This is a genomic window from Stackebrandtia soli (assembly GCF_965137155.1).
GTDB lineage: Bacteria > Actinomycetota > Actinomycetes > Mycobacteriales > Micromonosporaceae > Stackebrandtia > Stackebrandtia soli.
This window is the reverse complement of the sequence record NZ_CBCRZX010000004.1, coordinates 139,097-195,781: the sequence shown is the minus strand read 5'-3', so window position 1 is coordinate 195,781 and position 56,685 is coordinate 139,097. Positions and strand designations below refer to the sequence as shown.

54 protein-coding genes and 1 pseudogene (1 of these 55 running past the window's edge) are annotated in these 56,685 nt (G+C 68.3%); 42 read left to right on the top strand and 13 right to left on the bottom strand.

Translation table 11 applies throughout. From position 1 onward, the window contains the following. The 4 genes from ACM9NP_RS04455 to ACM9NP_RS04440 all read right to left on the bottom strand — a co-directional run. Window positions 1–378: the start of an AAA family ATPase gene (locus ACM9NP_RS04455; protein WP_415645279.1), read on the bottom strand. The gene continues 2,055 nt to the left of window position 1, outside the view; 378 of the gene's 2,433 nt are visible here — the first part of the coding sequence; it begins with the start codon at window positions 376–378; its stop codon lies beyond the left edge, outside the window. Further along, on the bottom strand, window positions 378–1,544 hold the full coding sequence (locus ACM9NP_RS04450; protein ID WP_415645278.1) for an exonuclease SbcCD subunit D: 1,167 nt from the start codon (window positions 1,542–1,544) through the stop codon (window positions 378–380). The genes ACM9NP_RS04455 and ACM9NP_RS04450 overlap by 1 nt, the downstream gene beginning before the upstream one ends. 130 nt (window positions 1,545–1,674) lie before the next feature. Then, window positions 1,675–3,411: an ATP-binding protein gene (locus ACM9NP_RS04445; RefSeq protein ID WP_415645312.1), complete on the bottom strand. Its 1,737-nt coding sequence runs from the start codon at window positions 3,409–3,411 to the stop codon at window positions 1,675–1,677. After that, a complete protein-coding gene (locus tag ACM9NP_RS04440; RefSeq protein ID WP_415645277.1) occupies window positions 3,411–4,151 on the bottom strand; it encodes a pyrimidine reductase family protein in 741 nt (246 codons plus the stop codon). Before ACM9NP_RS04440 ends, ACM9NP_RS04445 begins: the two co-directional genes overlap by 1 nt. Window positions 4,152–4,564: 413 nt before the next feature. On the opposite strand from ACM9NP_RS04440, the gene ACM9NP_RS04435 reads away from it, so the two are divergent. Then, window positions 4,565–5,707, top strand: a complete 1,143-nt coding sequence (locus ACM9NP_RS04435) for an LPXTG cell wall anchor domain-containing protein (RefSeq protein ID WP_415645276.1) — start codon at window positions 4,565–4,567, stop codon at window positions 5,705–5,707. A 715-nt stretch (window positions 5,708–6,422) separates the two neighbouring features. Here the strand turns inward: ACM9NP_RS04435 and ACM9NP_RS04430 are convergent. After that, on the bottom strand, window positions 6,423–7,442 hold the full coding sequence (locus ACM9NP_RS04430) for an acyltransferase domain-containing protein (RefSeq protein WP_415645275.1): 1,020 nt from the start codon (window positions 7,440–7,442) through the stop codon (window positions 6,423–6,425). Window positions 7,443–7,547: 105 nt separating this feature from the next. On the opposite strand from ACM9NP_RS04430, the gene ACM9NP_RS04425 reads away from it, so the two are divergent. Next, the gene (locus ACM9NP_RS04425; RefSeq protein ID WP_415645274.1) at window positions 7,548–7,940 is read left to right on the top strand and encodes a hypothetical protein; all 393 of its coding nucleotides are present in this window, start codon (window positions 7,548–7,550) and stop codon (window positions 7,938–7,940) included. Beyond that, window positions 7,933–8,298 (top strand): DUF3817 domain-containing protein, encoded by a 366-nt coding sequence (locus tag ACM9NP_RS04420; RefSeq protein ID WP_415645273.1) that lies wholly within the window; start codon window positions 7,933–7,935, stop codon window positions 8,296–8,298. Before ACM9NP_RS04425 ends, ACM9NP_RS04420 begins: the two co-directional genes overlap by 8 nt. Here the strand turns inward: ACM9NP_RS04420 and ACM9NP_RS04415 are convergent. Then, a complete protein-coding gene (locus ACM9NP_RS04415; RefSeq protein ID WP_415645272.1) occupies window positions 8,282–8,848 on the bottom strand; it encodes a hypothetical protein in 567 nt (188 codons plus the stop codon). The genes ACM9NP_RS04420 and ACM9NP_RS04415 overlap by 17 nt on opposite strands. Window positions 8,849–8,893: 45 nt before the next feature. On the opposite strand from ACM9NP_RS04415, the gene ACM9NP_RS04410 reads away from it, so the two are divergent. Continuing rightward, the gene (locus ACM9NP_RS04410; protein ID WP_415645271.1) at window positions 8,894–9,580 is read left to right on the top strand and encodes a response regulator transcription factor; all 687 of its coding nucleotides are present in this window, start codon (window positions 8,894–8,896) and stop codon (window positions 9,578–9,580) included. Beyond that, window positions 9,577–10,938 carry a sensor histidine kinase gene (locus ACM9NP_RS04405; RefSeq protein WP_415645270.1) on the top strand — a complete coding sequence of 454 codons (1,362 nt, stop codon included), beginning with the start codon at window positions 9,577–9,579 and terminating at the stop codon, window positions 10,936–10,938. The genes ACM9NP_RS04410 and ACM9NP_RS04405 overlap by 4 nt, the downstream gene beginning before the upstream one ends. Window positions 10,939–11,193: 255 nt before the next feature. Here the strand turns inward: ACM9NP_RS04405 and ACM9NP_RS04400 are convergent, their stop codons facing one another. The 3 genes from ACM9NP_RS04400 to ACM9NP_RS04390 form a co-directional block, all read right to left on the bottom strand. Next, complete coding sequence (locus ACM9NP_RS04400) at window positions 11,194–12,444, bottom strand: L,D-transpeptidase (protein ID WP_415645269.1); 1,251 nt, start codon at window positions 12,442–12,444, stop codon at window positions 11,194–11,196. A gap of 157 nt (window positions 12,445–12,601) precedes the next feature. Next, a complete protein-coding gene (locus ACM9NP_RS04395; protein ID WP_415645268.1) occupies window positions 12,602–13,612 on the bottom strand; it encodes a coiled-coil domain-containing protein in 1,011 nt (336 codons plus the stop codon). Window positions 13,613–14,047: 435 nt separating this feature from the next. Then, entirely contained in the window at window positions 14,048–15,655 is a 1,608-nt protein-coding gene (locus ACM9NP_RS04390) for a BTAD domain-containing putative transcriptional regulator (protein ID WP_415645267.1), read from the bottom strand. 289 nt (window positions 15,656–15,944) lie between these two features. On the opposite strand from ACM9NP_RS04390, the pseudogene ACM9NP_RS04385 reads away from it, so the two are divergent. The 30 genes and pseudogenes from ACM9NP_RS04385 to ACM9NP_RS04240 all read left to right on the top strand — a co-directional run. Then, window positions 15,945–17,396: pseudogene (locus ACM9NP_RS04385) on the top strand (UDP-N-acetylmuramoyl-L-alanyl-D-glutamate--2,6-diaminopimelate ligase); the annotation flags it as partial. Between the two features lie 41 nt (window positions 17,397–17,437). After that, entirely contained in the window at window positions 17,438–18,850 is a 1,413-nt protein-coding gene (locus ACM9NP_RS04380; protein ID WP_415645266.1) for a UDP-N-acetylmuramoyl-tripeptide--D-alanyl-D-alanine ligase, read from the top strand. After that, entirely contained in the window at window positions 18,847–19,941 is a 1,095-nt protein-coding gene (gene mraY, locus ACM9NP_RS04375; RefSeq protein WP_415645265.1) for a phospho-N-acetylmuramoyl-pentapeptide-transferase, read from the top strand. Before ACM9NP_RS04380 ends, mraY begins: the two co-directional genes overlap by 4 nt. 28 nt (window positions 19,942–19,969) lie before the next feature. Further along, entirely contained in the window at window positions 19,970–21,337 is a 1,368-nt protein-coding gene (gene murD, locus ACM9NP_RS04370; RefSeq protein WP_415645264.1) for a UDP-N-acetylmuramoyl-L-alanine--D-glutamate ligase, read from the top strand. After that, the gene (gene ftsW / locus ACM9NP_RS04365) at window positions 21,334–22,611 is read left to right on the top strand and encodes a putative lipid II flippase FtsW (protein ID WP_415645263.1); all 1,278 of its coding nucleotides are present in this window, start codon (window positions 21,334–21,336) and stop codon (window positions 22,609–22,611) included. The genes murD and ftsW overlap by 4 nt, the downstream gene beginning before the upstream one ends. After that, window positions 22,608–23,723 (top strand): UDP-N-acetylglucosamine--N-acetylmuramyl-(pentapeptide) pyrophosphoryl-undecaprenol N-acetylglucosamine transferase, encoded by a 1,116-nt coding sequence (locus tag ACM9NP_RS04360; protein WP_415645262.1) that lies wholly within the window; start codon window positions 22,608–22,610, stop codon window positions 23,721–23,723. Before ftsW ends, ACM9NP_RS04360 begins: the two co-directional genes overlap by 4 nt. Further along, window positions 23,720–25,162 (top strand): UDP-N-acetylmuramate--L-alanine ligase, encoded by a 1,443-nt coding sequence (gene murC, locus ACM9NP_RS04355; RefSeq protein WP_415645261.1) that lies wholly within the window; start codon window positions 23,720–23,722, stop codon window positions 25,160–25,162. Before ACM9NP_RS04360 ends, murC begins: the two co-directional genes overlap by 4 nt. Window positions 25,163–25,179: 17 nt before the next feature. Then, on the top strand, window positions 25,180–25,887 hold the full coding sequence (locus ACM9NP_RS04350; RefSeq protein ID WP_415645260.1) for a cell division protein FtsQ/DivIB: 708 nt from the start codon (window positions 25,180–25,182) through the stop codon (window positions 25,885–25,887). Window positions 25,888–26,108: 221 nt separating this feature from the next. After that, window positions 26,109–27,233 carry a cell division protein FtsZ gene (ftsZ, locus tag ACM9NP_RS04345; protein WP_415645259.1) on the top strand — a complete coding sequence of 375 codons (1,125 nt, stop codon included), beginning with the start codon at window positions 26,109–26,111 and terminating at the stop codon, window positions 27,231–27,233. 13 nt (window positions 27,234–27,246) lie between these two features. Beyond that, complete coding sequence (locus tag ACM9NP_RS04340; RefSeq protein WP_415645258.1) at window positions 27,247–27,981, top strand: YggS family pyridoxal phosphate-dependent enzyme; 735 nt, start codon at window positions 27,247–27,249, stop codon at window positions 27,979–27,981. Between the two features lie 56 nt (window positions 27,982–28,037). Beyond that, window positions 28,038–28,598, top strand: a complete 561-nt coding sequence (locus ACM9NP_RS04335) for a cell division protein SepF (RefSeq protein ID WP_415645257.1) — start codon at window positions 28,038–28,040, stop codon at window positions 28,596–28,598. Between the two features lie 18 nt (window positions 28,599–28,616). Continuing rightward, window positions 28,617–28,898: a YggT family protein gene (locus ACM9NP_RS04330; RefSeq protein ID WP_415645256.1), complete on the top strand. Its 282-nt coding sequence runs from the start codon at window positions 28,617–28,619 to the stop codon at window positions 28,896–28,898. Between the two features lie 82 nt (window positions 28,899–28,980). After that, window positions 28,981–29,754: a DivIVA domain-containing protein gene (locus tag ACM9NP_RS04325; protein WP_415645255.1), complete on the top strand. Its 774-nt coding sequence runs from the start codon at window positions 28,981–28,983 to the stop codon at window positions 29,752–29,754. 267 nt (window positions 29,755–30,021) lie between these two features. After that, the gene (locus ACM9NP_RS04320) at window positions 30,022–30,603 is read left to right on the top strand and encodes a hypothetical protein (RefSeq protein WP_415645254.1); all 582 of its coding nucleotides are present in this window, start codon (window positions 30,022–30,024) and stop codon (window positions 30,601–30,603) included. Window positions 30,604–31,331: 728 nt separating this feature from the next. Then, on the top strand, window positions 31,332–31,757 hold the full coding sequence (locus ACM9NP_RS04315; RefSeq protein WP_415645253.1) for a TraR/DksA family transcriptional regulator: 426 nt from the start codon (window positions 31,332–31,334) through the stop codon (window positions 31,755–31,757). 132 nt (window positions 31,758–31,889) lie between these two features. After that, the gene (lspA, locus tag ACM9NP_RS04310; protein WP_415645311.1) at window positions 31,890–32,405 is read left to right on the top strand and encodes a signal peptidase II; all 516 of its coding nucleotides are present in this window, start codon (window positions 31,890–31,892) and stop codon (window positions 32,403–32,405) included. Then, window positions 32,395–33,330 (top strand): RluA family pseudouridine synthase, encoded by a 936-nt coding sequence (locus ACM9NP_RS04305; RefSeq protein ID WP_415645252.1) that lies wholly within the window; start codon window positions 32,395–32,397, stop codon window positions 33,328–33,330. The genes lspA and ACM9NP_RS04305 overlap by 11 nt, the downstream gene beginning before the upstream one ends. 309 nt (window positions 33,331–33,639) lie before the next feature. Then, the gene (locus ACM9NP_RS04300; protein WP_415645251.1) at window positions 33,640–34,482 is read left to right on the top strand and encodes a MinD/ParA family ATP-binding protein; all 843 of its coding nucleotides are present in this window, start codon (window positions 33,640–33,642) and stop codon (window positions 34,480–34,482) included. Window positions 34,483–34,567: 85 nt separating this feature from the next. Beyond that, the gene (locus ACM9NP_RS04295) at window positions 34,568–35,359 is read left to right on the top strand and encodes a hypothetical protein (protein WP_415645250.1); all 792 of its coding nucleotides are present in this window, start codon (window positions 34,568–34,570) and stop codon (window positions 35,357–35,359) included. Window positions 35,360–35,378: 19 nt separating this feature from the next. Further along, window positions 35,379–36,662, top strand: coding sequence for a histidinol dehydrogenase (hisD, locus tag ACM9NP_RS04290; protein WP_415645249.1), 1,284 nt, complete (start codon window positions 35,379–35,381; stop codon window positions 36,660–36,662). Window positions 36,663–36,666: 4 nt separating this feature from the next. Beyond that, a complete protein-coding gene (locus tag ACM9NP_RS04285) occupies window positions 36,667–37,749 on the top strand; it encodes a histidinol-phosphate transaminase (protein WP_415645248.1) in 1,083 nt (360 codons plus the stop codon). Continuing rightward, window positions 37,749–38,360, top strand: a complete 612-nt coding sequence (gene hisB / locus ACM9NP_RS04280) for an imidazoleglycerol-phosphate dehydratase HisB (RefSeq protein WP_415645247.1) — start codon at window positions 37,749–37,751, stop codon at window positions 38,358–38,360. The genes ACM9NP_RS04285 and hisB overlap by 1 nt, the downstream gene beginning before the upstream one ends. After that, a complete protein-coding gene (locus ACM9NP_RS04275) occupies window positions 38,361–38,525 on the top strand; it encodes a hypothetical protein (protein ID WP_415645246.1) in 165 nt (54 codons plus the stop codon). Beyond that, window positions 38,522–39,139: an imidazole glycerol phosphate synthase subunit HisH gene (hisH, locus tag ACM9NP_RS04270; RefSeq protein ID WP_415645245.1), complete on the top strand. Its 618-nt coding sequence runs from the start codon at window positions 38,522–38,524 to the stop codon at window positions 39,137–39,139. The genes ACM9NP_RS04275 and hisH overlap by 4 nt, the downstream gene beginning before the upstream one ends. Further along, window positions 39,136–39,861, top strand: a complete 726-nt coding sequence (gene priA / locus ACM9NP_RS04265) for a bifunctional 1-(5-phosphoribosyl)-5-((5-phosphoribosylamino)methylideneamino)imidazole-4-carboxamide isomerase/phosphoribosylanthranilate isomerase PriA (RefSeq protein ID WP_415645244.1) — start codon at window positions 39,136–39,138, stop codon at window positions 39,859–39,861. The genes hisH and priA overlap by 4 nt, the downstream gene beginning before the upstream one ends. Window positions 39,862–39,896: 35 nt before the next feature. After that, on the top strand, window positions 39,897–40,301 hold the full coding sequence (locus ACM9NP_RS04260) for a RidA family protein (RefSeq protein WP_415645243.1): 405 nt from the start codon (window positions 39,897–39,899) through the stop codon (window positions 40,299–40,301). A gap of 350 nt (window positions 40,302–40,651) precedes the next feature. After that, window positions 40,652–41,278, top strand: coding sequence for a DUF4126 domain-containing protein (locus ACM9NP_RS04255; protein ID WP_415645242.1), 627 nt, complete (start codon window positions 40,652–40,654; stop codon window positions 41,276–41,278). 62 nt (window positions 41,279–41,340) lie between these two features. Continuing rightward, window positions 41,341–42,105: an imidazole glycerol phosphate synthase subunit HisF gene (hisF, locus tag ACM9NP_RS04250; RefSeq protein WP_415645241.1), complete on the top strand. Its 765-nt coding sequence runs from the start codon at window positions 41,341–41,343 to the stop codon at window positions 42,103–42,105. Window positions 42,106–42,145: 40 nt separating this feature from the next. Further along, a complete protein-coding gene (locus ACM9NP_RS04245) occupies window positions 42,146–42,817 on the top strand; it encodes an endonuclease V (protein ID WP_415645240.1) in 672 nt (223 codons plus the stop codon). Between the two features lie 41 nt (window positions 42,818–42,858). Next, window positions 42,859–43,044, top strand: coding sequence for a hypothetical protein (locus ACM9NP_RS04240; protein ID WP_415645239.1), 186 nt, complete (start codon window positions 42,859–42,861; stop codon window positions 43,042–43,044). 35 nt (window positions 43,045–43,079) lie between these two features. Here ACM9NP_RS04240 and ACM9NP_RS04235 read toward each other — a convergent pair whose 3' ends face one another. After that, window positions 43,080–43,700: a TIGR03085 family metal-binding protein gene (locus tag ACM9NP_RS04235; RefSeq protein WP_415645238.1), complete on the bottom strand. Its 621-nt coding sequence runs from the start codon at window positions 43,698–43,700 to the stop codon at window positions 43,080–43,082. 307 nt (window positions 43,701–44,007) lie between these two features. Here ACM9NP_RS04235 and ACM9NP_RS04230 point away from each other — a divergent pair, with 307 nt between their 5' ends. Both ACM9NP_RS04230 and ACM9NP_RS04225 read left to right on the top strand, forming a co-directional pair. Then, window positions 44,008–45,807, top strand: coding sequence for an ABC transporter ATP-binding protein (locus ACM9NP_RS04230; protein WP_415645310.1), 1,800 nt, complete (start codon window positions 44,008–44,010; stop codon window positions 45,805–45,807). Continuing rightward, entirely contained in the window at window positions 45,804–47,594 is a 1,791-nt protein-coding gene (locus ACM9NP_RS04225) for an ABC transporter ATP-binding protein (RefSeq protein ID WP_415645237.1), read from the top strand. The genes ACM9NP_RS04230 and ACM9NP_RS04225 overlap by 4 nt, the downstream gene beginning before the upstream one ends. 201 nt (window positions 47,595–47,795) lie before the next feature. Here ACM9NP_RS04225 and ACM9NP_RS04220 read toward each other — a convergent pair whose 3' ends face one another. Continuing rightward, window positions 47,796–48,761 (bottom strand): helix-turn-helix transcriptional regulator, encoded by a 966-nt coding sequence (locus ACM9NP_RS04220; protein ID WP_415645236.1) that lies wholly within the window; start codon window positions 48,759–48,761, stop codon window positions 47,796–47,798. A 146-nt stretch (window positions 48,762–48,907) separates the two neighbouring features. Between ACM9NP_RS04220 and ACM9NP_RS04215 the strand changes: the two genes are divergently transcribed. Then, on the top strand, window positions 48,908–49,594 hold the full coding sequence (locus ACM9NP_RS04215; protein ID WP_415645235.1) for an alpha/beta fold hydrolase: 687 nt from the start codon (window positions 48,908–48,910) through the stop codon (window positions 49,592–49,594). A 57-nt stretch (window positions 49,595–49,651) separates the two neighbouring features. Here ACM9NP_RS04215 and ACM9NP_RS04210 read toward each other — a convergent pair whose 3' ends face one another. Next, entirely contained in the window at window positions 49,652–50,884 is a 1,233-nt protein-coding gene (locus ACM9NP_RS04210; RefSeq protein ID WP_415645234.1) for a helix-turn-helix transcriptional regulator, read from the bottom strand. 228 nt (window positions 50,885–51,112) lie between these two features. Here ACM9NP_RS04210 and ACM9NP_RS04205 point away from each other — a divergent pair, with 228 nt between their 5' ends. Continuing rightward, a complete protein-coding gene (locus ACM9NP_RS04205; protein WP_415645233.1) occupies window positions 51,113–51,913 on the top strand; it encodes a TrmH family RNA methyltransferase in 801 nt (266 codons plus the stop codon). Between the two features lie 314 nt (window positions 51,914–52,227). Here the strand turns inward: ACM9NP_RS04205 and ACM9NP_RS04200 are convergent, their stop codons facing one another. Beyond that, complete coding sequence (locus ACM9NP_RS04200; RefSeq protein ID WP_415645232.1) at window positions 52,228–53,196, bottom strand: N-acetylglucosamine kinase; 969 nt, start codon at window positions 53,194–53,196, stop codon at window positions 52,228–52,230. Window positions 53,197–53,417: 221 nt separating this feature from the next. On the opposite strand from ACM9NP_RS04200, the gene ACM9NP_RS04195 reads away from it, so the two are divergent. From ACM9NP_RS04195 to ngcE, 3 genes are all read left to right on the top strand, one after another. Next, a complete protein-coding gene (locus tag ACM9NP_RS04195; protein WP_415645231.1) occupies window positions 53,418–54,407 on the top strand; it encodes a MurR/RpiR family transcriptional regulator in 990 nt (329 codons plus the stop codon). Between the two features lie 67 nt (window positions 54,408–54,474). Then, window positions 54,475–55,230 carry a sugar isomerase domain-containing protein gene (locus ACM9NP_RS04190; RefSeq protein WP_415645230.1) on the top strand — a complete coding sequence of 252 codons (756 nt, stop codon included), beginning with the start codon at window positions 54,475–54,477 and terminating at the stop codon, window positions 55,228–55,230. Between the two features lie 33 nt (window positions 55,231–55,263). Beyond that, window positions 55,264–56,676 carry an N-acetylglucosamine/diacetylchitobiose ABC transporter substrate-binding protein gene (ngcE, locus tag ACM9NP_RS04185; protein ID WP_415645229.1) on the top strand — a complete coding sequence of 471 codons (1,413 nt, stop codon included), beginning with the start codon at window positions 55,264–55,266 and terminating at the stop codon, window positions 56,674–56,676. Window positions 56,677–56,685: the final 9 nt, after the last annotated feature.

Below are 56,685 nucleotides of genomic sequence, written 5' to 3'. Positions count from 1 at the left end.
CGTCCCCAGCAACGCCGCGACATTGTCCAATTCGGATAGTTTGGTCTTCTCGGGGAGCAGTTCCATGCCCGCCGCCGACGTCGTGACCTTGCCCTTGCCCCCGCGTTTGACGACCCTGGTCGCCACGTACATCCGCTGGTCGGCGCGGAACACGAGCTGCACCTTGCCGGACGTCGCGGAGGGCGCGAGTGCGTACTCGATGCCCGCGCCCCAGCGCGGTACCCGCCCGTACAGCGCGAAGCACATCGCGTCGAGCACCGTCGACTTACCGGAACCGGTCGGGCCGATCAGCGCGAAGAAGTCCGTCTCGGTGAAGTCGACGGTCGTGCGTTTTGCGAACGTCCCGAAGCCTTCCATCTCAAGCCGCAACGGACGCATCAGGCGTCGACCTCCTCGGTGATGGTGTGCACGTTGTCGTAGAGCTCGTCGAACAGCGCGGCGACGGCGGGGTCGTCGTGGCCGCGCTCGTCCAGGTATTCGGCGAACAACTGCCGTGGAGTGCGGCCCGCTCGCGGCGCGCGCTGCTTCCCGTCCGCGCGTTCCGTCATCGATGGATCGATGTGGACGGACAGCGCCTGCGGGAAGAGCTCCTGCACCTCCTCGCGCAGTCCGGCCCTCGGCTTCTCGCGAACGTACACCCGCAGCCACGCTCGTTCATCCACTGTGGCTTCGGTGAGTTCGGCGACCGTTCCGCGCAGCGTCGCCAGCGGCGCCGCCGCCTTGATCGGGATGTGTCGGACCCGTGCCGGGACGTCGACGGCGACGTCGACGATCAGGACGCCGGGTGTGTACGTCTCCTCGCCGAAGTCCACCGCGATCGGCCCGCCGCTGTAGTGCACCGGGCACGGCGCGGCCGTGATGCGTTGGCGGCGATGGAGGTGGCCGAGCGCGACGTAATGCGTCGACGGCGGGAAGATCGTCGCCGGGACCGCGTAGTCGGCGACGGTGTGGGCCTCCCGCTCCCCGCCGCCGACGCGCCCGCCGACGACCGTGAGGTGTCCGGTGATGAGGTTGATCGTGTCGGGGGAGAAGGAGGCCGACAGCTCCGCGACGAGCCGTCGCAAATGGTCGGTGTAGGACTGCCCGGCCTCGGCGGCCGTCAGGTTGAACAGTTCGGTCGCCCGCACCGCGTAGCGCTGCGACACGAACGGCAGCGCCGCGCACGTCCAGCGTTCGCCGCCGTCGGTCGTCCCGGTGATGATGTGGTTGTCCCGACCTCGGACCGTGCCGCGCAGTTGAATGCCGGCCGCGTCGGCCCAGCCGCGCAGGGCGTCGATGGCCGCGCCGTTGTCGTGATTGCCCGCGACGGCGATGACCTGCGCGCCGGTCGCGCGCAGGGCCGACAGGGTCCGCACCAGGAGCCGTTGGGCGTCGGCGCGGGGCGCCGCCGTCTCGAACAGGTCACCGGCGACGATGACCAGGTCGGGTTTCTCCTCTTTGGCGATCGCGATGAGTTCCGCGAACACCGCGACCTGCTCGTCCATCCGGGGCTGCTTCTTCAGCGTCGCCCCGACGTGCCAGTCGGAGGTGTGCAGGATGCGCATACGTGGCTACCTTTCGTACCGAAGGCGCGTGCTTGTCGGGTGCGTCCGAACGTCACGGATCGTGAGCGTCGGAGGCGGTCGTCGCTGGATCGCCGCGAGCGGCGGTGCCGCCGAACGCGAATCGTCATGGTCAGAACGGGATGTCGTCGTCGTCCTCGGCGAGCGCGAACGGGTCGACCCCCTGGGTCACCGACCGCAGCGCGGACGCCGGTGGCGCGCCCGCCTCGGCGGGGCGGGTCGCCCACGCGGGGAACGGGAAGTTGACCACCAGCGGAACCGGGAGTTCGGGCTGCGCGACGAACATCGTCCCCGGCTTCGCCATCAGGGCCCGTTGCCGCTGTCCGGTGGCCAGGAAGCCGTACTCCGGTCGACCCGCCTCGGCGGGGTCGAGCCGTCCGACGACGCGGATCGCGCTGTTGGCGGCGATGCGCCGCTCGACCTCGCTGGCGGTCTGTTGCGCGCCGATCAGGATCACGCCGAGCGAACGTCCACGTTCGGCGATGTCGAGAAGGATCTCCTTGATCGGGCTCGTGCCATCGCGCGGGGCGTACTTGTTCAGTTCGTCGAGGACGACGAACTGAAGCGGCCGAGCCGATCCGGCCTTCTCCTTGCGTTCGAACTCGGTCCGCAGGGTGACGCCGACGACGAAGCGTTGCGCCCGATCGGGAAGGTTGTGCAGGTCGACGATGGTGACCTGGGCGTCGTTGTCGGCCTGAACGCCGTGCACTCGACGCGGCGGCAGATCGCCCCGCACGAGCCGGCCGATGTCGCGTGTGGACGATATGATGCGTCGAATGAACGCGTTGGTCGTGCCGAGTCCGACCGCCGTTCCCGCCCAGTCGCCTCTTGTGTCCTCATCGGATAGACGGTCGACGATCAGATCCACCAGCTCGTTGTACGACGAGACCAGCTGACCGTCGATGACCGCGCCGCCGTCGTCCTTCGGCTTCGCCTCCCGGTACAACTTCGCCGTGACCTGGTGAACCACCATCGTGTACTGCTGGCGCTCGTCGTCCGCGTCGGCGAACACGAACGGCAGCAGGCGATCCGCGCAGAACTGCGCGATCGTCCAATAGAACGACTCCACCCCGGTCGTGCGGCAGGCGACGTCCGGAACGCCGTTGCGGTCCCCCGTGCGAGCCGGAGCGAGCACCGTCACCGACGAGAACGCCTTCGCGGGAAGCCCGAGCCGTTCGTAACTCGATCTCAGGGTCGCGTCCAAGCGCGTGTTGTCGTGATCGAGCAGCAGGAGGTCCTCGCCCTTGACGTTGAAGATCAACGCCTTCGTGTTGACCGCCTCCGGCCCGAGCGCCTTCGAATGCAGCAGCGAGTAGAGCAACCAGGTCGCGAAGCTCGTCTTCGTCGCGATCCCGGAGATGCCCGAGATCGACACGTGCGCGCCGCGCGTCCCGTCCAGGAAGTCCGCGTTCAGGAAGACCGGCTCCCCGTCGCGGCTGAATCCGAGCGGGATCTGCCGCGTCATCTGGTCGAAGTAGAGCGCCCCGTCCCGGTCCGCGCCGGTGGCGCGTTCAACGATGTCACCGGGGCACGGGGGAACGAACACCTCCGGTTCGACCCGTGTCACCGTGATCTCGGCGGCCTCCTGGACCTGCGCGGGCAGGTGACCGTCCGAAATGTCGAACACGTCCGAATCGAACTGTGCCCCCTCGTGACGTGACCGCACCGATGTCACGACTCCGGAGACCGTCACCGGCTCCCGGCCAGGAATCCGCCGCCGCGTCACCACCACGTCATCGAGTTGCAGGTACGCGTCAGGTGCGATCGCCACCCAGAACGTCAGTGGGGTCGCGTCCTCCGTGCCGAGCACACGCCCGACGATGTCCTTGGCTTCAGCCATGCCGTCCATCATCGCAGCCGGGCATATCGCAGTATCAGGTTGCCGTCGGCGTGGATCACGTGCCGCAGATCGAGACCGCGCGGCGGCGACGAGACCCCCGCGACGATCCGTGGTGCGCCCGGACCCGCCAACAGCGGCGATACCGTCAGGCACAACTCATCGAGTCGATCCTCGGCGATCAACGCCGCGAGCGTGTGCGGCCCGCCCTCGCACAGGACCTGGCGCAGACCCCGCGCCGCGAGAGCGTCGACCGCCGCTCCCATCTCTACATCGGACTCTCCGGTGACGATGACGTCGGATACCTCCCGCAGCGGGTCGATGGCCGAGTCCGGAGCCGCCGCGCACGTCAGCACGATCGGCCGGACGGGCGCCTCCGTGAAGATCGGCGCCGCCGGATCGAGCGCGCCCGACCTCGTCACGATCGCCATCACCGGATGCTCCGCCATGCCGTTGGCCGTTCGCCAACGCCGCCGCTCCTCGTCGAGCCGCAGACCCGCGTAGCCCTCGCTGCGAACAGTGCCCGCCCCCGCGACCAGCACGTCGCATCGCATCCGCAGGATCTTGAAGACCCGTTTGTCGGCACCGCCCGACAAACCGCCGGAGAGGCCGTCGAGCGTCGCCGCGCCGTCGGCGCTCGACACCATGTTCGCCCTCGTCCACGCCCCCTTCGCTTCGGGCGGTGGCGCGTACAGGTCGATGAGGTCGTCCGTGTCGAGCGCGTCGACCGGTTTCGGATGAATGAGCCGCATGACCGCTATTGTCCATACCGGTATGACAAGACGCCTCGTCCGCCGTTCCGGCGCGTCCGCCACACCTCAATGGAACGGCCAGGTGGTCGGCGTCATAAGGCCCGATCGCCCCTTGACGCCGCGAGCGGCCGACTGCCATCCTGCTAACGAACAGTGCGATCCCTCGGGGGAAGACCGGTCAAAACCCGGCGCTGACCCGCAACGGTAGACGCAGGCGGTCCCGCACGACCCCGCGTGAGCCCGAATACCCGTGGATCGTCCGCCCCCCGGCGACCGGCACGCCCGCCCGTCGCCTGTTACTCCCGTCGAGGTCTGCGGGATGGCACCGTGGAGACGGACGCTGCCGTCTTCACGTCGGCGGTGTCACCCTCCACGTTCCACCCTCGGCCCGGCCTTGCCATGAAAGGCCAACCATGTCCGTACTGAGAACCCTCGGCCGCGTCGCCGTCTCGGCGACCGCCGTCGCCGTTTCGATGGCCGTCGCGGCGCCCGCGACCGCCGCCAACCCGACCGCCGGTCCAGGAGCCGCCACCTGGCTCGCCTCCCAGTCCACCGACGGCGGCTTCGGCGACGCCGGTCTGACCGCCGACGCGATCTACGGTTTCGTCTCCGCCGACGTCGCGTCGGGCGCCACGGCGGCCGCCCTCGACTGGCTGGACGACCCGGAACTCATGACCTCCTATGTGGGGGACGAGGCGTCCGGCTTCCGCGCGCCGCAGCTGGGCAAGATCCTTCTCGCCGTCGAGGCCGGCGGCCGGGACGGTACCGACTTCGCCGGGCTCGATCTCGAAAGCGCCCTGCGCGGTCTGGAAGATGCCGACGGCGTCTTCTCCGGCGGATACAGCTCACCCCTCGGCCAGGCGTTCGCCATCCTCGCGCTCAGCCAGACCTCCGGCGGCGCCTCCGCCAACGCGGTCGCGGCGCTCGCCGCCGCCCAGTGCGACAACGGCGCCTTCGGTTGGAGCCTCAGCGGCGGAGTGTGCGACGGCGACGTCGACTACACCGGTTACGCCGTCGCCGCGCTCCTCGCGGCCGGCGAGTCCACCGCGTCGTCGGCGGGCCTCGACTGGCTGGAGTCGCAACAGCACGAGAACGGCTCCTTCGTCGCCGGGTTCACCGGCGCCCCCGAGAACAGCAACTCCACCGCGATGGCCGGTCAGGCGCTCGCGTCGGGTGGCCGCGACGCGGCGGCGGCTAAAGCCGTCACGTTCCTGGAGAGCCTTCAGATCCAGTGCGACGCGACCGCCGACGTCGGCGCCGTTCCTTACGCCGTCGACAATCCCGGCGTCATGACGATGGCGACCGCGCAGTCGATCCCGGCCATGACCGGCGAGGGTCTCGCCGAGTTGACGTCCGCGGACGACACCGCCGATCTGCCCGTGCTCGACTGCGACGGCGACACCGGTCCGAGTGAGCCGTCGACGAGCCCCGTCGTGGACGGGACGAAGACGCTGCCCAAGACCGGTGCGACGCTGACCTTCCCGCTCGTGGTGGGCGCGATCGCCGTCGTGCTCGGCGCGGTGCTCTTCGGCCTGTCTCGACGCCGGTCCGCGTAGCGAACCCGACGAAACTCGACAAGGGAGGGCTCGCTCCGAATCGGGGCGAGCCCTCCCTCCCTTCCACGACCGTTTGCCGCACCCGTCGCCACGTCACCGCCCGGGCACGCTTCCGTGAGGGTGCGATCTCGTCCCAGAATGGTTGCCATGAAACGGAAGAAGACGAAGCGGAGCCCACTGTCGTCGCTGTGAACGGTGAGCGTTGGGACCGCGGCGATCTCCGGGACGGTCGGAGTTCTCGCGTTCGTTCACCTGCGCTTGGGACCAGGGTTCCCCGGGGATCGGCGCGGAAGCGAACATCCACCGCCACCGTGACGGGCGTGGTGTTCGTCGTCGCCGGCGCCGTGGCGATCACCGCCATCGGCTGCCGACCCCGTCGGCCCGGTCCGAGAGACTGCGCGGTCTGTTGAAGGAGTCGTCCGAGCTCTTGGAGGAGCTGAAGGCGAGCTGAGCGCTCGAAGCGCCGCGTTGCAACGGTTGCGGCAGGAAGTCTCGCAGGAAGAAGCGACGAGCAAGCTCAAACGGGGACGAGCCCGAGGCGGGTCACCCGGCTCCTGCGGGCGGAGATGGCGGGCCAGGCCAAAAGGAGCTTCTGGCGGGGCCCGTTGATCAGTGTGCGGCCTGGCGTTCTACGGCCCGGGCATCCTCGCCCGGGAGCTGTGGGAATTCTGAGCCGATGGCCCTTTCAGCCGAATGGCGGCCGCCGCCGTCGAGGCTATCGTTTCGCCGACAAGGGGAACGGTCGCTTCACGACGCCGGAGCGGACCTGCCAGCGGGTGCCCGCGGCGAGGCCGTCCGCGAGCATCCGCTCCAGGCGTGATCCTCGGGGGAGTTCGGTCGGATCCACGTCGCCGACGCGGTTGAAGACGAACAGCAGGACATCCTTGCGGCCGTTGGCATCCGCGTATGGAGAGGGCGGCGTCAACGCGAACAGGTCCTGCAACGCGATGATGTTGGACGTCGTGTCGAGCCCGGTTCGCAGTTGCGGATCGAGCAGCCAGGAGCTGCACGTCAGGGTGGCGGGCTCGGCGAAATGCTCCGGGAAATGCCGTGCGAAGAAGTCGTCCACGAGGGCCAGGGAAGCGGCGCAGGCCTGGGGCGACATCGGGCCGCCCTCGCCGGGGATGTGCACGCCGAGTTTGAGATCGCCCGGCGCCAGGCCCGGGAAGCCGTCGTCCTCACGGACGCGCTCGATCGCGTACTCCAAACGCCCCAACTGATACAGAGATCCTCTGAAATGGAGCGTGAACCAGAAGGCCACCGAGAGGCCGGGAACGCCGTAGCGCGCCCGATTCAACCGCAGTTTCTCGCCGAGGTTCGCGAGCGTCGCCCACGTCACGTCCTCGCCGATCCCGCGAGACGCGTGGAACGCCAGGGTCGTCGGCAGCGCGGCGAGCAGCGCGTACAGGTACGCGAATCGACCCTTGTGGCCCGTCGACTCCCCGAGACGCGGCCAGACGATCATGTCCGTGCCGCCCATGTCCCCGACCAGTTGCCGGTAACAGCGCTCGACCAGCCACCACAGCTCCGGGTCGGCCCGCGGATCCGGGCGCGCCGCGACCGCCGCGTCGATGTCGATCTCGTCCACGCCGAGCCGGTTCAGGATGTCGCGCGTCTCCTTCGCCGTCGGGATCGGAGCGGGCCCCGGCACGTCCACGGCGTTCCACGTGTCGTACCAGGCCGCGGACTCGGGAGCCAGTCCCAGGGTCGCGCGAACGCGCGTGACATCGATCATGTTCACCATCTCAGCGCAGTCCGGGTGTCGCCGTCAACGCGACGAGGCTCACGCCCGTGGTCGTCCCGTTGGGCGGTTCACGGCGGGGCACTCTACCCTCAAGGCGTGAAACGGTTCCTCACGCGAAGCTGGCTCATCCGCCATGCCCTCGCGCTGGTGCTGATCGCCGCGTTCGTTGGTCTCGGGTTCTGGCAGCTCGGGCGGGCCAGTGAAGGCAACGCCATCAGCTGGGCCTACACCTTCGAATGGCCGTTGTTCGCCTTGTTCGTCGTCGGGCTGTGGGTCCGCGAGGTGCGGGACGAACTGCGCGCCTCTCGCGGAGAGATCGTCACCGAGCCGCCGCTGACCTCCCCGTACTCGGCGGCCCGCCAACCCGTCGCCGTCGCCGAGACCACCGGAGACGACGAGACGGACGCGTACAACCGTTACCTGGCCTGGCTGTCGGCCAACCCCGATCGCAGCCCCCACGAATACCCCGGTGAGGACACCCATGGATGACAAAGCGATTCGATCGGCGTTGATCCGCTACCGCGTGCTGGCGTGGCTCGTCGGGCTCCTGCTCATCACGCTCGTGTTCGTCGCGATGCCGATGAAGTACCTGTTCGACAACGAACTGTTGATGGCGCCCGTGGCGATCACCCACGGATACGGCTACATGCTGTACCTCGTCGTCGCCTTCGACCTGGCCCGGCGCGTCGAATGGCCGCTCTGGCCGAACATGGCGCTGCTGCTTCTCGCCGGCACGATCCCCGTCGGCTCGTTCTACGCCGAGCACCGCGCTCGACGGTCCGTCATGGAACTACTCGACCGTCGCGCCGCCGACGTGGAATCCGAACCCGTCAGCTCATCGTCGTAATCTGCGCGGTCGGTCCATCGGACCACCACACCTCGACGGTGACGACCACGTCCGCCTTGTAGAAGTAGATGACGAGCTCGTCCTCGGACACCTGCTCGACGTCGACCGTGTACCCGTCGGCGGGGCTCGCCGACACGAAGACCGCCTCCGTCGGGCGGACCTGAACCGTCGTCGTTCCGCCCTCCGTGCCAAAGGTGCCCTCGTACGTCTCTTCGTCGACCTGATACCACTTGTCGACTCCGTCAGGCGGCGGCTCGGTCGTCGGCGAGGACTCGGGTGAGGACGACGACGGCGATGGCGACTCGGGAGCGGGCGCCTGATGCGTGGTCGTCGTCGGAGGCGGGGAGGAGGTCGGCTCCGGTTCCGGGTTCGTTGGCGGCGGAGACGATTCCGCGGTGTCGGCCACGAGCACGTCCGTGCGCGCCGGATGCGGTTGCCCCGCGAACACCGCCGACATCCCAAGCCACGAACCGATCGCGGCGACCGTCGTGACCGCCAACCACGAAAAAGCGGCGGCGAGGCGACGGAGCCAGGATGCCGGGGGGACCATGTGGCCATCTTGTCAGAAGCCGTGGCACAACGGTAGAGTGCCGCCGTGGCTGCCGTGCTGTTGGTCGAGGACGACGCGAATGTTCGTGCTGCCCTGACCCGCGCCCTGACACAGGCCGGGCACCGCGTCGCGGCCGAACCGACCGCGATGAAAGGGCTGCGCGCCGTCTCCGCGCAAAGCCCCGACGTCGTCATCCTCGACCTCGGACTGCCCGATCTGGATGGTGCCGACATGCTGCGGATGCTGCGCGGAGTGTCCGATGTGCCCGTCATCATCGCCAGCGCCCGCCGCGCCGAATCCGACATCATCGCCCTGCTCAACGCCGGTGCCGACGACTACGTGACGAAGCCGTTCTCGGCCGCGCACCTCCAGGCCCGCATCAGCGCCGTACTGCGCAGACGGGAGACGGCGATCCCCGTCGACGCGGTCCTCACCGTCGGCCCGCTCTCGGTCGACCCGGCCCGGCACACCGCCACACTGGACGGACAAGAGCTGGAGCTGACGAGACGCGAGTTCTCGCTCCTGGCATACCTCGCCCGGCACACCGGCCGCGTCGTGTCCAAGCAGGAACTTGTGGAACAAGTATGGAAGCAGCCCTATATCGGCGCCGAGGCGACGGTGGACGTCCACGTGTCCTGGCTGCGACGCAAACTCGGCGAGACGGCCGCCAGACCGCGACTACTGCGCACCGTCCGAGGCGTCGGCATCATGATGACCGATGAGGGCGGATGAGATGGGCACTCGCCAAGGTCGCCATCGCGACGACGCTCATGGTGGCCTTGGCGTTCTGCATACCGCTGGCTCTCGTCATGCGGCAGGTCGCCGAGGACCGGGCCCTCTCGACCGCGCGTGAGTCCGCCGCCGCGATGGTGACCGTCCTCGCCGTCACCGACGACACCGTGGCGCTGCGCCGCGCCATCGCCTCCGACTCCGCCGGAGCGGACGGCCGGATGGCGGTGCACCTCCCCGCGGGCAAGACCATCGGCCACAGCCACACCGACCGCGAGGTCGTGGACCGGCTCGCCGCCGACACCGGGACCACGATGATCGGTACCGCCGGAGGCGAGGTCCTCCTGCGAGCCGTTCTGCTGCCGGAGGACCGCGTCGCCGTCGTCGAGGTGTTCATCCCCGACGAACTCCTGACGCGTGGCGTCCCGACCGCCTGGCTCACCGTCGGGGCGATCGCCGTCCTGCTCGTCGCGTTGTCCGTCGCGACGGCCGATCGGCTCGGCGCGCGCGTCGTCCGCGCCAGCAGGTCTCTCGCCGAGGCCTCCTCGAAGCTCGGGGCTGGGGACATCGCCGTCCGCGTCGAACCCGCCGGTCCGCGTGAACTGGTCGGAGCGGGGGAGGCGTTCAACACCATGGCGGATCGCGTCGTCGCGCTCCTCGACAACGAGCGCGAACTCGCCGCCGACCTGTCGCACCGCCTGCGCACGCCGCTCACGGCGTTGAAGCTCGACGCGGAGGTGCTCGGGGACGGCCCCGACGCCGCCCGCATCCAGTCCGCCGTCGACGCCCTCGAGTCCGAGATCGACGCGGTGATCGCGGGCGCGCGCCGGTCGGTCACGGAGCGGACGACCCAGTTGTGCGACGTCAGCGAGGTCGTCGAGGACCGGATGGCGATGTGGGGTGTGCTCGCCGAGGACCACGGGCGACGGTTCCACCTGTCGGGGACGAACCGTCAACTTCTCGTGGCGATTCCGCGAGACGATCTAGTGTCATGCGTGGATGCATTGGTGGGCAACGTTTTCGCGCACACCCCGCAGGACGTGGCCTTCGCCGTCGAGATGGACGCGGACAGTGGCCGGCTGATGGTCGAGGACGCCGGTCCCGGCATCGACGACCCGGTCAAGGCGTTGACGCGCGGTTCCAGCGGAGCCGGTTCGAGCGGTCTCGGCCTGGACATCGTCGCGCGCACGGCCGCCGCCGGTGGCGGCCAACTCGACATCGGACGCAGCGGCATGGGCGGCGCCCGGATCGTCTGGACGTTCGGCAACTCGGTGCTGAGGGACGGTCAGCCCGTCGCGGGTGTCCGTGGTGGGCGGCCCCGCAAGGTCACCGTGAAATGGCGTAAGAAGGTCGCTCAGTAGGTTCGGTGCCCGCCTTTCGGCCGAGTCCGAGGTGGAAGCCGGGTCAGTCGTCTCAGCCGCGCCCGATCGCGGAGGCCGATGTCGGCGGAACCGTCCGCCCGGTCCGATGCGGCTCGTTGTCGGCGGACCGCTCGCGCGACCCTCACGAATGTCGTGTGCGACTCGCCTCCCGCGTTTTCCGGTGCGGCCCTTCGTCGTGAGGCGACGAAAACGGGCCGCCCCGGTTGGGGACGGCCCGTTCAACGCTTCGTGACGTCAGTCGTCGTTACCGGATTCCTCGTCGCCGTCGTCCTCGGCGTCCGGCGCCGGCAGGTAGCTGCCTTCGAGGAACTCCTCCCACGACATGTCGTAGGCCGTGAAACCGTCCCCGTACGGGAGCTCGACGCCCGTGCCCTTGACGACGACCGGGTCGCCCAGACGGGTGAAGTTGTAGATCCACTCGGCGTCGTCGGGGGCGACGTTGACGCAACCGTGCGAGACGTTGCGGGTGCCCTGATCGCCGACACTCCATGGCGCGGAGTGGATGAACTGGCCGCTCCAGGTCAGGCGCTCGGCCCACTGGATGTCCGTGCGGTAGCAGTCGTCGCCCTCGACCTTGCCGCCGCACGCGGCGGTCGTGTCGAAGACCGTCTCGGCGAGCCGCTCCATGACGATCATGGTGCCGGAGTAGGACGGGGTGCTGTCCTTGCCGAGGCTGATCGGCGCCGTCTTGACGACCTCGCCGTTCTCGGTGGCCGTCAACTGCTTGGTGGCGTTGTCGGCCTCGATGTGGCGCGTCGTGGAGCTGATGTGGATCGTCCCGCTGATGTCCTGCATTCCGTACAGTCCGTCGCCGAGCGGGAGACCGCCGAGGCCGAGCCGGACCTTGACGACGCTGCCGGGCACCCAGAATTCCTTCGGGCGGTATTCGAGGTGGTTTCCGCTGAACCAGTGCCACGCGCCCATCTGGGGCGGGTCCGATTCCACGAACAGGCGGCGCTCGACGTCGTCGCGCTTGTCCTCCGGGACGGAGTAGTCACGTGGGAAGTCGATCATGATCGGCATGGCGTTGCCGTACTCGTATTCGGAGCTGTTCCACAACGAGGCGCCCATCCGGTTACCCGGGCTCGCCATCGTGGTGAAGGACGTCTCGCTCTCGGCGGGGATCTCGTGCTTGTCGAGAGCGACGGCCCGCGCGGTGTACGTCGTCTCGTAGGACAACGGTTCCGCGGGCACCCAGGTCGAACCGTCGGCGCGCCAGTCGCCCTCGACGGTCTCGCCATCGGCGGAAGTCAATGTCAGGGTGGTGAGTTCCCCGTCTTCGACGCTGACTTCCAGCTCGGTGGTGACGGGGGCGTCCTCGGTCTCGTTCTCCGGCGTCAGCGTGATCTGCGCGGCGGAGTCCAGTTCCTCGAGGTCCGGGGCCCCGACAAAAGTCGCGGAGTTGCCACAGGCGGTCCCTACGAACAAGACGGCGGTCCCGGTGCTGACCAGCATCAGGGTACGGCGGCGGAAGCGGCTTTCCATGAGTAGCAACGGTACACACCGCCCCTGACCGACCGCCCGAGCCGTTGACGTCATTTGGCCGTCTCGGCGCCCGGTTCAAGCCGTTATGTGTCGGTTCGACATCGACGTTCATCATCCGAACGGGCAATGGGTGTTGGCCGTTCGGCGTTGATGGTGATCAACGCATCGACACGTGCACGTGGTTGGTGTGGTCGCTGGACGGATCGCCGCCGCCCCCGTTGTACGCGATCCAGCCTTGAGCGGGATCCCAGTACTGGTTGTACCAAATGACGTACATGACGCCGAGTTCCTGCGCGTACTGGACGAACCACCCGGCGAGATTGTCCCCGTAGGCCTTGTCCTCACCACCGGCGACGCCGCCGAAACCTCCCGCCTGGGAGGAGAAGTCGCAGGCGCGACCCATCGGATGTTCACCGAAGCCGCCGCCGCGATAACAGGAGACGTAGCGCTGGAAGCCGGAGCTCTGGGCCTCGGTCAGCATGTGCTTCGTCCGGGGCGTGAGACAGCCGTTGGCGGGCGTCGGATCGTCGACCTGACAGCCTTCGCTCGGAAGCGAGCCGTCACCGTTGCGGGGCGCCGGTATCGGGGCTCGCGCGTCGCTCAGCGACGGGCCGGGCAGGCTGTTGCCGCCGTTCGCGGCGAGCGCGTTCGCCGCCGCGTCCCGCGCCTTCTGGCTCTTCTTCAGGGCCTTCTCGGCGGCCTTCTGCTCGTCGGCGAGGGCTTCCTTCTCCGCTTCGAGCTCTTCCTTCGCGTCGATCAGGTCCTGGATGCGTCGTCCGGACTGGTCACCGAGGAAGTTGACGATCGTGATGCTGTCGACGGCCGCGTTCGGCGAGCCCGTCGTCAGGATGGCGGTGAAGGTGCTGGTGCCGCCGTTGCGGTAGGCGGCGGCGGCGAACTCGTCGATCTCGGCGCTGAGCGCCTTGACCGCCTTCTTGCCGGCCTTGATCTCCTTCTTGATCTCCGCTTGGCGTTCCTCGGTCTCGTGGAGGTACTCCTCGGCTTCGAGGAACTCTTCGAGGGCAGCGCTGAGGTCGCCGCCGAGGTCGGTCTCGTCGGGGTCGGCGAGGGCGGTGGAGGGGGAGATCAGGACCAGCAACGCCGCCATCGCAGCGACCAACGCGCGCCGCCGGTTGCGGGGGGCGCGTCGGGGCAACTGTGGGGCCACGGTCTGTCCTTCGCGTTGCGACCGGTAGTGCCGGTCGACGGTTGGGGCGCCGCCGGAAACCCGAGCCCGTGAACGCCATGCCCGAAGTCGGTGTGGGGGTTCGTTTCCTGCTGCGCGACGGAGAATTTCCCACCAGACCCTAGAGGCCACTCCGACCGGTGTGCCGGTCGGGGTGGCCATCGTCGGGCACGCGCGGGCGCCTCGCTCGTGATGGCGAGGGATCCCCCTCGCGGACCGGGGCCGCGGCGGGGGAGTCCGGTCGACGGTTCGGTCGTCCCCGTGACCGAACGCTTGTGTCCGTTCGGTCCCGGGGACCTGGAGCCTTGTACGTGGAGCCCGTTCCCGCCGCGTCATCACCACGTGGTGGCGCGCGGTGGAAACGGAGTTCCCGCACCGGTGCCTAGTGCCCGCGTTCGCGGGCGCTCTGACGTGCCGTCACGATCGGAGGGCCGCCAGCACTTTGCTGACGCCGTCGTCGTCGCTGATCGACCGGAAGATGCCCAACGCCTGCTTGAGACTGGTCTGGGCGGACTCCTCGTCGCCGCGAGCGCGGTGGAGGTACGCGAACCGTTCGCGCACATGCGCTTCCCGGTGTGTGTCCGCCGCGTCGAGGGACAGCGCCAGGGCGCGGTCGAGTTGGGACGCCGTTCCTTCCAGGTTGTTCATCGACAGGAACGCCCCGGCGAGCGCCCAGCGGGCGTAGGCCTCGGCGTGCCGGTCGCTGATGTCGGCGAGCGCGTTGGCGGCGTCGCGGTACAGCGAGGCCGCCTGGGCGTTGTCGCCGCTGAATCGCGCCACCGAACCGAGTCCGCAGACGGCCAGGGCGGTGTCCCGCTGGTTACCGAGCGCCCGTGACAACACCCTCGCGACGTCGAAGCACTCGTGCGCCGCTTCGAACTCGTCGGTGTAGATGTGCCACTGCCCTAGGCCGCGCAGCATGGTCGCCTCGCCCTCGGTGTCGCCGCACTTGCGGGCGGCGACGAGACCGATCCGCGCGCACCGTCGCCAGTCGTCGAGCCGGAACCGGAAGTCCAGGTACGGCACGAGCGACGCCGACAGACGCCACGCCGAGGAGGCGAGGCCGTCGGTGGCGGCTTGACGGACGAGCGCGAGCAGGTCGTCGCAGTTGTCGTCGAGCCAGTGGAGCGGATTGTTGGGGAGTTCGGTGGGGGAGGCGTTCGCGTCGGGAGGCCACATCGCGAAGGGGCTCGCGGGGAGTGTCGCCACCGCCGCCCGCACCTGCGCCTCGCGTTCGGAGCAGATGCGGCGGAGTTCGGCGGTGCGCACGTCGGTGTGCCGGGCTCGCGACGTCGGCGCGCCCAGCAGTCGACGGTGCACCTGTTGCGATTCCTCGCTGGGTTCGATGCCCAACTCATCGGCCAGGGTCGCCCGCAGACGCCCATACGTGTCGATCGCTTCGGCCCGTTGCCCGACGCTGGCTTGCGCCGTCATCAGTTGCCGCCAGAGACTTTCTCGCAATGGGTGTTCGGTGATCAAGCCGCGCAACTCGGTGATGGCGTCATTGTGTTGTCCGTTATGGACGTACAACGCCGCTCGCTCCTCCAGTGCGTCGAGACGCATGTCGACGAGCTTTTGTATATAGGGAATCCATGGAGGCGGTCCCTTGATATCGCCGAGCGGTTCACCTCTCCACAGTTTCAGCGCACGGTCGTAGACCGTGATGGATTCCGCGATGTAACCGTTGCTCGCGTCGTGCCGGGCCTGCGCGAGCAGATCGGTGAACACCTGGACGTCCAGCTCACCGGGCTTGACGTGCAGGACGTAGCCGCTGCGCAACCGATTGAGTCGACCGTGCAGTGCCCGCCGCAGAACCGTCACATACGAATACAGATTCGCGTTTGCCGACTTCGGTGGTTGGGCACCCCACACCACGTCGATGAATCGGTCCAAAGGCAACTGTTCACCTGGGGTGAGGAGAAAAGTCGCCAGCATGCGGCGCGGTTTCAGGCCGCCTATTGGTGCGTCATGACCGTTTACCTTGGCGGTCAGTGCTCCTAAAAGGCCGAATTCGAACTCAGACATTGTGGCCTCCTTCCTTGTTCTCAAACGTGGTAACGGTTGTAGAGCATTTATATACACCCGTCAGTAGCCGTTGGGAAGACCTCGCGGCGCGATATCGCCTCGGTCGCGTCCCGATCCGATGCGCCCCATGCGAAAACCCGTCGAATCCGGAGGCGGTCGAATCGGCCTTCCGTCGCTGGTGGCGATGGGTTCGTGACACCTCGACGGGCCGGTGCGCGGGGTGCGAGGCGCGCCTACCCCGGCGAGGTACTGTCGCCGGGTGTTGCGAATCCCGCGTCCCAAGGAAGTGAGCCCTCAGCCGCTGTCGGGCCTGGCAGACGTCGTACAGGCGACGCGCACCGGCGCCGACGTCGACGTGACGGGCGTCAGCCTCGACTCGCAGAAGGTCCGTCCCGGCGACCTGTACGCAGCGTTGCCGGGGGCACGCCGTCACGGGGCGGAGTTCCTGGCCCAGGCGGTCGCCGCCGGGGCCGTCGCGGCGGTGTCGGACGCGCGAGGCGCCGCGGTCGCCGCCGAACTCGGGCTGCCGTGTCTGACGGTCGACGAGCCGCGCGTCGTCGTGGGCGCGCTCGCCGCGCGGGTGTACGGCGACCCGACCCGGAGTCTGCGCGTCATCGGGGTGACGGGAACGAACGGGAAGACCTCGACGGCCTACCTGATCGAGGCGGGTCTGCGTCAGGCCGGCCGCATCACGGGCCTCATCGGCACGGTCGAGACCCGCGTCGGTGACGAGACGATCCAGTCGGAGCGGACGACTCCGGAGGCACCGGAGCTGCAGTCGCTGTTCGCGTACGCGGCCGAGCGCGGCGTCACCGACGTCGTCATGGAGGTGTCGAGCCACGCGCTCGCGCTGCACCGCGCGGACGGGATCCATTTCGCCGCAGGCGGTTTCACGATGTTCGGTCTCGACCATCTCGACTTCCACGCGGACGTCGACGACTACTTCGCCGCGAAACGGCTCCTGTTCGACGGCCGTTCCGCCGTCGAGATCGTCAACGTCGACGACGCTCGCGTCGCCACACTGACCACATCGGATTCGGTGACGTACTCGATCGACGGGCTCGCCGCCGACTGGTCGGCGCGCGACATCACCGGTTCGGGTTTCGACCAGACGTACACCGTCACCGGACCCGACGGCCGCGAACGTCCCGGAGCCGTCCGGCTGCCCGGCCGTCACAACGTTGCGAACGCCCTCCTGGCGTACGCGTGCCTGGCGGCCGTCGGCGTCGACCCCGAGACCGCCATCGCGGGCGTCGCGGCGTGCCCCGGCGTACCCGGCCGAATGGAGCTCGTGTCCGGGGACCATCCGATCCGGGGCGTGGTCGACTACGCGCACAAGCCCGACGCGATCGAAGCGGTACTGGCGGCGTTGCGCCCCATCACCTCCGGCCGTCTCATCGCGGTCCTGGGGGCCGGCGGAGACCGCGACAAGGGCAAGCGGTTCATCATGGGTCGCGCCGCCGCGGAGGGCGCCGACCTGGTGATCGTCACCGACGACAATCCGCGCACCGAGGATCCGGCGGCGATCCGCGCCGACGTACTCACCGGTGTCGGGGACGCCGAACACCTCGACATCGCCGGTCGCGGCGCGGCCGTCGATGAGGCCGTCGCGCTCGCCCGCCCGGGCGATACCATCGCATTGCTGGGCAAAGGCCACGAAACGGGACAGGAACTCGCCGATCGGATCGTGCCGTTCGATGACCGGCGCGCGCTCGCCGACGCCTTGGACGGTGTGCGCTGACGATCGCCACCGATCCGCTTTAGCCGTATGAGGAGATCCGCGTGATAACGATGACGCTCGCCGATGTCGCCACCGCCGTGGGCGGGCGACTGACGGGAGGCGCCGACCCGGACGCGACCATCACTGGCACCGTCGAATACGACTCCCGCAAGGTCGGACCCGGAGGTCTCTTCGTCGCGATCGCGGGCGACCGCGTCGACGGCCACGACTTCGCCCCCGCCGCGATCGCGGACGGGGCCGTCGCGGTCCTGGCGACGCGGGAGGTTGACGCCCCGGCGATCCTCGTCGACGACGTCCTCGTCGGTCTCGGTCGCCTCGCTCGCGCGGTCGTGGATCGCCTCGACGACCTCACCGTCATCGGCATCACCGGCTCCAGCGGCAAGACCTCCACAAAGGATGTCATTGCGCGGTTGTGTCGGGTCGCCGGTCCGACGGTCGCCACGGCGGGCAACTTCAACAACGAGCTGGGCCACCCGTACACCGTCTGCCAGGCGACGACCGACACGCGCTACCTCGTCCTGGAGATGGGCGCGCGCGGTCTCGGCCACCTGTCCTACCTGTGCGAGATCGCTCCCGTCGACGTCGCCGTCGTGCTCAACGTCGGAACCGCTCACTTGGAGGGTTTCGGCTCCCCCGAGGCGATCGCGACGGCCAAGAGCGAACTGCCCGCGTCCCTGACCGCCGAGGGCACCGCGATCCTGAACGCCGACGACCGCGCCGTCGCCGCGATGTCCGAGGTCACCAAGGGCCGTGTCAGTTACTTCGGGACCGGCGCGGACGCCGACCGGACCGTCCACATCGATGTCAGCGCCGACCACGTCACCGGCGTTGGCGACGGCACCTACTCCTACTGGCTGCACGCGGGCGGCGCGACCGCCCAGGTCGAACTGCGTCTCCACGGCGCGCACCAGGTGTCGAACACCCTCGCCGCCGCCGCCGTAGCCCACCACATCGGACTGTCGGTGGACGACATCGCGCGCGAACTGAGTTCGCCGCTGGCCGTCTCCCCCCGCCGAATGGACGTCAGCACCCGCGTCGACGGCGTCACCCTCATCGACGACAGCTACAACGCGAACCCGTCGTCGATGGCCGCCGCGCTGCGCGCCCTCGCCGATGTCGGCGAGGGCCGTCGCACCATCGCCGTCCTCGGCTACATGGCCGAACTCGGCGAGATCGAGAAGTCCGCGCACGAGGAGATCGGGCGGCTCGCCGGGCGACTCGGCGTCGAAGTCGTCATCGTCGTCGGCCCCGAAGCCCAGGCCATCGCCGTCGGCGCGCGCGCGAGCGGCGCCGAGACGATCGAGGTCGAGGACCAGGACGCCGCCATCGCGGTCCTCGCGACCCGCCTCCACCCGCTCGACGTCGTACTCGTCAAGGCATCTCGTTACCGCACCTGGGATGTGGCCGACTATCTTCGAGACACCCCCGTATCGACAGAGGAGGCCCGCACGTGAGGTCCGTCATCGTCGCGGCGTTCGTGGCGTTCGCGGTGTCCCTGTTTCTGACTCCGCTCGCAGCCAAGGGCTTCCGCCGACTCAAGGCCGGTCAGCCCATCCGCACCGACGGTCCCCAGAGCCACCTGGGCAAGCAGGGCACCCCGACCATGGGCGGCGTCGTGTTCATCATCGCCACCGTGCTCGCGTACCTCGCCGGGCACGCCGTCCTCATCGCCCTTCCCGAGGGCTACAACCGTCCACAGGGCTTCACCGCGACCGGTCTGGTCCTGTTGGGGCTCTTCGTGTGCATGGGGCTCGTCGGCTTCGTCGACGACTTCCTGAAGGTCCGCCGCAAGAACTCCGGCGGCCTCAACAAACGCGGAAAACTGATCGGCCAGATCCTCGTCGCCGCCGGCTTCGGCTGCATCGCGCTGTACTACACCGGATCGATCGACCACACCGTCGCGAGCGACCACCTGTCGTTCATCCGCGACATCGAGTGGCTCCAACTCTCCAGAGTCGGCGCCGTCGTGATGTTCGTCTTCGTCGTCATCGCCACGTCCAACGGCGTCAACCTCACCGACGGTCTCGACGGCCTCGCCACCGGCGCCTCCGTGATGGCCCTCGCCGCTTACGTCATGATCGCGTTCTGGCAGTACCGGCACTGGTGCCTCGGCGAAGCCCCCACCGACTACTGCTACGACGTCCGCGACCCCCTCGAAATCGCGCTCGTCGCAGGGGCCGCCGCCGGAGCGTGTTTCGGATTCCTATGGTGGAACACGTCCCCGGCGCAGATCTTCATGGGCGACACCGGAGCCCTCGGCCTCGGCGGCCTCATCGGCGGCCTCGCGCTCGCCACGAAGACGATCATGCTGCTGCCGATCATCGGCGCGCTGTTCGTGATCATCACGTTCTCCGTCATCATCCAGGTGATCTCGTTCCGCACCACCGGTCGACGCGTCTTCCGGATGGCCCCCCTGCAACACCACTTCGAGCTCGCCGGATGGAGCGAGGTCAACATCGTGGTCCGCTTCTGGATCATCGCCGGAATCGGGGTCGCCATCGGTCTCGGGCTGTTCTACGCCGACTTCCTCCAGGTCGTCGGCTGATGCGTCCCGCCATCGCGAAGGGAAGCGCTTGAGCCGTTACCTCGTCGCCGGCACCGGCATCGCCGGATCGGCGGCCGTCCGCGCCCTCGCCGCGCGCGGCGAGAACGTCGTCCTCTACAACGCGGTCGACGACGCGTCCGTCGCGGCGCTCGGCGACCTCGTCACCGAGGTGGTCATCGGCGACGTGCCCCCCGGTCTTCTCGCGTCCATCGGCGATGTCGTCGTCTCACCCGGGATCCCACCGGCGCACCCGCTGGTGACGGCGGCACTCGCCGCCGGTCACGACGTGTACAGCGAACCCGAACTGGCGTGGCGACTGCGCCCCGCCGACTCCGCCCCGTGGCTCGCCGTCACCGGCACCAACGGCAAGACCACGACCGTCACGATGCTCGCGTCGATCCTCGCCGCGGCGGGCCTGCGCGCCCCCGCGCTCGGCAACATCGGCGAACCGCTCGTCGACGCCGTCACCGAACCGTACGACGTCCTCGCCGTGGAACTGTCCAGCCAACAACTGCACTGGTCACGGCATCTCGCCCCCCAAGTCGGCGCCCTCCTCAACCTCGCCGACGACCACCTCAGTTGGCACGGCGGGTTCGACGCCTACTCCGACGCCAAGACCGCGATCTGGCGCGGCGGCACCGTCGTCGCGAACGCCGACGACCCCAGGGTCGCCGTCCTCGCCCGGAACACTCCACACCCGACGTTCTTCACACTCGACGAACCCGCGCGCGGACAGTTCGGCGTCTCGAACGGCGCCCTCGTCGACCGACGCGGGCCGCACCCGATTTCGCTCGCCCCCGTCGACGCGATTCGACCGGACGGACGACACAACGTCGCCAACGCGCTCGCAGCCGCCACGATCGCCCGACTGCACGGCGTCGACGCCGACGCCGTCGCCGAAGGCCTCGCCGGCTACCGGCCCGAACCGCACCGCAACGTCGAGATCGCCGTGATCGACGGCGTCCGCTACATCGACGACAGCAAGGGCACCAACCCGCACGCCACACTTGCCGCGCTCAACGCCTACGACGACATCGTGTGGATCGCCGGTGGACAACTCAAGGGCGTCGACGTCGATCCGCTCGTCCGCGAGGCCGCCCCGCGGCTGCGCGGCGCCGTCCTCTTGGGCGAGGACCGTGCCCTCATCGCGGCCGCTTTGGAACGACACGCCCCCCGCCTGCCCGTCTTCTCGGTCGATCGCACCGATGATGAAGCAATGACCGAAGTCGTCGCGCACGCCGCCGCACTCGCCCGCCCGGGGGACGTCGTGCTGCTGTCGCCCGCGGCCGCCTCCTACGACATGTTCACCGGATATCCGCAGCGGGGGAAGCGCTTCGCCGCCGCCGTGAGCGCCGTGTCCGCCGACCGCGACCCGTCCGCGGCGGAACGGCGATGACGACCTCCGCCGCGAAACGGCACTGGGGGCCGCCCGCTCTGCACGGCCTGCTCGACCGTCCGCTCGCGTCGTACTTCCTGCTCCTGTCCTCGGCTGGCCTGCTTCTCGTCATCGGCCTCGTCATGGTGTTCTCCGCGACGATGGTCAAGGCCTACGCGGAGGAGGGCAACGCCTTCTCCGCGATCATGCGCCAGGCGATGTGGGCGCTCATCGGACTCGTCGGGTTCTGGCTCGCACAGCGAATGCCGGTAGGCGTGTACCGCCGCGTCGGCCGACCACTGCTGCTCGTGTCCGGCGTACTCCTGGTGATCCTCGCGTTGTTCCCCTCCATCGACGTCGGATTCCTGTCGACCGACGGCCTGTGGATCAACGTCGGCCAGATCCAGTTCCAACCGTCCGAGCTGATGAAGTTCGCCTTCCTGCTCTACGCCGCGAGCGTCCTCGTGCGAGCCGGACCGAAGATCGGCCTCTGGCGTGAACTCGCCGTTCCGCTCTTTCCCGTCGCGGCCGTCGTCTTCCTGCTCGTCGGATACACCGACCTCGGCACGATGCTGTGCCTCGTCGCGATGTTCTTCGGTCTGCTGTGGAGCGCGGGCGTAAGGTTGCGCGTCTTCGCGGCGATGGCCGCCGTGGCGGCCGCCGGGGCGCTGGTGCTGACCCTCGTCGCCAGTTACCGAATGGAACGGCTCGTGTCGTTCGGCTCTCCCGAGGACTACGCCAGCGACTGGGGCTACCAGGCGATCCAGGGCTACTACGCGATCGCCGACGGCGGCTGGTTCGGTGTCGGACTGGGCGAGAGCCGCCAGAAATGGGAATGGCTTCCCAACGGCCACAACGACTTCATCTTCGCGCTGATCGCCGAGGAACTCGGGGTCGTCGGTTGCGCCGTCGTACTGGTGCTGTTCATGGTCCTCGCATACTCGGGCATGCGGATCGCCAGCCGTGTCGACGACCCGTTCCGGCGCCTGGCCGCGGCGGGCCTGACGGTCTGGATCGCGGCCCAGTCGTTCATCAACATCGGCGGCGTGGTCGGCCTGCTGCCGATCACCGGTCTGCCGCTACCGTTGATTTCCGACGGCGGCACCGCGCTCGTCGTCGTTCTCGGCGCCATCGGCATGCTCGCGTCGTTCGCGCGCGCCGAACCCGAGGCGGCGGCCGCGCTTCGAGCCCGAAACCCCGGGCGATGGGTGCGCCTGCTGTGGGCGCCCCTGCCGCCCCGCCCCCACCCGCGGCGGGTTCCCAAGGCCCGCACGACAAGGAGTAACGAGACGTGAGTCAGTTGAGATCAGTGGTGCTCGCCGGTGGCGGCACCGGTGGCCACATTTACCCGTTGTTGGCGTTCGCCGACTGCTTGCGGCGCCACAATCCGGGCATCACGATCACCTGCCTCGGAACGGACAAGGGCCTGGAGAAGGACCTCATCCCGTCCGCCGGTTACGACCTGCGCATCGTGCCCGCCTATCAGCTTCCGCGCAAGGTCAACATGGATCTCGTGCGCACCGCCCCCCGGATGATGCGCGCGACGAAGGTGACCCGGGCGATCCTCGACGAGGTCGACGCCGACGCCGTGGTCGGTTTCGGCGGCTACGTCGCCGTTCCCGCGTACCTCGCCGCGTGGCGTCGCAAGACCCCGATGGTCATCTTCGAGTTCAACGACCCGCCCGGCGTCGCCAACCGACTCGGCATGCGGTTCGACCACCAGCTCGCGCTCGGCTTCCCGCACCTGCCGCAGACGGTCCCGGCGCTCAAGCACGGTCACGTCACGGGTGTGCCGCTGCGGAGCTCGATCGCCCGCCTCGACCGCGCCGGGCTGCGCGCCGAGGCCCGCGCCCACTTCGGTCTCGACCCGAACCGTCCGACGCTGCTCGTCTTCTCCGGTTCGCAGGGCGCCAACTCGATCAATCAGGCCGTCTCCGGCGCGGCGAAGGCGTTGACCGCCGCCGGCGCGCAGATCCTGCACGTCATCGGCGCCCGTCGCGACGAACCCGTCGAGGTTCCCGCCGGGCTGCCCGGTCCCTACCGGACTCTGCCGTTCCTGCGCGAGATGGAGCTCGGCTACGCCGCGGCCGATCTCGTGCTGTGCCGAGGCGGCGCGATGACCTGCGCCGAGGTCGCGGCCGTCGGACTGCCCGCCGTGTACGTCCCGCTCCCGTGGGGCAACCGCGAACAGTACAAAATGGCCGGACCGGTCGTCGCGGCCGGCGGCGGTGTCTTCTGCGACGACGCGGACATCTCCCCTCAGTGGATCGAGCGCGAGCTGATCCCGTTGATCATGGACGGCCGCCGACTCACGGCGATGGGGGACGCCGCCGCGGCGTTCGGCCGTCGCGACGGCGACGAGGCATTGCGACAGTTGACCTTGCGAATGGTGGGAGCCACGGTATGACAACGGAGCCGGTGCGTCGGCTGAGTTCGCCGATCGACGACGGGACGACGGCCGAGGACCTCGGCCGGGTGCTGTTCATGGGGGTCGGCGGGGTCGGCTTGTCGGGGGTCGCGCGTCTGTACGCGACCCGAGGTCTGCCCGTCAGCGGCAGCGAACTGCACGACTGGCCCTCCCTGCCGGAGCTGCGAAAGCTCGGCGTCACCGTGTTCCGTCGTCATGACGAGTCCAACCTGGATGGTATAGACACGGTGGTCCGGTCGACGGCCCACCCGGACGACCACATCGAACTCGTGGAGGCGCGGCGTCGGGGACTGCGTGTGCTGCACCGGTCCGAGGCGCTCGCCGCCGCGATGACGGGGCGCCGGTCGATCGTCGTCGCCGGTACACACGGCAAGACGACGACGACGGCGATGCTGACCGAGATGCTCGCCGCGTGCGGCCTCGATCCGTCGTTCGTCAACGGGGGCGAGTCCGCCGCCGACGGCAGCAGCGGCGCGCACGGCACGGGGGAGTACTTCGTGACCGAGGCCGACGAGAGCGATCGCTCGTTCCTGCGCTACCGGCCGGACGTCGCGATCCTCACCAACATCGACGTCGATCACCTCAACAACTACGGAACGATCGAGGCGCTCACCGAGACCTTCGCCGACTTCTGTCGGCTCACGGCGTCGGACGGCACGATCATCGTGTGCGCCGACGATCCCCGGGCCGCCTCGGTCGCCGAGACCCTGCGCGGCGAGGGGCGAACGGTCGTCACGTACGGCACCGCCGCCGACGCCGATCTGCGTGTGACCGAGCTGGCATCCGATGTGTCCGGTGTGTCTTATCACGCCGCGCGTCGCACTGCGGACGGTGAGATCGACCTCGGTCGGTTCACCGTTCCGGTGCCGGGCGTGCACCTCGGGCTCAACAGCGCGTCCGTCGTCGTCACCGGACTCGTCGTCGGTCTGGAGCCGGACGCGATCCGAAAGGGACTGGCGGCCTTCTCGGGTGTTCGCCGCCGTTTCGAGTTGCGCGGAACCGAACGCGGCGTTCGCGTCTACGACGAGTACGCCTATCACCCGACCGCGATGACGGCGGCCATCTCGACTCTGAAGGGACTGGCCGGGGACGGTCGCCTCGTCGTGGTGTTCCAGCCGTACCGGGTCTATCGCACGCGCGATCTGCGAATCGAGATCGCGCAGGCGCTGTCGATCGCCGATCGCGTCGTCGTCATGGAGGTGTTCGGCCCCGGTGAGGAGCTGGGCGCCGGAGACGGTGGCGAGGCGTTGGCGGCTGCGGTCGCGTTGCCGGAGTCGGACAAGGTCTTCGTCGCTGAATGGGGTGATGTTCCGGCGGTCGTCGCGGGGATGGTCGAGGACGGCGACGTCGTGGTGACCATGGGCGCGCCGCCGATCTCCCTGATGCCGACGGAACTGCTCGCCGCGTTGGCGCCATAAGGGCGGGTTGCGACACGATGGCCTGGAAGCTGACTCGTCCACGGGGCCGCGGCCCCGCTCGGCGCCGCCGACTGGTCGTCGTGTCCATCATGGCCGCCGTCGTGGTGTGCTCGCTGGCGGCTATCGTCGTCTACCTCACGCCCGCCTTCTCGGTGAGCCGGGTCGAGGTGCGGGGTGTGACCTTTGTCGACCCGAACGTCGTTCGCGAGGCCGCCGCGATCGTGCCCGGAACCTCCATTGTGTCCGTGGATGCGGCGGAGGTCGCTAAGCGCGTCGCGGCGTTGCCGCCGGTCAAACGGGTCGAGGTGACCCGCGATTGGCCACACGCGATCGTCATCGCGGTGACGGAACGGAAGCCGCTGCTCAGCGTTCCCGACGGGAAACGGTTCCATCTCGTGGACGCGGCGGGTGTGGCGTTTCGCACGGTGGACGACGCAGCGCCGGGCACGATCGTCGCCTCGCTCAAGGATCCCGGCCGCAATGATCCCGCGACGGTCGCCGTCGTCGTGGTGGTCGCCGCGTTGACGGAGGAACTCGCCGAAGCACTGATCAAGGTGGACGGCCGTGCCGCGAATCGGATCACACTGGAGCTGACGGACGGCCGGACCGTCTATTGGGGCGACGCCTCCGATTCGGAACGCAAGGCCGAAGTGGCGACGGCGTTGTTGAATAGATCAGAGAAACATCTCGACGTGAGCGCACCGGACGTTCCCACGGTGAGCTAAGTTAAGGCGATATAACCGCATCGTGGCACGGTTGATCGCGAAGATCGGCGACACGCCGGACAGCGTCCGTAGTGTCATCACAGGAACGTTCTACGTTGCGGATAGTGACACATGTGAAAGCCGACGATCCGTCTCCATTGAGGTCGGTGTCGAGCGAAGCGGCGCACGTCGGGCGCATTTGTGGCTACCGGGCCGGCCAATGGGAAGGAACGAAGGGGATCATGACACCACCGCACAACTACCTAGCAGTGATCAAGGTCGTTGGTGTCGGAGGCGGCGGTGTCAACGCCGTCAACCGAATGATCGAGGCTGGGCTCAAGGGTGTTGAGTTCATCGCGATCAACACCGACGCGCAGGCCCTGTTGATGAGCGACGCCGACGTCAAGTTGGACGTTGGTCGTGAACTGACCCGTGGTCTCGGAGCTGGAGCCAACCCCGAGGTGGGCGCCAAGGCCGCGGAGGACCACCGCGACGAGATCGAGGAAGTCCTCAAGGGAGCCGACATGGTCTTCGTCACGTGTGGCGAAGGCGGAGGTACCGGCACCGGGGGAGCGCCGGTCATCGCGAACATCGCTCGCAAGCTCGGCGCGTTGACGATCGGGGTCGTCACACGGCCCTTCTCCTTCGAGGGCAAGCGCCGTCAGACGCAGGCCGTCGAGGGTATAGAGGATCTGCGCAACGAGTGCGACACGCTCATCGTGATCCCGAACGACCGTCTCTTGCAGACCGGCGACCGTGGAATCACCATGATGGACGCGTTCCGGCTCGCCGACCAGGTTCTCCTGTCCGGCGTGCAGGGCATCACCGACCTCATCACGACACCCGGTCTGATCAACTTGGACTTCGCCGACGTGAAGAGCGTCATGAGCGGCGCCGGTTCGGCGTTGATGGGCATCGGAAGCGCTCGAGGCGAGAATCGGGCGATGGAGGCCGCGAAGGCCGCGATCGCGTCGCCGCTGCTCGAACAGAGCATGGAGGGCGCCCGTGGCGTTCTGCTGTCCATCGCGGGCGGTTCCGACCTGGGACTCTTCGAGATCAACGACGCCGCAGAGCTGGTCAGCGACTGCGCGCACGCCGACGCGAACATCATCTTCGGTGCCGTGATCGATGACGCGCTCGGTGACGAGGCCCGCGTGACCGTGATCGCCGCCGGTTTCGACACCGACGACGCTGCCTTCGAGATCCCTGAACCGATTCGGATCTCGAAGCCGGAATCGGTCAGCGAACCGAAGAGCGCGGTCGAGTCGTCGCTGCCGAGTCACGGTTCCGCGCCGAATCCGCCGCCGCCGCGCAAGGTGCTCTTCGACGACGTCGACGTTCCCGACTTCCTCAAAAACGGCTCATAGCCGACCATCCACGATGGATGACGAAAACTCGGATCGGCTAGTCGATCTGTCGAATCGTTTGACGCAGGCCCGCACCGAAATCGAGCGGGCCTGCGTCGCTGCGCGGAGGGAACCGAAGTCGGTGCGGCTCATCGCCGTCACCAAACACTTCCCCGCGTCCGACGTACGCCTTCTCGCGAGGCTCGGAGTGGCCGACGTCGGCGAGAATCGTGACCAGGAGGCCGCGGCGAAGGCCGCGGAGCTCGCGGCGGACTCGCCACCCGTCGACGTCCGTTGGCATTTCATAGGTCGTCTGCAGCGCAACAAGTGCCGCTCGGTCGCGCGGTACGCAGACTGGGTGCACTCGATCGATCGGGCGAGTCTGATCGCGCCGCTCGATCGCGCCCGAGTCGAAGTCGGTCGACCGCTGCCGGTGCTCATTCAGGTCAGTGTGGACGGTGATTCCGCACGCGGTGGTGCGACCGCCGCCGAGCTCGTTCCATTGGCGGAGGCGGTTCTCGCCAGCGAGACCCTGCGGCTGCGCGGCATCATGGGAGTGGCGCCGCTGGACTGGAAACCGGCGGACGCTTACGCCGAACTGGCCCGGCACGCGGCCACAATAGCCACAATGGAACCCTCGGCGACGGAACTGTCGGCGGGAATGAGCGGCGACTTCGCCGAGGCGATCGCGCAGGGGGCCACATTCATCCGATTGGGCTCGAAATTGCTCGGCCCACGAACAGAAGTCGGGTACCCTGGCGGCAAGTAGCTGAATGACAGCGGTGTAATTATCGTGAGAACTGGGCCGGGAGGGAGCAGGATTCCATGGGCGCAATGCGCAAGGCGGGTGTCTGGCTCGGCTTGATCGAGGACGACGAGGACCGTCAGTACGACGAGTACGACGACGCCGACGAGTTCGACGATCGCGCCGACCGCAATACTGGCAGCCATTCCCGAGTGCGGCGGCTGGACCGCGCGTCCGAACGGACGACGGTGCGGCAGTTCTCGAGGCCGTCGGCCTCGGTGACGTCGTTGACCAGGGACAACCTCGCGCTCGCCCCGGAGCCGCAGGTCCGGGACCGTCCTATGTTGGTGGACGACAGTCCTGAGTACCGCATCACGACGGTGCACCCGACGACGTACAACGAGGCGCGGACGGTCGGTGAGGCGTACCGCGACGGCACACCGGTGATCATGAATCTGTCGGAATTGGACGAATCCGACGCCAAACGCTTGGTGGACTTCGCGGCGGGGCTCGTTTTCGGGCTTCGTGGTAGTTTCGACCGCGTCACCAATCGGGTCTTCCTGTTGTCACCGGCCAACATCCAGGTGACGGCGGAAGACAAGGCGAAGATCGCCGAAGGCGGATTCTTCAATCAAAGCTAAGCGAGGGTTCGGGTAGTAGTGGTAATTCAGATCGCCTACCTGGTCGTTTTCGTGTTCTACATGTTCCTGCTGGCTCGTTTGGTGGCTGGCGCCGTCGTCCGTTTCTCACGGCATTGGCGGCCCGGCCACAACACCGCCGTGGCGCTCGAGGTCGTCTTTTCGGTCACTGATCCTCCTCTGAAAGGGTTGCGACGGATCCTCCCTCCGCTGCGCCTTGGTAATGTGGCTTTCGACCTTGCTTTCGTGGCGCTGTTCCTCATCGTGATCGTGCTCAGGATGTACCTGGCGATGCTGCTGTAGCGTCGCAAAGGCGGGTGGAGCAATCCACTGCGAGGCAGATACTGGCGGTCTTGGCAGTCCGTCACAAGAACGAGGAGTTTCGATGCCGCTGACCCCGGCCGATGTTCATAGCATTTCGTTTAAGAAGGCCCCGATTGGCAACCGTGGCTACAACGAAGACGAAGTGGACAACTTCCTCGATGAGGTCGAGCGCGAGCTCGAGCGTCTCATCGAGGTCAACAACAAGCTTCGCGCTCAGGTGGAGATGGGCGGTGGCGGTTCCTTCGGTGAAGACGCCGAGCTGCTCGCCGAGTTCGAGCGGCTTCAGCGCGAGAAGGCCAGCGCCGAGCAGGCCGCGCTCGCCCTGGAGGCCGAGCTCGAGGAGATGCGCCAGAACGCCCCCGCCGCCGCGGCGAACGCCGAAGGCGGCGAACAGCAGGCTCTGCGCCTGCTGATGGTGGCGCAGCGCACCGCCGACGACCACCTCGACAGCGCGCGGACCGAAGCCGACACCGTCCTCAAGGACGCGCGGACGCAGGCCGATGAGATGGTGACGCAGGCCCGGAACAAGGCGGAGACGCTGGAGCGGGAATCCCAGATGCGGCACCAGGAGATCATGGGCAACCTGGAGGCCAAGCGGGCCGCCCTGCACAAGCACATCGAGGAATTGAAGACCTTCGAGCGCCAGTATCGGACGCGCCTGAAGGCGTACCTGGAGAGCCAGCTTCGCGACCTGACCGGTCGCGGTGACGGCGTGATCGAGGTCGAGGCCGATGGCCCCGGCGAGATCTCGCAGCGCGGCGTCTCGGGTGCGTTGACGGGAGCGACGCCCTCGGGTGGTTTCGCCGTTCCGGCTCAGGCCGAAGCGGTTCGGTAGAACATCGCCGCGTAACCCAATCGCGGCTTCGACGTTGTACTAGTGGGCGCGCCGACGACCTCCCGGTCAGAGTCGGCGCGGTCCGACGGTCAACCGGTTGAACGTCGGCGGCTCGTCTGACGACAAGGACGCGGCCGTCGCCACCGGTCGGCGGAGGTCACCTTTGGTGACGTGATGTTCCGCCGTCGTACCGATGTCGCCCGTTCCCGCTCTTCGCGGCGGCGGGCGGCGTCCAGTCCTTTACAACGAGCGAACGGTGGGTTATCCATGATCGTCGGCAGTTTACTGCTCTTGGTTGCCGGAGCCGGCCTGCTGATCGCCGGACTCGTCAGCGGCAATGACTCATTGCTGATCGGCACCATCGTGGCGAGTCTCGTCGCCGCGGCCTGCCTGTACGCCGTGAACCGGGGCTCCGGCCCGTCGGATCAGCGCGCGAGTTCCGCTCGTCGTGACGATTCCGAGGCACCGTACGAATCCGATGAGCGGCTGAGCTCGCGTCGCGGTTACACCGACGACGACTACGGTCGCGGAGCCGAGGCCGAAGTGCCACGGTCGCGGCGTGCTTCGCGGTCGGAGCGCGTCGACATCGAGGTGGACACCGATGGCGTTCCCGCCGACGAGCCCTCCGAATCGCCCATGTCGAGCGTCGAGGCCGCGGCCTTGATGCGGATGGACACGGAGGTGATGGTCGTCGACGGTCGCCCCCGGTTCCATCTGGGCGGTTGTGTGCACCTCATGGGGCGCGACGTTGAACCGTTGCCGGCGTACGAGGCGGTGGAGTTGGGTTTCACGGCGTGTTCGCTGTGCAGACCCGCGCAGTCCCTGTTGCGTCAGCCGACCCGACACTGACGGCTTGGGCGGTTGGGCCCTGCGCTCTGTGGTGGTAGTGATCATTCCGACGGTGGTCGGTCTGTCGCACGGATGACCGTGCGGTGGGCGGCCACCGTCGTCGTGTGCGGCGTTCGCGCGGTGATGGCGAGTTCGTGTCGAGGTAGTGACCCTCGGTCGGGTCGTCCACAACGGCCGACAACGTCCACACGCGCTAGTCAGGGGCGATCATCGCTGCACGGCAGGGGTTCTCGTCGGCTCCGAATGGTCGTCGCGGGTGCCGTTCGGGGCTGTGTCCATTGCGCGTTGTGATTGCTTGTGTGACGAATGTGGCGTACCATAGTCGCTTAACCGCGCGGCGACCTGCCGCGCGAGCCCTTTGTTGGTGGTCGCGCGTGTGGCACCTCTGGCACCGTGCTGTCCCGACATCGGGGTGACAACGTACGTTCCCGCGCGCCGTGGGGGCGTCCCACGATCGGTGTTCCGTTCGCGCGGAGCCCGGTAGCCCACCGGTGTCACGATCCTCGGATCGCGGCTCCGTCAGCGGTGTTCGGAACCCACTTCCGCACACCTCAACGCCATTGGGGGTGCCCGATGCACGACGCGACGCATACGACGCGGTGTCTCGGGTGTCCGGGCGTCGTCCCGCCGTCCGGGTCGCGAGCGCGATCCGGCGGCGTTGTCTTGTCCACCGCCGACCCCTTTGAGAGCGCGCGATGACATCCACGAAGAAGAATACCGCCGACGCCATGAGCGACACGAAGGTGGCCGTCAAGAAACGGCCCGACGCCCCCGACGACGATCGGGCGACGTTGAGCGCCGACGAGATCGCCGAGATCCGAGAGGCGCTACAGGAACGCCTCATCGAGTTGCGCGCCGAGCATGAGGCCGCCGTGATCGGAATCAGCGAGATGCAGCGTGAACGGCTCGCCGATTCGGCGGGGGACGACCAGGTCGATTCGGGCACTAAAACCGTTGAGCGCGAACAGGAGATCAGCCTCGCCAACAGCGTCCGGGATCGGATGATTCAGGTGGAGCGGGCGTTGGAGCGACTTGACGAGGGTGACTATGGCATTTGCGAGAAGTGCAAGAAGCCCATCCCCGCGGCACGACTGGCCGCGTTCCCGTCGGCTACGCTCTGCGTGAACTGCAAGAGCCTTGAGGAGCGCCGCTGACGTCCGGTTGAACGGATCGATCGCGTCGGTCGCTCCTCGGCCCCCGGTTGAGGAGCGACGCTGAACACGGACAAGGACACCACCGCACCGCCAGAGTCGTNGCCGCGTACGCGCGGCGACCGGCGTTTGTTCGTGCTCTTCGGCGCGGTCGCCCTGGTTTCGATCGGCATCGATGTTGCGACGAAGGCGCTGGTGGTGGCGAACCTCGTGCCGGGGGAACCGGTCCGCCTGCTCGGCGGCGCGGTGTATCTGTCGCTGACGCGCAACAGCGGCGCGGCGTTCAGTTTCGCCAAGGACTTCACTCCCGTGCTGACCGTGCTCGCGACGGTCGTGACCATCGCGATCGTCTGGTACGCGTACCGCAAGCTCGGTAGTTGGCAGTGGGCGGTAGCGTTGGGGATGGTCGCAGGGGGAGCATGCGGGAACCTGATGGACCGTTTGTTCCGTCCGCCGGGGTTCATGGTCGGCCACGTCGTCGACTTCGTGAGCGTGTTCCACCCGTACGGCGGCTATTTCGCAATATTCAATATGGCCGATTCTTCGTTGGTGCTCGGCGTCATCTGGGTGATTCTGTTGGAGTTGACAGGGCGCGGCATCGACGGCACACGAATCGGTAAGACCAAACAGGACGATACCGGTGCAGCGTGAGCTTCGAGAGTTGCCAGTTCCCGACGGGCTCGACGGGGTTCGACTGGATCAGGTGATATCCCGGCTGTTCGGGCTGTCCCGGACGGTCGCGGCCGATCTGATCCTCGCGGATGAGGTCACCGTCGACGGCACCGCGTGTGCGAAGTCGACGCGAGCCACGGCGGGCGCGTGGTTGACGGTGTTGCTGCCGGAGCCTCCGACGGCTCCCGCGCCGCCGAAGCCCGAGCTGGTCGACGGACTCGAGGTCGTCTACGCCGACGAGGACATCGCCGTGGTGGACAAGCCGGTCGGTGTCGCGGCGCATCCGAGCCCCGGATGGACGGGCCCCACGGTGATCGCTGGTCTCGCGGCGGCCGGGCACCGGGTGAGCGTCCACGGTCCGGCGGAGCGCCAGGGCGTCGTTCATCGCCTGGACGTCGGCACGAGCGGGTTGATGGTGGTCGCCAAGAGCGAGCGCGCCTATTCCTTCCTGAAGCACGCCTTCAAGTACCGCGAGGTCGACAAGCGGTACCGCGCGGTGGTGCAGGGGCATCCCGACCCGTTGCGGGGCACGATCGACGCTCCGATCGACCGGCACCCGGCCTACGACTACAAGTGGGCGGTGCGCGCGGGTGGCCGTGCCAGCATCACGCACTACGACACGGTGGAGGCCTTCCCGGCCGCGAGCCTGGTCGACATTCACCTGGAGACGGGCCGTACTCACCAGATCCGGGTGCACTTCTCGGCGTTGAAGCATCCGTGCGTCGGGGATCTCACCTACGGCGCGGACCCGACGTTGGCGGCTAAGCTAGACCTCACCCGACAGTGGCTTCACGCCTACCGACTCGGGTTCACCCATCCCGGTACCGGTGAACCCGTCGAGTTCCGCAGCGACGACCCCGCCGATCTGGCACACGCGTTGAGCGTGCTGCGCGGCGAGTCCTGATCGCGGAATCAGCCGGACGGCGGATACCGAACCGGCGCGTGGTTGGAACGATTGCCTTTCCAGCTGATAGTTGAGCCGGTGGCTGCCTTCCGTAGCCTGTAGGGCAAACAGCCAACCGGCGCGGTTCTCCGCGCCTTCATCCCCGACACGAGGGAGGCGAGCGTGGTCCCCAGCGACGCTTGGTCCAATCGGCAGCCCGAGCCGGTGCCACGGTGGCGTACGTTGCTCGGACGTCGCCAGCGCGGTGAGGAATCCATGCCCGTCGATCCTGGTGTGGCTTATCCGCGCGCTGTCCCACCGCCTCAGCGGATGCCGAGCGCACCGCCACCGCCCCCGGCGCGTCAGGACCCGGCGCGTCATCCGGCTTTGCGTCGCCTGGGTACGAATCTCGGACAGTCGCGAGTGATCGCCTTCGTCAACCCGAAGGGCGGGGTCCATAAGACGACCGCGACGGTGTTGACGGCTGCGGCGATCGGCAGCGTCCGCAAGCAGGGCGTCATCGCGTGGGATGACAACGAACTGCGCGGCACGCTCGGTCTGCGCGCGGGAACCGCCCGGCACGCTCGGACGATTCGACATCTGGTGGCCGACATCGCCGAGGTGGAGGCGTCGGGGACTCAGCTGCGAGAGCGGGCCGACGACTATCTGCGGCACTCCTCGGACGGTTCCTTCGACGTGCTCGCCGGCGACGAGGATCCCAAACTGGCGCAGCGCCTGGAACCGGAGATGGTGCTGCGGGTTCTCGACATCCTGACGCGTACGCACGAGGTCGTGTGCATCGACACCGGCAACAACGTCGAGAGCCCGAACTGGAAGACGATCGTCTCGGCCGTCGATCAGCTCGTCGTCACGACGGTTCCGCGCGAGGACGCGGCCTTCGCCGCCGACTGGATGCTCGATCTCCTCGTCGAGGGTGGTTTCAGCGAACTCGTCTCGAACGCCGTGACGCTGTTGTCGTGCCCGACTCCGCGTCCCGGTCCGCTGCTGGACGACCTGTCGACGCACTTCGCGTCGCGGACCCGCGCGGTCGCGGTGGTGCCGTACGACCCGGCTCTCGAACCCGGTGCGGCGATTCAGTACTCGGAGCTGCGGGAGTCCACTCAGTACGCTTGGTTGTCGGCCGCGGAGCGCATCCTCGATCCGTTCTTGTGACGACCCGGAGCCGGGTGGCTCCGGGGAGTCGTTCGGTCGTCGGCCTTGCGGCGCCGTTGGCGCGCGCGTGCGATCATCGACAATTGTGAGCTTTCACGAGCCTTCCCACGAGGAACGGGACACGGTCCCGTTGCCCGCCGCGCACACGCGGCCCGACCAGTCGGGGACCGGTCCCGTTCCACCGTCGACGGGGGCGGAACCGTCTTCGGGTCGGGTCTGGTGGCGACCGCCGCCACGTGTTCCGACAACGCGGGAGGATCTGCGCGCCGCCGGGCTCGTGGTGCTCGCCCTGGCGCTCCTCGGTCTGCCGCTGGGCGTCCTGTGGCGGGTGTTGACGCCGCGGGTCGAGATGCTTCGCGTCGACGGTGGTTTCGTTCTGACGCAAGAGAACCCCGAACAGTACATGGCCGCGGACGGCGTGTTCATGCTGCTGACGGGCGGCGCCGGGATCATCGCCGCCGTGGTCGTGTGGTTCGCGCTGCGGGGGAGACGGGGGACGCTCGTCCTCGCGGGCTTGGCGATCGGGTCGATCGCCTCGACGGTCGTCGCCTGGCGCTTCGGGCGAATCGGGCGAGACGAGTACCAGGCAAGCATTGTGGACGATGAGGCCCTGTATCAGGTCGGTTGGCGCGTTTGGCGCGCACCGGAACTGCTCATGACCGACTTCGACGTCACGGACGCGTTCGCGAGTCTCGGTTCCGGTGACGTCGCGGGCATGTGGTCGCACCTGAGCCTCGGCGTGCTGGCGGCGATGGGCGTCGTCGCTGTGACGATCTACACGATGTGCGCCGCCTGGTCGCGTTTCACGTCGTTGCGCGGCCCGGATCCGTACGACACACCTCCCACGATCCGAAACGACGAGGCGAACCGAGACTGAGCCCGACTACCCTCGACACGTGCTGAAACGCATCGACCTTCGAGGAACGACCGAAGTCCCGCGCGAGCTGTTGCCGCGCGCCACGTTCGACGTCGCGGCGGCGCTGGAACAGATCCAGCCGCTGCTCGACGCGATCCGACACGATGGGGCGGAACCGATCCGCCGCATCACCGCAGAGCTCGACGGCGTCGAACTCGACGCGTTGCGGGTGCCCGCCGAGGCCCTCGCGGACGCCGAGGCCTCGCTAGACCCCGCGCTGCGCGCCGCGCTGTCGGAGGCCATCGATCGCGTTCGCACCGTCCATCAACCGCAACGTCGCGTCGACCTGACGACGGAACCCGCCGCGGGCGCGCGCGTCATCCAGCGCTTCATTCCCGTCTCACGTGTCGGCCTGTACGTGCCCGGCGGCCTCGCGGCCCTGGCGTCCAGTGTGGTCATGAACGTCGTTCCGGCGCAGATCGCGGGCGTTCCGAGCATCGCCGTCTCGTCGCCGCCGCAACGCGGCACCGGCCTGCCGGACGCCACGATCCTCGCGGTCTGCGCGATGCTCGGCGTCGCCGAGGTCTACGCCGTCGGCGGTCCCGCCGCTATCGGCATGTTCGCGTACGGGACCGACGAGTGCGTCCCCGTCGACATGATCACGGGGCCGGGCAACATCTTCGTCACCGCCGCGAAGCGGGCCGTGCGCGGTGCCGTCGGCATCGACGCCGAGGCCGGGACGACCGAGATCGCGGTGCTCGCCGACGACACGGCCGACCCGTCGCACGTCGCCGCCGACCTCATGTCCCAGGCCGAGCACGACCCGGAGGCCGCCAGCGTCCTCGTCACGAACTCGCCGACCCTCGTCGACGCGGTCGCCGACGAACTCGCCGTCCTCGTCGACAAGACCGAACACTCGCAGCGCGTGACCATCGCGCTGTCGGGGCCGCAATCGGGCGTCGTGCTCGTCGACGACCTGGAGCACGGGCTCGCGGTGGTCGACGCCTACGCCGCGGAGCACCTGGAGATCCAGACCCGCGACGCCCTGGACCTGGCGATGCGCGTGCGCAACGCGGGCGCCATCTTCGTCGGTCCCTACTCGCCGGTGTCCCTCGGCGACTACTGCGCGGGTTCCAACCACATCCTGCCGACGGCCGGGTGCGCCCGGCATTCGTCGGGACTGACGACGGACGCGTTCCTCAAGCGGGTCAACGTCATCGACTACAGCGCGGAGGCGCTCGCGGCCGTCGCCGACCACGTCGTGGCGATCGCGGAGGCCGAGCGCCTGCCCGCGCACGCCGCGGCGATCCGGGCGAGGTTCTGACCGCGTGAACATCATCGACACGCTGCTGCGCCCCGACCTGCGCGGACGCGAGCCCTACGGCGCTCCGCAACTGGACGTGGCCGTGCGGCTCAACACGAACGAGAACTCCTATCCGCTGCCGCCGGCCGTCGTCGCGTCCATCGAGAAGGCGGTGTCGGCGGTCGCGCCGCACCTCAACCGCTATCCCGATCGTGACGCCGTCAGGTTGCGCGCCGACATCGCCGATTACCTCGGGTACGGCCTCACCCCCGAGGCGGTGTGGGCGGCCAACGGCTCCAACGAGATCCTGCAGCAGCTCTCGCAGGCCTTCGCCGGTCCGGGACGGGTCGCCCTCGGCTTCACTCCCGCGTACTCGATGCACCCGATCATCACGACCGCCGTCGGTGGTGCCTGGATCGAGGGCAATCGCGATCGGCGTTTCGACCTGACCGTCGAGTCCGCGGTCGAGCAGGTCCTGCGGCATCGGCCCGACATCGTCTTCCTGTGTTCGCCGAACAACCCGACGGGGACCGCCCTCACCCCGGAGGTCGTCACCGCCGTCGTCGACGCCGCTCCCGGGCTGGTCGTCGTCGACGAGGCGTACGCCGAGTTCGCGCGCGCCGGGACGACCAGCGCGCTCGACCTGCTCGTCGGTCGCCCGAGACTGGTCGTCACCCGGACGATGAGCAAGGCCTTCGGGCTCGCGGGCGCCCGCGTCGGATACCTCGCGGCCGACCCGGCAGTCGTCGAGGCACTGCGCCTCGTTCGGCTGCCGTACCACCTGTCGACCGTGACGCAGGTGGTGGCGCGGGCCGCCTTGGAACACGCTCCGCTGCTGCTGGCGACGGTCGACGCGATCCGTGAACAGCGCGATCGGCTGGTGCGGGAACTCACCGGCCTCGGGCTGGACGTGGCTCCCAGTGACGCGAACTTCGTATTGTTCGGCGGGCTGTCCGATTCCTCCGGGGTGTGGCGATCGTTGGTCGATAGGGGAGTCCTGATCCGCGACGTCGGCATCCCGGGATGGCTGCGGGTCACCGCGGGCACCCCCGAGGAGACGGGCGAGTTCCTCGACGCGCTGAGAATAATCCTGAATGGAGAGTCGTGATGAGTCGGACCGGGAACGTCGAACGCGCCACCAACGAGACGAACGTGTCGGTGTGGCTCGACATCGACGGCGGTCAGGGGACGGTAGAGGTCTCGACGGGAGTCGGCTTCTTCGACCACATGCTCCACCAGCTCGGTAAGCACGGAGGGATGGACCTGGTCGTCCGGTGCGAGGGCGACCTGCACATCGACGCGCACCACACGATGGAGGACACCGCGATCGCCATCGGCGCCGCGTTTGACCAGGCGCTCGGCGACAAGGTCGGCATCCGCCGCTACGCGGACGCGTTGATTCCGATGGACGAGGTCCTGGCCCGCGCGGCCGTCGACCTGTCGGGCCGCCCGTACATGGTCCATGAGGAACCGTCCGACCTCGCGCCAATGATCGGCCCGGCGTATCCGACGAGCATGACGCGTCATATTTTTGAGTCCTTCGCACACCATGCCCGATTGACCCTGCATGTGAGCGTGCTGCGCGCGGCCAACCCCGGTCAGCGTCCGGACGCCCACCACGTGGTCGAGGCCCAGTTCAAGGCGCTGGCCCGGGCGTTGCGGTCCGCCTCGACCCGAGACGGTAGCCACGGTGTGCCCAGTACTAAGGGTGTGCTCTGAGTGGACGACATCTGGCCGATCGTGTTGATGGGCGCCGCCGGTCTCCTGGTGGGCGGCAGCTTCTCGATGTATAAACAGGACAGTAAACGGGCGGCGATCGTGCTCGGCGTTCTCGCCGCGATCGCCCTCGCCGGAGCGATTCTGTGGTGGTGGCCTTCATCGTGACGACTCCAACGGTCGCCATCCTCGACTATGGTTCCGGGAATCTGCGTTCCGCGGAACGAGCGCTTCTCCGCGCGGGTGCCGCCGTGGAGGTGACGTCGGACAGGGCCACGTGCGTTGCGGCCAACGGACTCGTCGTTCCCGGCGTCGGCGCCTTCGCGTCCTGTATGGATGGAATCGTGGCCGTCGGTGGCGATCGCGCGATCGCGCGTCGAGTTCGTGACGCCGCGCCGATCCTCGGGATCTGTGTCGGCGCTCAGGTCCTCTTCGAGAGCGGTCGCGAGCACGGCCAGACGACGCCCGGTCTCGGGGTCTTCGAGGGCGTGGTGGAGCGGCTGCGGGCCGATCGCGTGCCGCACATGGGCTGGAACACCGTCGCCGCGCCCACCGACCTGACGCTGTTCGACGGTGTCGATCCCGATGCGCGTTTCTACTTCGTGCATTCATACGCCGCCACCGGTCCCGTGCCGGGGGCGACCGTCGCGACGTGCGACCACGGCGGCCGTTTCATCGCCGCCATCAACAGGGGCGCGGTCTCGGCGACGCAGTTCCACCCCGAGAAGTCCGCCGACGCGGGGGCGGCCGTCCTCCGCAACTGGGTGAGGAGCCTGCGGTGAGCACCGTGACCTTGTTCCCCGCCGTCGACATCGTGGCAGGCAAGGCCGTGCAGCTGGTGCAGGGGGTGTCCGGCTCCGGCAAGGAGTACGGCGACCCGGTGGCCGCCGCGCGGCGCTGGCACGAGCAGGGGGCGCGTTGGCTGCACGTGGTCGACCTCGACGCCGCCTTCGGGCGTGGCGACAACGCGGCCGCGATCGCCGCGATCTCGGCGGCCGTCGACGTCCGGCTGGAGGTGTCCGGCGGAATCCGCGACGACGCGTCGCTGCGACGCGCGTTGGACGCGGGCGCGGCCCGCGTCAACATCGGCACCGCCGCCATCGAGAAACCACAGTGGTGTGACGCGGCGATCGCCGCCCATGGGGAGCGGATCGCGGTCGGTCTCGACGTGCGCGGCGACCGGCTCGCGGCCCACGGCTGGACGACCGACGGCGACGACCTGCTGCCGGTGCTGGCGAGGCTCGACGCCGCCGGGTGCGCGCGTTACGTCGTCACCGACGTGGCCTCCGACGGAATGCTCGCCGGCCCGAACCTCGACCTGTGGCGGCGGGTCGCCGATCACACCGACGCGCCGATCATCGCCAGCGGTGGAGTGACCACACTGGATGATCTGCGGGTCGTCGCGACGCTGCCGCAGGTGGAGGGCGTCATCGTCGGCACCGCCCTGTACGAGGGTCGATTCGGCGTTGCCGAGGCGCTCGGCGTCCTGGCGGAAGCCCGGTAAATCCGCGCTCGCGCGGACACAGCTACGGAGGAAACATGACCGTTGTGGAACGCATCGGCTCCGGCGGACCGTGGGAGCAGCTGTACGGCTACGCCCGCGCGGTGGTCGCCGGGGACTGGATCGTCACGTCCGGCTGCACCTCGACGGTCGACGGTGTCGTCGTGCATAAGGGAGACCCGTACGCGCAGGCCAAGGAGGCGTTCCGGATCGGCCTCGACTCGATCGTCGCCGCGGGCGGCGCGTTCGCCGACGTCGTGCGCACTCGCATGTACGTCACCGATCCCGCGTTCGCCGACGCGGTCGGCCGCGCACACGGTGAGCTGTTCGGGTTGATCCGGCCGGCGGCGACGCTGGTCGTCGTCGGGCGCCTGCTCGATCCGGACCAACTCGTCGAGGTCGAACTGGACGCCTACCGCCGTCGCGAGTCGGAGGACGGCTAGGGAGCGCGTTCGCCGCCGTGCGACCTCCAGGCGGCGCCTCGCGGCGTGGTCGGTGTGCCCGGACCGTCCCTGGCACGTCGGAGGCGTCGAACGTCGGCGCGCGTGTGAGCGCAGCCCTCTCGTGAACGCGGCCACCTGGGGCAGGTTCGCAACGGGTTTCCCGCCCGCGCCATGGGTCCGGTTCGGGTCGACGGATCGCGATCGTGTGGGGGAGACCGATCGGACGGCGTTGGCATCGCGCTGGCCGTCGGGCGTTCACGGCCGCATTTAATCCTAAATGGACCTTAATGCGCCCGACTGGCCGGGATTTGACACAATGACTCCAATCCCGTTCGCCCCCAAGGAGTCGGATGTTCGCCTTCCTCACCGGCGCCGGCCTGTCCGCCGCGGCCGGTCTCAACGCCTATATCCCGTTGCTCATCGTCGGCCTCATCTCGAGGTTCACCGACCAGCTGAGCCTTCCCGTCGGGTTCGGCTGGATGTCCCAGTGGTGGGTCCTCGCGATCGTCACGGTGCTGTTGGCGGTCGAGTTCGTCGTCGACAAGATCCCGGTCGTGGACCACGTGAACGACGTGATCCAGACGGTCGTTCGGCCCGTCTCGGGTGGGGCCGTCGCTGCAGCGTCGAGCGCGGCGGGACAGTGGGACGACGCGGTGAGTTCCGCCGTCACCACCTCGGTCGACCCGGTGCCGGGCGCGATCCTCGGTGGGCTGCTGGCATTGGCGGTGCACGCCGCGAAGGCCTTGCTGCGACCCGTCATCAACGTTGGCACGGCGGGACTGGGCGGCTCGACGGCGAGCGTGGCGGAGGACACGAGCTCCGTCGGGTTGAGTCTGCTCGCGATCTTCCTGCCGATACTCGTCGGCGTCGCGCTGCTGGTGATGCTGGTCGTCTTCGTGTGGCTGTGGCGGGTTCTGCGCCGACGCCGACGCGCGCGTGGCGCGCGAAAGGCCGAGGCGACGGCGTCGGTCGGTTGACGGCGCGCCCACTCGACGGGAATCGAGGCGACCGCGGTTGTTCGTGGTTCTACAGTGTGGGCATGTCGATCGCTGTGCGTGTCATTCCGTGTCTCGACGTCGACGCCGGTCGCGTCGTCAAGGGTGTCCAGTTCGCGGGCCTGCGGGATGTCGGCGACCCGGTCGAACTCGCGGCGGCCTACGGGGAGGCCGGGGCGGACGAGCTGACCTTCCTCGACGTCACCGCCTCGGTGGACGACCGCGACACCGTGTACGACGTGGTGCGACGCACCGCCGAGACGGTGTTCATCCCGTTGACCGTCGGCGGCGGCGTACGCAGTGTCTCCGATGTGGATAGATTGCTGCGGGCCGGCGCCGACAAGGTATCCGTCAACACCGCCGTGATCGAGCGCCCCGAACTGATCGGCGAGATCGCGCGACGCTTCGGCTCCCAGGTGCTCGTGATGTCGCTGGACGTCGCGCCGAATCCGGCGATGCCCAGCGGCTGGGGAGTGACGACGCACGGGGGGCGTCGTTTGACCGAGCTCGACGCCGTGGCGTGGGCCGCGACCGCCGCCGATCTCGGGGCGGGGGAGATCCTCGTCAACTCGATCGAGGCGGACGGTACCAAGCAGGGTTTCGACCTGCCGCTGATCGCCGCGATCCGCGCCGTCGTGACGGCCCCCGTGATCGCCAGCGGCGGTGCCGGAGCCGCCGAGCACTTCCCGCCCGCGATCGCCGCCGGAGCGGACGCGGTCCTCGCCGCAAGCGTATTCCACTTCGGACAATTGACGATTCCGCAGGTGAAGGACGAACTCGCCGAAGCCGGGTATCCGGTGCGCCGGTGAGCATCCGGCGTGGTCGACACGGTGTGCCACGATCAACCCCATGACCGGTACCGCCACGCCAACGACCGTCGAGGCGGCACTCGACTGGCAGGAACGGATGCGTCATCGCGTTCGCGTCACCGAGGAACGCGTCGAGCCGCTTCACGTCACGGGCGTCGACGTCGCCTATGACGATGACGCCGGTGAGGCGGTCGCGGCGGCCGTCACCGTCGAGCTGGCGACACTGCGCCCGGTCGAACGGGTAACCCGTCGCGTCGCCGTCGACTTTCCCTACCTGCCGGGTCTGCTGGCCTTCCGAGAGAGCCCTCCGCTGCTCGCCGCCGTCCGCGCGCTGTCCCGGCCTCCCGAACTGATCGTCTGCGACGGACACGGGCTCGCCCACCCGCGCAGGTTCGGTCTCGCCTGCCACATCGGCGTCACCCTGGACGTTCCGACGATCGGCGTGGCGAAGAACCCTCCGATGTTCGACGTCGACCAGCCCGGCCCCGATCGCGGCGACTGGACGCCGTTGGAAACGGACGGCGAGGTCCTCGGCCGTGGCCTGCGGACCCAGCGCAACGTCAAACCCGTCTATGTCTCGATCGGCCATGCCGTGGGTCTGGACGAGGCCACCGATCTCGTGTTGCGCCTGTCACCTCGATATCGGCAGCCCGAGACGACTCGACTCGCCGACCAACTGTGTCGACGCGCACTGGCCGATACGCGCGGGTAACCTCGCGCGGCGGCCTCGCACCCGCTGGCTAGAGTGATTCCATGTCAGAGCCGCAATCTCCGAGCGACATCATGCGAACCGTATGCATGCCCTGTGCCGGAAGCGGCGACCTCGACCGGCACGTCGGTCGCCTGCGTGACGGCAAGATCATCACCGGTATCGTCCTGGACGAATGCTGGTTCTGCAAGGGAGACGGCTGGATCCGTTTCGCCCGCAGAGTGGTCTGACTCCCGCTCTCCAGCCGGGCCCACGCGTTCGCCGCTCAGACCCCGAGTTCCGCCTGACGCAGTCGATCCGCGCCGGCGCCCGTCACCTCGACGTCGGCCTGATCCTGACGGCCGAAACAGAAAAGCAGCACCTCGCTCGGTCGTCCCGTCACCGTCGCCGCGATCGGAATCCGGCCGTGGGTCCGCTGCCCGAAACCGGGGCACACGAGCTTGACCGTCATGTTGGCCTTGCGGATGAGCATTCGCGCCATCGACAGTCGCGACCACAGCGCCGCCTCCGTCGAACGCTCCAGCGGGCGGGGGCTCCAATCGGGCCGCGCGCGCCGCACGTCCTCGTGGTGAACGAAGAACTCCGAGGCGTTCAGCGCCTCGTCGATCGCGGGCACCCCGGACGGACTCCACGACGGCGGAGCCTCGAGCAGGCCCAAGAGCCTGTCGTAATCCATCCGCAGATACCGCCCCCGTGATCGTTCCGCCAGATCGGCCAGACCAGGAACGAGAATCCCCACCGATGACAGCGGCCGACGCTCTCGCGCCACCAGATGCGCCGCCAGGTCCCGCGTCGTCCACCGGCCACAGAGCGTCGGCGCGTTCGGGCCGACCCTTTTCATGAGGTGGACGAGCTCCGTGCGTTCGGTCGCCGCCAGTCGTGTCATGCCCTCGATTATCGCAGGACGAGACGATGTCACACCCCGTACGTATGCTGGGGTCGCGCGTCGCGCGCCAGTCCTAACGCCCGTCCGAGCTGTGACGGTGGTCCCTTTCAGAGGCACTCGATCGCGCACTAGCAGGAAGCTTGACAGCGCTGGTCATGTAAGGACCAAAAGGGCCTTGCGGTATTGACAATCGCGCGTCACGATTATCCAGGCGAGCGGTGGTTGCTGCCCAGACGACGCGGGAGGTTGAGTGGACGACACAACACAAGACAAGGGAATCGTCGGACGGGGAATACGGGTCCTCGCCATGTCGGTCCGCCGGGAACCCGGCATCTTCGCCCTCGCCACCGGCGGCGCGATCCTGCACTCCGGCATGACCCTCGCCGGGGCCTTCATCTCGGGCGCGATCGTGGAACGCGTCGTCGCCCCGTCGATCGCCGACCGTGAGCCGGCCCTCGGTGCCTTGGGCATCGCCGCCGTCGTGCTGATCCTGCTGAGTCTCCTCAAGATCTCCGGAATGTTGGCCCGTCGCCTCGGCGCCGGAGCCATGCAGTTCCGACTCCAAGCCACTCACCGTCGCCTCGTCACCCGCCGCTACATGAAGCTGCCCGTCGCCTGGCACCAACGGCACCAGACCGGCTCGCTGCTGTCCAATGCGAACGCGGACGTCGAAGCCAGCTTCGCGCCGATCGCCCCGCTGCCGTTCTCGGTCGGCACTCTCGTCATGCTCGTCATCGCCGTCATCGCGATGCTCGCCACCGACTGGGCGCTCGCGCTCATCGGTCTTTCGGTCTTCCCCGCACTGTTCGTCCTCAACATCGTCTACGCCCGTCGCATGTCCCCGCGCATGATGCGGGTCCAGCACCTGCGCGCGGAGGTCTCGGCCGTCGGACACGAGAGCTTCGACGGCGCGCTCGTCGTCAAGACGATGGGCCGCGAGGCCGAGGAGACGATCCGGTTCAACGACACCGCGGATCAACTGCGCGACTCGCTCATCCGCGTCGGCCGCCTGCGCGGCCTGTTCGATCCGGTCATGACGGCCCTGCCCGACCTCGGCACGCTCGCCGTCATCATCGTCGGCGCGTGGCGCCTCTCCAACGGCGCCATCGGAATGCAGGAGATCGTCTCGATCACGTTCCTGTTCTCGGTGCTCGCGTTCCCGATCCGCGCGATCGCGTGGGTCTTGGCCGACCTGCCCCGCGCGGTCGTGGGCTGGGAACGCGTCAACAACGTCCTGACGGCCACGGGCGACATGCGGTACGGCAGCGAAGAGCTGCCCGACACCGGCCCCGCGCGACTCGACTTCGACAACGTCAACTTCTCCTATGAGGACGGTACCGAGGTACTGCACGACGTCACGTTCTCCATCGAACCCGGCAAGACCGTCGCGCTCGTCGGGCCCACCGGGTCCGGCAAGTCCACGATCGCGTCGCTCACGACCCGCCTCGTCGACCCGGACTCGGGATTGATCCGTCTCGACGGCTCCGACATCAAGACCCTGACTCACGAGAGCCTGGCCGCGACGACCGCGCTCGTTCCCCAGCTGGCGTTCGTCTTCGACGACACCGTTCGCGACAACATCAGCCTGGGCCGCCCGATCGGCCCCGACACCGACGCGGCCGTCTGGGAGGCGCTGCGCATCGCCCAGGCCGACGGCTTCGTCGCCAAGGTCGAGAACGGTCTCGACACCGAGGTCGGCGAGCGGGGCACCACCCTGTCCGGCGGCCAGCGCCAACGCCTGTCGCTGGCGCGCGGTCTCGCGGGCCAACCGAGGCTCTTGATCATGGACGACGCGACGAGCGCCGTCGACCCGAAGATCGAGTCCGCGATCTTGAAGGGGCTCAAGGAGAGCGGGCACCCCGCGTCCGTCCTCGTCGTCGCGTACCGGCGGGCGACGATCTCGCTCGCCGACGAGGTCATCTACCTCGAACGCGGCCGAGTGGTCGCGCGCGGCACCCATGATCGGCTGCTGGCCGAGGTACCCGGGTACGCCGCACTCGTCACCGCCTACGAGCGGGCGGAGGCGGAGCGCGCGGCCGAGGGAGAGTTCGACGACGGATTGCCGGCCGATGACGCCAGCTCGCACGATTCGGAGGTGTCCGCGTGAGCGAATCCACTGTGACTGAAGAACGCCCCGAGGGACCGTGGGCGACGCTCAAGCGCGGCCTGGCCCTGTCCCCGGAGCTGCGCAGCGGGCTGATCGGGACGATCGCGCTGGCGATCGTCGCCACGATCAGCCGAGGCGTCGTGCCGGTCGCCGTCCAGCAGGGCATCGACAACGGTCTGCTCGCCGAGGGCGGGCCAGACTTCGGTGTCGTGTTCACCGTCGTCACGGCGGGCGTGGTCGTCATCGCGGTCGCGGTCGTCGCGGGTTACATGATGAACCTGCGCCTGTTCACGAGTTCGGAGACGGCGCTCGCGTCACTGCGGACGCGGACGTTCCGACACATTCACGACCTGTCGATGCTGCACCAGCAGAGCGAGCGCCGTGGCGCGTTGACGGCGCGGGTGACCACCGACATCGATCAGATCAGCCAGTTCCTCCAGTTCGGAGGAATCTACTTGATCGTGTCGGCCGGGCAGATCGTGATGGCCACCGTCATCATGTTCGTCTACTCCTGGCAGCTGGCACTCGTGGTCTGGGTGTCGGTGCTGCCGATCCTGTGGCTGGTGCGGATCCTGCAGCGGTCCCTGGCCGTCGCGTACGCCGTGGTGCGAGCGAAGGTCGGCGTCATGCTCGGCGCGATCGCGGAGACGGTCGTCGGCGCTTCGGTGATCCGCGCCTACGGCGTGGGCGACCGCACGTCCGAGCGCATCGACAAGTCCATCGAGGATTTCCGCAGCGCGCAGTACAAGGCGTTGTCTCGCAGCGTGTTGAGCACCGCCACCGGTGAGGGCACCAGCGGCGTCGCGCTGCTGGCGGTGGTCGTCGCGGGCGTGTTCCTCGGCGCGAGCGGCCAGCTGAGCATCGGTGAGTTGACGGCGTTCCTCTTCCTGGTCACGTTGTTCGTGCAGCCGGTCATGATGGCGACGGAGATCCTCAACGAGGCGCAGAACGCGATCTCCGGTTGGCGTCGCGTTCTTGACATTTTGGACACCGATCCCGACGTGGTGGACCCGGGCGACACGGGAACGCGCCTGCCGCGCGGCCCGATCTCGGTCCGGTTCGACAAGGTGGCGTTCAACTACCCTGATGGGCCGACGGTTCTGGCCGACATCGACGTCGGGATCGACGCGCGGCGGAAGGTCGCGATCGTCGGTGAGACGGGAAGCGGCAAGACCACCTTCGCGAAGTTGCTGACTCGACTGATGGACCCGGCGTCCGGCTCCGTGTTGTTGTCGGGCGTTCCGATTCGGGACATCAGCTTCGCGTCGCTGCGTCGGCGCGTCGTCATGGTGCCGCAGGAGGGCTTCCTGTTCGACGCGACGGTCGCCGCGAACGTCCGCTTCGCCAATCCGGGGCTGACGGACGCCGAGATGTACGTGGCGTTCTCAGAGCTCGGGCTCGCGGACTGGGTGGACGCTCTGCCGCAGGGGCTCAACACCCCGGTCGGTGAACGCGGAGAGGCGTTGAGCGTCGGTGAGCGGCAGCTCGTCGCGTTGACGCGCGCCTACGTGACGGACCCGGATCTGCTCGTCCTGGACGAGGCCACGTCGGCTGTCGATCCGGGGACGGAGGTGCGGCTCGCAGGCGCCTTGGACGCGGTGACTCGCGGCCGGACGACGATCGTGATCGCGCACCGCCTTTCGACGGCCGAGGCGGCCGACGAGGTGCTCGTGTTCGACGCCGGTCGGATCGTCCAGCGCGGATCGCATCGCGAGCTCGTGGAGCAGGTCGGTTCGGTGTACGACGGTCTGCACCAGTCCTGGGTGCAGCAGACGCGGTCGGTGTGATCGTTCGGTGTCGGCCGCGCGGCCGACACCGATTACCAGAGGCTGTCCCGTTACCCGGCAGATCGGCTGCGGCGGCGCCGGAACGCCATCGGCCACGTTGTCGAAGCACCTGCATACGGCACCCGTATGCAGGAACTTCTCCGCCCTGCCGAGTGACGTCCTGACCCGTGCCTCGCTCGACCTGAGGTAACGGGACAACCTCTAGGGCCGTTGTTCCGGCAACGCGTCGGCGAAACGCGAAGCCACCCTGGCCACGGCGGCGCGAAGTTCTGTCCCGCCGGTGACCCGGAATGCGAACGGCACGTTGGGGAGCCATTCCTGTGCGTACATCGTCGGGTTACTGGTGCTGCCCACGAGCACGCAACCGTGCGGTGCCGGTTCGAGACGTCCCATGGGAGGTCGAATCCACGGTGCGACCTCGGCCAGCGGGGCATCGAACTCCACCCGGGTCGGATAGTCCCAGCCCATGCCCAGATTGTCCTCGAGGGCCGTCCACGGGTCGAGGTCGTCGGGCGGCTCGAACTCGGACTCGGTCTGCTGGAGAGCGCGGATTCGGTCGATCCGATAGGTGCGGATCGCGTCGGCGCGATGGGAGCGGCACAACAGGTACCACCTCCCGTAGCGGACGACGACGGCCCACGGGTCCACTTCGGTCTCCCACTCGTTGCCGGATTCGCTTCGATACCCGATCGATACGACACGCTGAGCCGCCGCAGCGGCGACGAGCGCGCTGGTGATGGCGGGATCGGGACGGGCCGAGCGGTAGTCGGGGGCGGTCGACGCGTGCTCTCGCAGCGCCGCGGCTTGCTGTCGGACCCGATCGGGCAGAGCCTGGACGACCTTGTCCAAGGCGGAACCGACGAGGTCGGTGCCATCGGTGGCCGCGGGCTGGCTGTCGAGCACCGCCATGACCAGACCGAGTGCCTCGGTCTCGGTGAACGTGACCGGCGGCAGCTTCATGCCGCGCCCGAGCCGGTAACCGCCGTGGGGCCCCCGAGTTGACGCGACGGGGATGCCCGCTTCGCGGAGGATCCCGACGTAGCGCCGCGCGGCCCGCTCCGTGACTCCCAGCTTTTCGGCCAGTTCTCCGGCCGTCGCGCCGGGGCGCGACTGCAGGAACTCGAGCGTGCGCAGCGCTCGCGCGGTGGGGCTGAGATCGATCGGCATTCGAAGATATTAGGTGGACATTTCATAATCCGGAAGCCGATTGTCCGGAACCGGTTCTAGGTTGATTCCCATGCCCGAGTTGCACCAGGAACCCGGGTTCTAGAGGTCGTACGAGATCTGACCACACTGGACAAGGAGAAGTGATCATGGATATCGTGCTCATCGCCGGCATGTGGCTTGACGGGTCCGCATGGGACGACGTAGTTCCCGCGCTGGAGAAGCTCGGGCACCGTCCGGTGCCGGTCACGTTGCCGGGGCAGGGCGACGGCGCCACGTCCGCCACGTTCGACGATCAGGTGGCGGCGGTGCTGGCCGCGGTGGATTCCGCGTCCGGGAAACCGATGGTGGTGGGGCATTCCGCCGCCTGTGCCCTGGCCTGGATCGCCGCTGACAGGCGGCCGGAGCAGGTGGCCTCCGTCGCGTTGATCGGTGGTTTCCCGTCCGGAGACGGGAAGACCTATTTCGGTTTCTTCGAACCGGTGGACGGGGTCGTGCCCTTCCCTGGTTGGGAGCCGTTCGAAGGTCCGGACTCGGCCGACCTGGACGACGAGGCCAAGCGACGCTTCGTCGCGAGGGCGATCGCCGTTCCCGAGGCCGTGACCAAGGGCATTGTGCGGCTGTCCGACGAGCGACGTCACGACGTCCCAGTGCTGGCGGTATGCCCCGAGTTCACGCCCGCCGACGTTCGTGAATGGATCGCCGACGGGGATGTGCCCGAGCTCGCTAATGCCAGGCACCTAGATCTCGTCGACATCGACTCGGGACACTGGCCCATGTTCACGAAGCCGACCGAACTCGCCCGGCTGCTCGCCGAAGCCGCCGACAAGCTCTGACGTCACACGGCTGGAGGTTGTCCCGTTATCGCAAGACCTGAGGTATCGAGACAACCTCTAGAAGACCGGCGTCGGGTCGGGGAGTTGGGTGAGGCTGCGCTGGCGGCGCAGGATCGCGTGCACCCGGGGGGAAGTGCAGCGGCGGGCGACCAGTTCGGTGTCGACGACCTCGGTGCGAGCGGCGTCGATGTCACCTTGGGCGACAAGCGATCGGGCCAGTCTGAGCCGGGTCAACGCGATGTCCCGCAGGTGGTGGCTCGACAGATCGGTCAGCGCCGCGCGGAAGCGCCGCGCGGCCTCGGATCCGTGCCGTTCCGGGTCGGCTCCCGCCAGGACCAGGTGCAGGTGAGCTTTTCCGACGAGCGTGTGCCGAAGGAAGGTGTTGTCGGTGAGGATCGGCGGGCTCACGAGCGGTTCGTCGAGCCCGGCCACGATCTTGTCGAAGGAGTCGAGCGCGGTGAGTGTGGCGTCGACGTCACCGGCGGCGGCGTGGGCCTGTGCCGTGGCGGCGTGCCCCCAGGCCTCGATGTCGGAGTCGTCGCCGGTGGTGGGGATGGCCGAGGCCATCGCGAGCCCACCGGCGGGGTCCCCCATGGTCGAGTAGACGATGGATTGCCGGGCTTGGATCTCTGCGGCGAGCGTGAGCTGCTGACCCGCGATCGCCCAGCGGCGCGCGCAGTCGTGCCAGAACAGCGATCCGCCGCGATCGCACGAGTCGAAGCGGATCCAACCGGCGAGCCGCGCGAATCGGGCCGCGAGCGAGAGCAGGTTGAGCGACAGGTCGTCGGGTTCGCCGATGTGCATCCCGATGAGGTCCTGCGACTGTCGTTCGACGGCGTCGCTGATCTGTTGTCCGCCCATCGACCGGTCGATCTCGGTGTACGACTCGAGGAGCCGGTACAGGGTCGTCGTGGTGTGCGGGTTGGCGCGGACGCGGACGGCGTGGTCGGAACCGTCGCCGCGCTGCGGCGGGGCGTGCGCGCTCGGTGACGGCCACGCGACCGGCATCGGCATCGCCAATTGCTTGCTGTGGGCGCGTTCGCCTTCGATGAGGTTGAGCAGACCCATCAGTTCGCCGCCCGTGTCGAGGAGGTCGTCGCAGCGCTTCGCGAACTCGGGGTTGGCGTGTCGCCGGGAGCTCTCCAACTTCGAGATGTAGGAGCCGTCGACGTCGAGGTCGCGCGCGAGCTCGGCTTGGGTCAGCCCTCGGCTGCGGCGCCAGTACTTCAGGCGGTTGCCGAAATGGGCAGCCATCGCCTCGTGGCCGCTACGGAGATCAGGCGTCGACATGGCTGTATACCTCAAGGGGGCGGGGGTTGAGGGGCAGTCAACCAGCGTCGTCGCTGATCGTGACGGCAATCATAATTCAACGAATGTCGTCCGGCGAAGTGACACAGGCCATTCGGCGTAGGTATGTCCAAATGGCGTTATTTCGATGAACGACCGGTCGAATCCGTTGCCCGCGGACGGGAGGTCCAATCGCCGGTTCGGGATCGGGCTGTCGCAGAATGGGCGGCGATGACAGTACTGATCACGACCGCGGACGACGATCGCATCGCCGACTATCGATCGCTGACTGACCTGGCGTTGCGGACCCGGTTCGAGCCGCCGAACGGCTTGTTCATCGCGGAGGGCGAGTTGGTCGTCCGGAGGGCGCTTCGCTCCGGATACCGGCTGCGGTCGGTGCTGGTCGACGCCAAACGGGTCGACCAGGTGGCCGACATCGAGGGTGCCACGGTCTACGCGGCCACTCCCGACGTGCTGGAGGCGATCACGGGTTTCCACGTTCACCGTGGCGTTCTCGCGTCGTTCCACCGCAAGGATCCGGTGCCCGTCGAGAGCGTGCTGTCCGAGGCACGGCGGGTGCTGATCCTGGAGGACGTCAACAACCACACCAACATCGGCGCGGTGTTCCGTGGCGCCGCCGGGCTCGGGATGGATGCGGTGTTGTTGTCGCCGACGTGCGCCGACCCGTTGTACCGGCGGGCCGTGCGGGTGAGCATGGGGGAGGTCTTCGCCCTTCCCTACGCTTTCCTCGACCCGTGGCCGGATTCGTTGCAACTGTTGCGCGACAACGGCTTTAGTCTGCTCGCCCTGACCCCTGATCCGTCCGCGACGCCGATTCAGGCCCTCGACGCGTCGCTGCGGCGGCGTCCGGCGCTGCTGTTCGGCGCCGAAGGTCCAGGTCTGTCGCGGCACGCCCTCGACGGTTCCGACGCCCGCGTCCGCATACCGATGACGCGGGGCGTCGATTCGCTCAACGTCGCGGCGTCGGCCGCCGTCGCGTGCTGGGAACTGACGCGGACCGACCCGGTCTAGCGAGAGCCCGGGAACTCCGTTTCCGTCGCGTGGGACCAGACGGCGCCTCGCGCGGCGGCGCGATGCCCACGCGCCTTGCCCCAGCCCGCCGGAAGACCTGGCGAACACCGGAATTCGGGCATCCGTCCGCGTCGTGAATGCGTCCGCGTCGAGCGGGACGGATTCCCGCACGTGTTGGCGGCCGTCCCGTTATCCGACAGGTCGGCGTCGGAACGCCATCGGACGTCTCGTCGACCTTGGCGCGGTGCTCGCCGGTTCACCGTCGGGTCGAGACGCGCCCGACCCGCCTAACGCCACCCGAGACGCCTGACCGATCACCCCAACAGGGCCCGGTGCATGGCGGCCAACTCCGCTTCGTCGTCGCTCACCATGCGGGCGGCCAGCCACGCGGCCCCGGCGGCCCCGTCGCTCGCGGCGTGCACGGGGGCTTCGGGAAACGCGACCGCGAGGGCCGACCGGATGCCGTCGGCGATCGGGGTGTCGCCCGCCGCGAGGCTCCCGGCGAGCACGATCGGCGTCGACTCTCCCGGGGCGCGGACGGCGATCATCTTCTGGCACAACAGTTCCACCGCCTCGGCGATGATGAGCTTCGCCGTCGGATCCCCCTGTATCGCGGCGGACGTCACCAATGGAGCGTATTCGGCGAGGCGGATCGGCGCGTCGGCCATGACCCGCCCGATCACCGCCTCCACCGAAGCACCCGACACCGACAACGCGCTGAGGACCGACGCGGTGAGCGGACCCGCCGGCTCATGCCCGTTGATGTGTCGAAGCGTCCGGTTCACGGCCTGACGGCCGAGCCAAAACCCGGAACCGGTGTCGCCGAGCAGCCAGCCGTAACCGTCGTCGCGGGTGCCGCTCAGATCGAAGTCGGTGACCTGCGCCGCGACCGCGCCGGTGCCCGCGATGAGGACCGTCCCGTCTCCGGCCGAGCTTCCCGCGGCGAACGCGACCAGCGGGTCGCCGACCATTCGCACGTCGGCGTCGATGCCGTACGCGCGCCACACGGGATCGAAGATGCGTTCTCCGTCGTGGGCTTGGGCCGAGCGAGCGCCCGCGATTCCCATGACGACACCGGCGACGCTGCTCGCGTCGAGCCCGGCCATCGCCTGGTCCATCGCGTCGCGGACGTTCGCGACGGCGACGTCGCGTCCGCGCGAGATCGGGTTGCCCCCGCCGGCCGCACCGGCTCCGAGACGACGGCCCGAGCGGTCGGCGACGACGATCCGGGTCGACGTTCCGCCGACGTCGAGCCCGACCAGAAGGTCGTTCGGTGAAAACATTTGCCGATCCTAATGTGTGCGGCGGTTTTGTGCAGCGCCTGCACTCGACCGTTTTATGGACGTCATCGGGGTAACGGATCGTGACGAATTGTCTCAAGTCTGAAAAGATTGCCCGCTATCACTTGACGTTCAGGGCCGCAGGCACGAGTTTTACTCATGTCGGGAAACTTCGCGCGAACGTCGCCACCGTGGCGATTAGCGCCAGACGAAACGGGCCTCACGTGACGCAACCTCAGCTTGAGCGCGACACCGCGCGCCGAGCCGACGTGCTCGCGCGTATCGCCGCCCTCGACGGCGAGGTGTCGGACGCGCTCGCACGGGTCGCCGCGACCGTGCTGGCCGACCCCGCCGCCGCCGCTCGATCGACCATCGTGGAACTCGCTGAGCGGAGCGGCACCTCACCGGCGTCGATCACGCGTTTCTGTCGGAGTCTCGGCTTCGACGGCTACGCCGCGCTGCGGGTCGCGATCGCGACCGATTCCGGTCGGGCCCAGGTTGACGGCCGCTGGCAGGTCGACATCGGACGCGAGATCACCCCGGACGACCCGCTCGCGCTCGTGCTCGCGCAGGTCGTGGCCGCCGAGACCGCCGCGATCCGCGACACCGCGCACGGACTCGACCTGTCCGGGCTCGCGCGCGTCGCCGAGTCGATCACCGCCGCGCGCCGGGTCGACCTGTACGGCGTCGGGGGCAGCAGCCTCATCGTCAACTCACTCCATATGGGACTTCATCGCATCGGCGTGCCCGCGTGGGTGTGGCAGGAGATCCACGGCGCCCTCGCGTCCGCCGCGCAGCTCACGGCGCGGGACGTGGCCATCGCCTTCACGCACTCCGGCGGCACGGCCGAGGCGGTGGAGATGCTCGCCGAGGCGGGCAGTCATGGCGCGCTGACGGTCGCGGTCACGAGCTTCACCCGCTCGCCCGTCACCGACGTCGCCGACGTGGTGCTCATGTCGTCGACCCGCGCCGAGTCCTCCTGGTCGGATGTCATGGCGGCACGGCATTCCCAGCTGCTCGTCGCCGACCTGCTGTATCTGGCGGTCGCGCAACGCACCTATCCGACGGCGGTCTCGTCCTTCGCGGCGACCGCGCACGCCGTCGCCGGGCATCGACGTCCTCCCCGTGCCCCGCTCGATCTCTCGATCCCTGTCCCCCGTTCGGGAGTGGTCAACGGAGGGGAACGCGGTACGGGGGCGATTGTCGATGAGTGACTTCGCTGGCTACTGTGAAGCCACTCACGAAAGCAACACGACGAAACAGAAAGGGACAAAACCGCACATGACGATCTCGGCGGACGCATATCTCGCGGCCCTCAAAGGCGTGTTGGACGATGCCGCGTCGACGCAGCGCGACGCGCTCGCCGACGCCGCCGACCGCATCAGTGACAGCCTCGCCGCAGGCGGTGTGCTCCAAGCATTCGGAACCGGTCACTCCGAAGCGCTGTGCATGGAGCTCGCCGGTCGCGCGGGAGGGCTCGTCCCCACCAACCGGATCGCGTTGCGCGACCTCGTGCTTCGGGGCGGAGCCGACCCCGAACTGCTCGGAAGCGACAAACTCGAACGCGACCCGGCGATCGCACGGAACCTGTTCGCGCTCACCGGCGCCGACCCGGCCGACGTCTTCGTCATCGCGTCCCAATCCGGGATCAACGGTTCCATCGTGGAATTCGCCCTCGCGGTCAAGGAGGCCGGTCATGATCTGATCGCCTTCACCTCGACGGAACACTCACTGCGCACCCCGTCTCGACACCCGAGCGGGCGACGCCTCCTCGACATCGCCGATGTCGTCATCGACAACCGCGCGCCGTACGGCGATTCGCTGCTGCCCCTGCCGGGTGGCGACGGATCGGTGTGCGCCGCCTCGTCCATCAGCGCGGCGATGCTCGCGCAGATGCTGGTCGCCGAAGTAGTGCGGCGACGTTTGGCCGTCGGAGACACACCCCCGGTGTACCTCTCCGCGAACGTCCCCGGCGGGGACGAACACAACAACACCCTTGAATCGCGCTACGCCGGTCGTATCCGGCGCGGTGCCTAGCGATTCGCATCCTTGTCAAAGGAGACAACCACAATGACGATCAATCCCGAAACGAGCGACGTCACCCGTCGCCGGGTGCTCCAGGGCACCGCGCTGGGTGTCGCCGCCATCCCCGCCGTGGGTCTGCTGGGCGCCTGCGCGACCAGCGGCTCCGACGAGAGCGGCGAGGACGTCGAGAACAGCGGTGACGCCGAGAACCCGTTCGATGTGGACCCCAGCGCGCCCCTGAGCGTCGTGATCTTCGACGGTGGCTACGGAGACGCGTACGCCACCGAGGGTCATCAGCCGATGTACAAGGCCAAGTTCCCCAAGGCCGAGATCGAGCACATGAAGACCCAGAAGATCGCCGACAAGCTTCAGCCGAAGTTCGCCGAGGGCTCCCCGCCGGACGTCATCGACAACTCCGGTGACAACCGGCTCGCGTTGGAGAAGCTCGTCAAGGACGGCGAACTCGCCGAACTGACGCCGCTGCTCGAAGCCCCGTCGATCGACGACCCGAAGGTCAAGGTCAAGGACACGCTGCGCCCCGGCGTGATCGAGGCCGGCACCTTCAACGGCAAGGTCTACGCCCTCAACTACGCGTACAACGCGTGGGGCATCTGGTACGACTCGGCTCTCTTCAAGGAGAAGAGCTGGACCGTTCCGACGTCGTGGGACGAGATGATGGCCCTGTGCGCCGACATCAAGAAGGACGGCATGGCGCCGTGGACGTACGCCGGTGTGCACCCGCAGTACCTGCTGGACATGGCCGTCACGCTCGCCGCCCGACTCGGTGGACGTCAGGTCTCGGTGGACATCTCCAACCTGAAGGAGGACTCCTGGACCAACGACCACGTCATGGCCGCCGCCGAGGCGATGTACTCCCTCTACGAGAAGGGTTACATCCTCGAAGGCACCCCGGGCATCGACCACATCGACTCCCAGACGGCGTGGAACAAGCACGAGGCCGCGTTCATCCCCTGTGGAGCGTGGATCGCCAACGAGCAGAAGGACAAGACCCCCGAGGGCTTCGAATACGGCTTCCTCGGCGTCCCCGCGCTCGAAGGCAGCACCCAGCCGAACCTCCTCTGGGCGACCGGCGGCGAGCCGTTCATCGTCCCGGAGAAGGCCGCCAACAAGGCCGGCGGCTACGAGTACCTCCGTCTGATGCTGACCCAGGAAGGCGCGCAGGCGTTCGCCGACGCGACCTCCTCCCCGGCCTCGATGAAGGGCGTCACGGTCGACAACCCGGCCGCGAACTCCGTCGGAAGCGCCATCCCCGAGGACTTCAACGACCTCCACGCCCCGCGCATTTTCGAGCTCTACAACCAGCTCAAGGAAGAACTGCGTCCGCACCTCGGCTCCCTCATGAAGGGCTCGCTGAAGCCGGACAAGTTCTGTGACGCCATGCAGAAGGGCGTCGACAAGTACCGCGAGGACGGCAACGAGATCTTCGAGGAGAAGTAACCGGCTCCC

Bases quoted from the DNA above. Each gene is read 5' to 3' on its own strand.
- ACM9NP_RS04450 (WP_415645278.1), bottom strand. From the start codon at position 1,544: ATGCGCATCCTGCACACCTCCGACTGGCACGTCGGGGCGACGCTGAAG.
- ACM9NP_RS04445 (WP_415645312.1), bottom strand. From the start codon at position 3,411: ATGGACGGCATGGCTGAAGCCAAGGACATCGTCGGGCGTGTGCTCGGC.
- ACM9NP_RS04440 (WP_415645277.1), bottom strand. From the start codon at position 4,151: ATGCGGCTCATTCATCCGAAACCGGTCGACGCGCTCGACACGGACGAC.
- ACM9NP_RS04435 (WP_415645276.1), top strand. From the start codon at position 4,565: ATGTCCGTACTGAGAACCCTCGGCCGCGTCGCCGTCTCGGCGACCGCC.
- ACM9NP_RS04430 (WP_415645275.1), bottom strand. From the start codon at position 7,442: ATGATCGATGTCACGCGCGTTCGCGCGACCCTGGGACTGGCTCCCGAG.
- ACM9NP_RS04420 (WP_415645273.1), top strand. From the start codon at position 7,933: ATGGATGACAAAGCGATTCGATCGGCGTTGATCCGCTACCGCGTGCTG.
- ACM9NP_RS04415 (WP_415645272.1), bottom strand. From the start codon at position 8,848: ATGGTCCCCCCGGCATCCTGGCTCCGTCGCCTCGCCGCCGCTTTTTCG.
- ACM9NP_RS04405 (WP_415645270.1), top strand. From the start codon at position 9,577: ATGAGATGGGCACTCGCCAAGGTCGCCATCGCGACGACGCTCATGGTG.
- ACM9NP_RS04400 (WP_415645269.1), bottom strand. From the start codon at position 12,444: ATGGAAAGCCGCTTCCGCCGCCGTACCCTGATGCTGGTCAGCACCGGG.
- ACM9NP_RS04390 (WP_415645267.1), bottom strand. From the start codon at position 15,655: ATGTCTGAGTTCGAATTCGGCCTTTTAGGAGCACTGACCGCCAAGGTA.
- ftsW (WP_415645263.1), top strand. From the start codon at position 21,334: ATGACGACCTCCGCCGCGAAACGGCACTGGGGGCCGCCCGCTCTGCAC.
- murC (WP_415645261.1), top strand. From the start codon at position 23,720: ATGACAACGGAGCCGGTGCGTCGGCTGAGTTCGCCGATCGACGACGGG.
- ACM9NP_RS04350 (WP_415645260.1), top strand. From the start codon at position 25,180: ATGGCCTGGAAGCTGACTCGTCCACGGGGCCGCGGCCCCGCTCGGCGC.
- ftsZ (WP_415645259.1), top strand. From the start codon at position 26,109: ATGACACCACCGCACAACTACCTAGCAGTGATCAAGGTCGTTGGTGTC.
- ACM9NP_RS04340 (WP_415645258.1), top strand. From the start codon at position 27,247: ATGGATGACGAAAACTCGGATCGGCTAGTCGATCTGTCGAATCGTTTG.
- ACM9NP_RS04335 (WP_415645257.1), top strand. From the start codon at position 28,038: ATGGGCGCAATGCGCAAGGCGGGTGTCTGGCTCGGCTTGATCGAGGAC.
- ACM9NP_RS04325 (WP_415645255.1), top strand. From the start codon at position 28,981: ATGCCGCTGACCCCGGCCGATGTTCATAGCATTTCGTTTAAGAAGGCC.
- ACM9NP_RS04320 (WP_415645254.1), top strand. From the start codon at position 30,022: ATGATCGTCGGCAGTTTACTGCTCTTGGTTGCCGGAGCCGGCCTGCTG.
- ACM9NP_RS04315 (WP_415645253.1), top strand. From the start codon at position 31,332: ATGAGCGACACGAAGGTGGCCGTCAAGAAACGGCCCGACGCCCCCGAC.
- ACM9NP_RS04300 (WP_415645251.1), top strand. From the start codon at position 33,640: ATGCCGAGCGCACCGCCACCGCCCCCGGCGCGTCAGGACCCGGCGCGT.
- hisB (WP_415645247.1), top strand. From the start codon at position 37,749: ATGAGTCGGACCGGGAACGTCGAACGCGCCACCAACGAGACGAACGTG.
- ACM9NP_RS04260 (WP_415645243.1), top strand. From the start codon at position 39,897: ATGACCGTTGTGGAACGCATCGGCTCCGGCGGACCGTGGGAGCAGCTG.
- ACM9NP_RS04255 (WP_415645242.1), top strand. From the start codon at position 40,652: ATGTTCGCCTTCCTCACCGGCGCCGGCCTGTCCGCCGCGGCCGGTCTC.
- hisF (WP_415645241.1), top strand. From the start codon at position 41,341: ATGTCGATCGCTGTGCGTGTCATTCCGTGTCTCGACGTCGACGCCGGT.
- ACM9NP_RS04245 (WP_415645240.1), top strand. From the start codon at position 42,146: ATGACCGGTACCGCCACGCCAACGACCGTCGAGGCGGCACTCGACTGG.
- ACM9NP_RS04240 (WP_415645239.1), top strand. From the start codon at position 42,859: ATGTCAGAGCCGCAATCTCCGAGCGACATCATGCGAACCGTATGCATG.
- ACM9NP_RS04235 (WP_415645238.1), bottom strand. From the start codon at position 43,700: ATGACACGACTGGCGGCGACCGAACGCACGGAGCTCGTCCACCTCATG.
- ACM9NP_RS04230 (WP_415645310.1), top strand. From the start codon at position 44,008: ATGTCGGTCCGCCGGGAACCCGGCATCTTCGCCCTCGCCACCGGCGGC.
- ACM9NP_RS04220 (WP_415645236.1), bottom strand. From the start codon at position 48,761: ATGCCGATCGATCTCAGCCCCACCGCGCGAGCGCTGCGCACGCTCGAG.
- ACM9NP_RS04215 (WP_415645235.1), top strand. From the start codon at position 48,908: ATGGATATCGTGCTCATCGCCGGCATGTGGCTTGACGGGTCCGCATGG.
- ACM9NP_RS04210 (WP_415645234.1), bottom strand. From the start codon at position 50,884: ATGTCGACGCCTGATCTCCGTAGCGGCCACGAGGCGATGGCTGCCCAT.
- ACM9NP_RS04205 (WP_415645233.1), top strand. From the start codon at position 51,113: ATGACAGTACTGATCACGACCGCGGACGACGATCGCATCGCCGACTAT.
- ACM9NP_RS04200 (WP_415645232.1), bottom strand. From the start codon at position 53,196: ATGTTTTCACCGAACGACCTTCTGGTCGGGCTCGACGTCGGCGGAACG.
- ACM9NP_RS04190 (WP_415645230.1), top strand. From the start codon at position 54,475: ATGACGATCTCGGCGGACGCATATCTCGCGGCCCTCAAAGGCGTGTTG.
- ngcE (WP_415645229.1), top strand. From the start codon at position 55,264: ATGACGATCAATCCCGAAACGAGCGACGTCACCCGTCGCCGGGTGCTC.